Raw genomic sequence first — 56753 nt, 5'->3', positions numbered from 1 at the left:
AGTTCTTCGTTTCGTCCATGCTCTGTCTGGGGCTGTTCACCGCAGCACGCGTCTGCGAACAGGTTCGCGCCGCTATTCAGTCACTGCCGCGCGGCCAAAAAAACGCGGCGCTGGCGATGGGGCTGACCCTGCCGCAGGCCTACCGCTACGTGTTGCTGCCTAACGCCTATCGCGTGATCGTCCCGCCGATGACCTCTGAGATGATGAACCTGGTGAAAAACTCCGCCATCGCCTCCACCATCGGTCTGGTCGATATGGCCGCGCAGGCCGGTAAGCTGCTGGATTACTCGGCGCATGCCTGGGAATCGTTTACCGCCATTACTCTGGCGTACGTGTTGATTAATGCCTTCATCATGCTGGTGATGAGTCTGGTGGAACGTAAAATCCGCCTGCCTGGCAATCTGGGAGGCAAATAATGTACGAATTCGACTGGAGTTCTATTGTCCCTTCCCTGCCCTATCTGCTGGATGGGCTGCTCATTACGCTGAAAATTACGGTCACAGCGGTGATTATCGGCATTGTCTGGGGCACCATTCTCGCCGTTATGCGCCTTTCCAGTTTTGCGCCTGTCGCCTGGTTTGCTAAAGCGTACGTTAACGTCTTCCGCTCCATCCCGCTGGTGATGGTACTGTTGTGGTTCTACCTGATTGTGCCAGGGCTATTACAGGACGTACTGGGGCTGTCGCCGAAAACCGATATTCGCCTGATTTCGGCGATGGTCGCATTTTCGATGTTTGAAGCCGCCTATTACTCCGAAATTATCCGCGCGGGTATCCAGAGTATTTCCCGTGGACAGTCGAGTGCGGCGCTGGCGTTGGGGATGACTCACTGGCAGTCAATGAAGCTCATCATTTTGCCGCAGGCGTTTCGCGCAATGGTGCCGCTGCTGCTGACGCAGGGTATCGTCCTGTTCCAGGATACGTCTCTGGTGTACGTCTTAAGCCTCGCGGATTTCTTCCGCACCGCGTCTACGATTGGCGAGCGTGATGGTACACAGGTCGAAATGATCCTGTTTGCCGGTGCCGTTTACTTTGTTATCAGCCTGAGCGCGTCGTTGTTGGTCAGCTATTTGAAGAAAAGGACAGTTTAATGATTACCCTGAAAAATGTTTCTAAATGGTATGGTCACTTTCAGGTGCTGACCGACTGCTCCACGGAAGTGAAAAAAGGCGAAGTGGTGGTCGTCTGCGGCCCGTCAGGTTCCGGGAAATCCACGCTGATCAAAACCGTTAACGGCCTGGAGCCAGTGCAAAAAGGTGAAATCACCGTGAACGGCATTATGGTCAACGACAAAAAAACCGATCTGGCGAAGTTACGTTCACGCGTCGGGATGGTGTTCCAGCACTTTGAACTGTTCCCGCATCTGTCGATTATCGAAAACCTGACCCTGGCGCAGGTGAAAGTCCTTAAGCGTGATAAAGCCCCGGCGCGCGAAAAAGCGCAAAAGTTGCTGGAACGCGTAGGCCTTGCCGCGCATGCCAATAAGTATCCGGCGCAGCTTTCCGGCGGCCAGCAGCAGCGTGTGGCGATTGCCCGCGCGCTGTGTATGGATCCTATCGCGATGCTGTTCGATGAACCCACCTCCGCACTCGATCCGGAGATGATCAACGAAGTACTGGACGTCATGGTTGAACTGGCCAACGAAGGGATGACCATGATGGTCGTAACCCATGAAATGGGCTTTGCCCGCAAAGTGGCGAACCGGGTGATCTTTATGGACGAAGGGAAAATCGTTGAGGACTCACCAAAAGAAGAGTTCTTTGCTAACCCGAAATCCGAACGCGCAAAAGACTTCCTCGCCAAAATCCTGCATTAATCTTGCTGGCGCGCATGTCAGAGTGCGCGCCATCTCACGCTTTCTTGCCTCGCTCCTCGAATCATTTTCACCCCGGCGTTACCCTTGCCACAAAGTAGCATTCATAAGGAGTAACAATGGCACTGCCAATAATCATAGATTGCGACCCGGGTCATGATGACGCTATCGCAATGGTTCTCGCCCTCGCCTCACCGGAACTTGACGTTAAAGCCATCACCTCATCCGCAGGTAACCAGACCCCCGATAAAACGCTGCGCAACGTATTGCGAATGTTAACGCTGCTGAACCGCACGGACATTCCGGTGGCGGGCGGTGCGCCAAAGCCCTTGATGCGTGAACTGATCATTGCCGATAACGTCCACGGCGAAAGCGGACTGGATGGCCCGGCGCTACCGGAACCCGCCTTTGCGCCGCAGCCATGCACCGCCGTTGAGCTGATGGCAAAGACGCTGCGCGAGAGCACGCGACCAGTCACCCTTGTCTCAACCGGGCCGCAAACCAACGTTGCGCTGTTGCTGAACAGCCATCCAGAACTGCGTGACAAAATCGCCCGTATCGTGATCATGGGCGGTGCAATGGGGTTGGGCAACTGGACGCCTGCCGCCGAATTCAATATCTATGTCGACCCTGAAGCCGCAGAAATCGTCTTCCAGTCGGGGATTCCGGTGGTGATGGCCGGTCTGGACGTCACGCATAAAGCGCAAATACATGTCGAAGATACCGAACGCTTCCGCGCCATTGGTAACCCGGTATCCACGATTGTTGCTGAACTACTCGACTTCTTCCTTGAGTATCATAAAGACGAGAAATGGGGATTTACCGGCGCGCCGCTGCACGACCCGTGCACCATCGCCTGGCTGTTGAAACCCGAACTGTTTACCACCGTTGAACGCTGGGTTGGCGTGGAAACGCAGGGGAAATACACCCAGGGGATGACCGTGGTGGACTATTACTTCCTGACGGGCAATAAGCCGAATGCCACCGTAATGGTGGATGTGGATCGTGAAGGGTTTGTAGACCTGCTGGCGGAACGACTAAAGTTTTACGCGTGATCAATGCCGGATGGCGCTGACGCTTATCCGGCCTACATAATAAGTCATCGTAGGCCAGATAAGATGCGTCAGCATCACCATCAGGCTATATTACGGTTCAAACGGTCGGCGCTGGAACTGGTCGTGTCCGCATTTCGGGCACAATGGCAACACGTCCGGCGTATACACCGCCAGGTGAAAATGACACTTCTCACAGACCAGATTGCCCAACCCCACCACTTCGCCGCTGTGATATACCCCGTGATGACTCAGGTCCTGAAAAACTTCGCGCCATTCGAGCTGTGTTTTGTCGGTGATATCCGCCAGTTCCTGCCACAGGCTCTCTTTAATCACCCGCATAAAAACGCTGTCGGACTCCTCTTCCAGACTCTCCTCATAGCTGATGGCAAACTCTTCCAGGTCGCGTCTGACGGCGCGCGTCAGTTCGTCCACTTCGGTTCGCGTTAACTCCCCGGCCTGCAAAACCTGCTGCCGCGCCTGTTCTACCAGCGCATCGATATCACGCTCGCCATTGCGCAGACGTTCACTTAATGACGCCACCAGCTCACGGTAGTATTGAGCAACCTTGTTCATCGTTTCGCCTCCTGGGTCGTTAACTGTCTATAATAATAGACGTTATTTGGGTCGCGCTTTGCAAGACTGCCCACAGAGTGTGTAAATTCGTGCAAGGATTACCGTTGCGTGAATTCGAACCTGAATGCGCGAAAGGCTGTTTTGACGCGGGCGTTTGGGCTATGCTATGCGGATCTGAAACACCACATCGAAAGCTACGTTTGTAGCTGTATTGAAAACAGGACCACTGGCTGCCATGCAAGAGCAATACCGCCCGGAAGAGATAGAATCCAAAGTACAGCTTCACTGGGATGAGAAGCGCACATTTGAAGTTACCGAAGACGAGAGCAAAGAGAAGTATTACTGCCTGTCTATGCTTCCCTATCCTTCTGGTCGACTACACATGGGCCACGTACGTAACTACACCATCGGTGACGTGATCGCCCGTTATCAGCGCATGCTGGGCAAAAACGTGCTACAGCCTATCGGCTGGGACGCATTCGGCCTGCCTGCGGAAGGCGCGGCGGTGAAAAACAACACCGCGCCGGCACCATGGACCTACGACAATATCGCCTACATGAAGAACCAGCTCAAAATGCTGGGCTTTGGCTATGACTGGAGCCGTGAGCTGGCGACCTGTACCCCGGAATACTATCGCTGGGAGCAGAAATTCTTCACCGAACTGTACAAAAAAGGTCTGGTCTACAAGAAGACCTCTGCGGTCAACTGGTGCCCGAACGATCAGACCGTACTGGCGAACGAACAGGTTATCGACGGCTGCTGCTGGCGCTGCGACACCAAAGTTGAGCGTAAAGAGATCCCGCAGTGGTTTATTAAAATCACCGCCTATGCCGATGAACTGCTCAACGATCTCGATAAACTGGATCACTGGCCTGACACCGTGAAAACGATGCAGCGCAACTGGATTGGTCGTTCTGAAGGCGTGGAAATCACCTTCAACGTGAACGATTATGACAACACGCTGACCGTTTACACGACCCGCCCGGATACCTTTATGGGCGCCACTTACCTGGCGGTTGCCGCCGGTCACCCGCTGGCGCAGAAAGCGGCAGAGAACAACCCTGAACTGGCAGCCTTTATCGACGAATGCCGTAACACCAAAGTGGCCGAAGCCGACATGGCGACCATGGAGAAAAAAGGCGTCGATACCGGCTTCAAAGCGGTTCACCCGCTGACCGGCGAAGCGATCCCGGTCTGGGCGGCTAACTTTGTGCTGATGGAATACGGCACCGGCGCAGTCATGGCTGTACCGGGTCACGATCAGCGCGACTACGAATTTGCCACCAAATACGGCTTAACCATTAAGCCGGTTATCCTGGCAGCCGATGGTTCTGAGCCGGATCTTTCCGAACAGGCGATGACCGATAAAGGCGTCCTGTTTAACTCTGGTGAATTTGACGGTCTGGCCTTCGACGCGGCCTTCAATGCCATTGCCGATAAGCTGGTCGCCAAAGGCGTGGGCGAGCGTAAGATCAACTACCGTCTGCGCGACTGGGGCGTTTCCCGTCAGCGTTACTGGGGCGCACCGATCCCGATGGTCACGCTGGAAGACGGCACCGTACTGCCAACGCCGGAAGATCAACTGCCGGTGATCCTGCCGGAAGATGTCGTGATGGACGGCATCACCAGTCCGATCAAAGCCGATCCTGAGTGGGCGAAAACCACGGTTAACGGCCAGCCTGCGCTGCGCGAAACCGACACTTTCGACACCTTTATGGAGTCATCCTGGTACTATGCGCGTTATACCTGCCCGCAGTATCAGGAAGGGATGCTGGATTCCAACGCGGCAAACTACTGGCTGCCGGTAGATATTTACATTGGCGGTATCGAACACGCCATCATGCACCTGCTCTACTTCCGCTTCTTCCACAAACTGATGCGCGATGCCGGCATGGTGAACTCTGACGAGCCAGCAAAACAGCTGCTGTGTCAGGGGATGGTACTGGCGGATGCGTTCTACTATGTGGGCGAAAACGGCGAGCGTAACTGGGTTTCCCCGGTGGACGCGATCGTTGAGCGCGACGAGAAAGGCCGTATCGTGAAGGCGAAAGACGCGGCGGGCCATGAGCTGGTGTATACCGGCATGAGCAAAATGTCCAAGTCGAAAAACAACGGTATCGACCCGCAGGTGATGGTTGAACGTTACGGCGCGGATACCGTGCGTCTGTTTATGATGTTCGCCTCTCCGGCTGATATGACGCTGGAATGGCAGGAGTCCGGCGTGGAAGGCGCTAACCGCTTCCTGAAACGTGTCTGGAAACTGGTGTACGAACACACTTCCCGTGGCGATGTTGCGCCGCTGAACGTTGACGCGCTGACGGAAGATCAGAAAGCGCTGCGTCGCGATGTACACAAAACGATCGCCAAAGTGACCGATGATATCGGCCGCCGTCAGACTTTCAACACAGCAATCGCCGCCGTGATGGAGCTGATGAACAAGCTGGCGAAAGCCCCGCAGGATGACGAGCAGGATCGTGCGCTGATGCAGGAAGCGCTGCTGGCGGTAGTACGAATGCTCAACCCGTTCACCCCACACGTCTGCTTTACGCTGTGGCAGGCGCTGAAAGGCGAAGGCGACATCGACAACGCGCCGTGGCCGGTCGCGGACGACGCTGCAATGGTCGAAGACTCCACGCTGGTCGTGGTCCAGGTTAACGGCAAGGTACGTGGTAAAATCACCGTTCCGGTGAATGCGACAGAAGAGCAGGTTCGTGAACGTGCGGGCCAGGAACATCTGGTCGCTAAATATCTTGATGGCGTTACCGTGCGTAAAGTGATTTACGTACCGGGTAAACTCCTCAATCTGGTCGTTGGCTAAGCGCGGGAGGAAGCGTGCGATATCTGGCAACATTGTTGTTATCTCTGGCGGTGTTAACCACCGCCGGATGTGGCTGGCACCTGCGCAATACCACGCAGGTTCCGGACACCATGAAAACCATGATTCTGGACACGGGGGATCCGAATGGTCCGTTAAGCCGTGCGGTGCGTAACCAACTGCGTCTGAACGACATTGAGCTACTGGATAAGAGTACGCTGCGTAAAGACGTACCGTCTCTGCGTCTGGGCCGGGTCAGCATTTCGAAAGATACTGCGTCTGTCTTCCAGAATGGGCAGACAGCGGAATACCAGATGATTATGACGGTCAATGCGTCAGTATTGATTCCGGGTCACGATATTTATCCTATCAGCGTCCGGGTATTCCGTTCGTTCTTCGACAACCCGCAGATGGCGCTGGCGAAGGATAACGAGCAGGATATGATCATCAAAGAAATGTACGACAGAGCGGCGGAACAACTGATTCGTAAGCTGCCAAGCGTACATGCTGCGGATCGTCTCTCATCGCAAGAAGAGGTTGCCGTTGACGATACAGAAGCGGCTCCCGCTTCCTCTTCAACGCGTGTCTCCAGCACGCTGGGTAACTGATGATTCGGTTGTACCCTGAACAACTCCGCGCGCAACTCTCTGAAGGGTTGCGCGCGGCGTATCTGCTACTCGGAAACGACCCGCTGCTGTTGCAGGAAAGCCAGGATGCCATCCGTCAGGTTGCGGCAACTCAGGGGTTCGACGAACACCACACGTTTACTCTCGACAACAACACTGACTGGAACGCCTTGTTCTCGCAATGCCAGGCGATGAGTCTGTTCGCCAGCCGTCAGACGCTATTGTTGTTGCTGCCCGAAAATGGTCCGAATGCCGCGATGAATGAACAACTGGCGACGTTGGTTCAACTGCTGCATGACGATCTACTGCTGATCGTGCGCGGAAACAAGCTCACAAAAGTGCAGGAAAACGCCGCCTGGTTTAGCGCGCTGGCCGACCGTGCCGTACAGATCAGTTGTCAGACGCCGGAGCAGGCGCAACTCCCCCGTTGGGTGGCGGCGCGCGCAAAGCAAAATAATCTGCAACTGGACGACGCGGCGAATCAACTGTTGTGCTATTGCTATGAAGGTAACCTGCTGGCACTGGCGCAGGCGCTGGAACGTTTGTCCTTGTTGTGGCCCGACGGTAAGCTCACCCTGCCTCGCGTCGAGCAGGCCGTTAATGATGCCGCCCACTTCACCCCATTCCATTGGGTAGATGCGTTGGTCATGGGCAAAAGTAAGCGCGCACTGCACATTCTTCAGCAGTTACGTCTGGAAGGTAGCGAACCGGTTATTTTGCTGCGTACCCTGCAACGCGAACTGTTGCTGCTGGTAACGCTGAAACGCCAGTCGGCCCATACTCCGCTGCGTACGCTTTTCGATAAGCATCGCGTCTGGCAAAACCGTCGGGGTATGATCGGCGACGCGCTGAACCGACTGAGTCCGACGCAGTTACGCCAGGCGGTCCAGTTACTGACACGTACGGAAATCACGCTGAAGCAGGATTATGGCCAGTCGGTCTGGGCGGAGCTTGAAGGGCTCTCACTGCTGATTTGCCACAAAGCGCTGGCTGAAGTTTTTATTGATGGCTGATATGAAATCGTTACAGGCTCTCTTTGGCGGCACCTTTGATCCGGTGCACTATGGTCACCTCAAACCCGTGGAAACGCTGGCCAACCTGATTGGTCTGTCACGGGTCATCGTGATGCCTAATAATGTTCCTCCTCATCGCCCGCAGCCGGAAGCCACCAGCGCACAGCGGAAAACCATGCTTGAACTGGCGATTGCTGACAAGCCGTTGTTTATCCTCGATGAGCGTGAACTGAAGCACGACACCCCTTCCTATACGGCGCAAACGCTGAAGGCCTGGCGTGAAGAGCAAGGCCCGGATGCCCCGCTGGCGTTTATCATTGGCCAGGACTCGTTGCTGACCTTCCCGACCTGGCATGACTACGAAACCATTCTCGACAATACCCATCTTATTGTCTGCCGCCGTCCGGGCTATCCGCTTGAAATGGCGGAGGAACAGCATCAGCATTGGCTGGATCAACATCTGACGAATACGCCGGACGATCTGCACCTGCTACCGGCAGGGAAAATCTATCTCGCCGAGACGCCGTGGTTCAATATTTCCGCCACGATCATCCGCGAGCGGCTGGAAAACGGCGAACCGTGTGATGATCTGATGCCGCACGCGGTGCTGGAGTATATCAATGAGCACGGACTGTATCGCTAAGTACGTCGCTTAACGCCGCCAGCAGGCGGTTGTTCTCTTCCTGACTGCGTATTGCCACGCGGAAATAGCGTCCATCAAGACCTGGGTAATTGGCGCAACTGCGGATCAGAATATGTCGCGCCAGCAAAGCGCGCTGAAGATCGGTTTCGCAGCGCAGCAGAAGATAGTTCGCCTGGCCGGGATACACCGTCAGCCCCGGCAGCGCACACAGCTGCTGATAAAAACGTCCGCCCTCTTCCCGCAGCCACTGCCATGTCGCCTGTTGATACGCGGTATCCTCCAGAACCTGTTCCCCTGCCAGTGCGGCAAAAGCGTTGATCGACCACGGCATCTGGCGCGCCCTCATCGCCGCGACCGCCTGCAGATCGCTGTTGATGAGATATCCCAGCCGCAGTCCCGGGATGGCATAGAATTTTGTCAGTGAACGCAGAACCCAGATATGCGGGTTATCCTTTAACAGCGGAATAAATCCCGCTTCATCAGCGATAAAATCGATAAATGCTTCATCAAGAATCAGCGCTATATTCAGCGCCTGACAGCGCCCGGCAATCGCCTCAAGTAACGCCCGCTCCGGCAGTAATCCGGTGGGATTGTTAGGCGTGCACAAAAACAGACAGTCCAGATCTGCCGTTAACGCATCGAGAATCGCCCCGGTCAGTTGCCAGCCATCTTCTTCACGCAGCATGAACGTATCAATGACGCATTCGCCACCCTGCAACGCGCGGCGGTATTCGGCAAATCCCGGCGCGACGATCATCGCTCGCCGCGGTTTCAAGCCGTTCACCAGGGTAAAGATCGACTCTGTCTCACCGTTTCCGGCGAGGATCCATTCGACTGGCACCTGATGATGTCGGGCCAGCGCCTGATGCAGGTGATGGTAATCGACGTCAGGATAGCGCTCGGCAAGGTGTAAATTGTCGACAATGGCGCGTTTTACCGTTTCAGGCATACCCAGAGGATTAATATTCGCGCTAAAATCCAGCAACTTCTCGGGCGAGATCCCGAGGAACTCAGCCGCCTCACGGGTGTTACCGCCGTGGGCGCTTTTGAATAGAGACATCGTGCCGCTCCTGGCAAAAGAGGCTATTTTAGAGAAATTAGCGCGCGCGTTCAGGGCGAATATCATGTTTTGCGCGAATACGTATCACGAGGGGAAAATGCGACTCTGGTTAGTTCGTCATGGTGAAACCGAGGCTAATGTGGCGGGATTGTACAGCGGTCATGCCCCCACGCCGTTGACCGGGCGCGGCGTCGCGCAGGCGCAAACGCTGAATACACTGCTTCGCCAGGTTCCCTTTGAGCAGGTGCTGTGTAGCGAGCTGGAGCGTGCGCAGCACACGGCGCGCTTAGTGCTTCAGGGACGTGAACTGCCGCTGCAGGTGAAGCCTGAGCTCAATGAGATGTTCTTTGGCGACTGGGAGATGCGTCATCACCAGGATCTGGCCCGCGAAGATGCCGAGAACTATGCGGCCTGGTGCAACGACTGGCAAAATGCGGTTCCCACCAATGGGGAGGGATTTCAGACCTTCGCCCGGCGCGTTGAGCAGGCAATGTTGCTCCTCGCCGACTATCAGCACCATGATCATGTGCTGATAGTCAGCCATCAGGGTGTTCTCAGCCTGTTAATCGCCCGGTTGCTTGCCATGCCCGCCGCGGCGATGTGGCATTTTCGCGTTGAGCAAGGCTGCTGGAGTGCCATTGATTTTACTGGCGATTTTGCCACGCTTCGGGTTCTCAACAGTAGAGCGATATGGACGCCCGGCGAGTAAAATATCTGTTTTTTACCGCCAGCAACGCTCCGCCCATTGACACCCCCGGACAGGCTGCTATTCTCCGCTGCCAGACTTTTCCCACCCTTCAGCGTTTTGCAGAAATTGTTTTACAAAAATGGCGATGCATTCTGTTGCATGGGGTGGGATGATAGCCCACTTTCAAAAGCCGCCCGGTGACATTTGTCCCGAAAAGACTGTGGGTTCAGGTATACTGACAGGCTTATTAATACTCATTCATGCACCCAGGGGGAAAACTTGCAGGGTAAAGCACTCCAGGATTTTGTTATCGACAAAATTGATGACCTTAAAGGTCAGGACATCATCGCCTTAGACGTTCAGGGCAAATCCAGTATCACCGACTGCATGATCATCTGTACCGGTACGTCCAGCCGTCACGTCATGTCTATTGCTGACCACGTTGTTCAGGAATCTCGCGCGGCGGGAATGCTGCCGCTGGGCGTGGAAGGTGAGAGCGTCGCCGACTGGATTGTCGTTGACCTGGGTGAAGTGATTGTCCACGTGATGCAGGAAGAGAGCCGTCGCCTGTATGAGCTGGAAAAACTCTGGAGTTAATGCGTGAAGCTTCAACTTGTCGCGGTAGGCACGAAAATGCCCGACTGGGTACAAACCGGTTTTACCGAGTACCTGCGGCGTTTTCCCAAAGACATGCCTTTTGAGCTGTTCGAAATTCCGGCCGGCAAACGCGGCAAGAACGCGGATATCAAGCGTATTCTCGACAAAGAGGGTGAACAGATGCTGGCTGCCGCTGGCAAAAACCGCATCGTCACCCTGGATATTCCCGGTAAACCCTGGGACACGCCGCAACTGGCGACCGAACTGGAACGCTGGAAACTGGACGGTCGTGATGTCAGCCTGTTAATTGGCGGGCCGGAGGGATTATCCCCTGCCTGCAAAGCGGCGGCAGAACAAAGTTGGTCGCTCTCTGCACTCACGCTTCCTCATCCGCTTGTCCGGGTGCTGGTGGCAGAGAGCCTGTATCGGGCGTGGAGCATTACCACTAATCACCCTTATCACCGTGAGTGATCACTGAGCTTGAGTAGACTAAGCAGCGGATGAAATTACAGAATTCTTTTCGCGACTATACGGCTGAGTCCGCGCTATTTGTGCGCCGGGCGCTGGTCGCTTTTTTGGGTATTTTACTGCTCACCGGCGTGCTTATCGCCAACCTGTATAATCTGCAGATTGTCCGTTTTACCGATTACCAGACTCGCTCGAATGAAAACCGGATTAAGCTGGTGCCCATCGCCCCCAGTCGCGGCATCATCTATGACCGTAACGGTATTCCACTCGCCCTGAACCGCACCATTTACCAGATCGAAATGATGCCCGAGAAGGTCGACAACGTGCAGCAAACGCTGGATGCCCTGCGCAGCGTCGTCGATCTGAGCGATGATGATATTGCCGCCTTCAAGAAAGAGCGCGCACGTTCCCACCGCTTTACCTCTATTCCCGTCAAAACCAACCTCACCGAAGTGCAGGTTGCGCGTTTTGCCGTGAACCAGTACCGCTTCCCGGGTGTGGAAGTGAAAGGTTATAAGCGCCGGTTCTACCCGTACGGTTCCGCGCTCACCCACGTCATTGGCTACGTGTCGAAAATTAACGATAAAGACGTTGAGCGACTGGATAAAGACGGCAAACTGGCTAACTACGCCGCGACGCATGACATCGGAAAACTGGGGATTGAGCGCTACTACGAAGATGTGCTGCACGGTCAAACCGGCTACGAGGAAGTCGAAGTCAACAACCGTGGCCGCGTCATCCGCCAGCTCAAAGAGGTTCCCCCGCAGGCCGGACACGACATCTACCTGACGCTGGATCTCAAACTGCAGCAGTATATTGAGACGCTGCTGGCCGGTAGCCGTGCTGCCGTGGTGGTCACCGACCCGCGCACTGGCGGCGTGCTGGCGCTGGTTTCAATGCCAAGCTACGACCCGAACCTGTTCGTCGACGGTATCTCCAGTAAAGACTATTCCGGTTTGCTTAACGATCCAAACACGCCGCTGGTCAACCGCGCAACGCAGGGGGTGTATCCGCCGGCGTCGACGGTGAAACCGTATGTCGCCGTATCTGCATTAAGCGCGGGCGTTATCACCCGTAATACCAGCCTGTTTGACCCTGGCTGGTGGCAGTTACCAGGCTCAGAAAAACGCTACCGTGACTGGAAGAAATGGGGGCACGGACACCTGAACGTGACTAAATCGCTGGAAGAATCGGCAGATACCTTCTTCTATCAGGTCGCTTATGACATGGGGATCGACCGCCTCTCCGAGTGGATGGGCAAATTCGGTTACGGTCACTATACCGGTATCGACCTGGCGGAAGAGCGTTCCGGCAACATGCCTACCCGCGAATGGAAGCTCAAACGCTTTAAAAAACCCTGGTATCAGGGCGATACCATTCCGGTCGGCATCGGTCAGGGCTACTGGACGGCAACGCCGATTCAGATGAGTAAGGCGTTGATGATTTTGATTAACGATGGCGTCGTGAAGGTGCCTCATCTGCTGATGAGTACCGCAGAAAACGGCAAGAAAGTTCCCTGGGTACAACCGCAGGAGCCACCGGTCGGCGATATTCACTCTGGCTACTGGGAACTGGCGAAAGACGGCATGTATGGCGTCGCCAACCGTGGCAACGGGACCGCGCATAAATATTTTGCCAGCGCGCCGTATAAAATTGCCGCTAAATCCGGTACCGCACAGGTCTTTGGCCTGAAAGCCAATGAAACCTATAACGCGCATAAAATTGCCGAGCGTCTACGTGACCATAAACTGATGACCGCATTTGCACCGTATAACAACCCGCAGGTGGCCGTCGCCATCATCCTGGAAAACGGAGGGGCGGGCCCGGCAGTGGGGACCATTATGCGTCAGATTCTTGACCACATCATGTTGGGCGATAACAACACCGATCTGCCAGCGGAAAACCCGGCGGTTGCAGCGGCGGAGGATCAATAACCATGACGGATAATCCGAACAAAAAAACATTCTGGGATAAAATCCATATTGATCCCACCATGTTACTGATTTTGCTGGCGCTGTTGGTTTACAGCTCACTGGTTATCTGGAGCGCCAGCGGCCAGGACATTGGCATGATGGAGCGTAAAGTCGGTCAGATTGCGATGGGTCTGGTGATCATGGTGGTCATGGCGCAGATCCCGCCGCGCGTCTATGAAGGCTGGGCGCCGTATCTCTATATTTTCTGTATTATTTTGCTGGTGGCGGTCGATGCCTTTGGGGCGATATCCAAAGGCGCGCAGCGCTGGCTGGATCTCGGCATCGTGCGTTTTCAGCCTTCTGAAATCGCCAAAATCGCGGTGCCTCTGATGGTCGCACGCTTTATCAACCGCGACGTCTGTCCGCCCTCCCTGAAGAACACAGCCATCGCGCTGGTGCTGATTTTTATGCCGACGCTGCTGGTGGCGGCGCAGCCTGACCTCGGGACCTCGATTCTGGTCGCGCTTTCCGGGCTGTTCGTACTGTTCCTCTCGGGTCTGAGCTGGCGTTTAATTGGCGTCGCTGTGTTGCTGGTCGCGGCGTTCATCCCGATCCTGTGGTTCTTCCTGATGCACGATTATCAGCGTCAGCGTGTGATGATGTTACTTGACCCGGAAACCGACCCGTTGGGCGCCGGTTATCACATCATTCAGTCTAAAATTGCAATTGGTTCCGGCGGTCTGAGCGGCAAGGGGTGGTTACACGGTACCCAGTCGCAACTCGAATTTTTGCCCGAACGCCACACCGACTTTATCTTCGCCGTCCTGGCGGAAGAGCTTGGCCTGATTGGGATACTGATCCTGCTGGCGCTGTATATACTGCTGATTATGCGTGGCCTGTGGATTGCCGCCCACGCGCAAACCACCTTTGGTCGCGTGATGGCCGGTGGCTTAATGTTGATTTTATTCGTTTATGTCTTCGTTAATATTGGTATGGTGAGTGGAATTCTGCCTGTCGTAGGCGTTCCGCTTCCGTTGGTCAGTTACGGAGGCTCAGCACTGATCGTGTTGATGGCCGGGTTCGGGATTGTCATGTCGATCCACACCCACAGAAAAATGTTATCGAAAAGCGTGTAAGGGGTGCGCAATGCGTAAGCAGTTGCCTGGAGTCTGCGTCGTAGCAGGAATTATGCTGCTCGCGGCATGTACGAGTGATGATGGTCAGCAACAGAACACCGTCGCGCCGCAGCCAGCGGTATGTAATGGGCCCGTCGTTGAAATCAGCGGAGCCGATCCGCGTTTTGAACCGCTCAACCCAACCGCTAATCAGGATTACCAGCGAGACGGTAAGAGCTACAAGATAGTGCAGGATGCCTCGCGCTTTAGTCAGGCAGGGTTCGCGGCGATTTACGATGCCGAGCCCGGCAGCAATCTGACCGCCTCAGGCGAAGCGTTCGATCCTATGCAGCTCACCGCGGCGCATCCGACGTTACCGATCCCGAGCTATGCGCGGATCACTAACCTCGCCAATGGACGGATGATCGTGGTGCGCATTAACGATCGCGGTCCCTATGGCAACGATCGCGTGATTTCACTGTCGCGTGCCGCCGCTGACCGTCTGAACACCTCCAATAACACCAAAGTGCGTATCGACCCGATTATTGTCGCGCAGGATGGTTCCTTATCTGGTCCGGGTATGGCCTGTACCACGGTGGCCAAACAGACTTATGCCCTGCCCTCACGTCCGGATCTGAGCGGCGGCATGGGCAGCGTCTCCTCCGCACCGGAAGCGATGCAGCCTCAGGGTGACGTTCGCGCCATCAGCAATTCCACGCTGCAAAGTGAAGATAATGCCGGCGCACCGGTTCAGAGTAGTGGGTTCCTCGGTGCCCCGACAACCCTGGCTGCCGGCGTACTGGAAGGCAGTGAACCGACACCAGCGCCACAGCCCACGACTGCGGCTCCCGTTAGCGCGCCAGTCAGTACACCGGCAGCAACACCCGCCGCGACGACTGCGCCTGCCGCCGCTTCCGCCAGCGGCAGTTACGTAGTCCAGGTTGGTGCGGTAAGCGATCAGGGGCGTGCCCAACAGTATCAGCAGCGCTTAGGCCAGCAGTTTGGCGTACCGGGACGCGTCACGCAGAACGGCGCCGTGTGGCGTATTCAGCTCGGGCCGTTCGCCAGTAAAGCCCAGGCCAGTGCGCTACAGCAGCGCTTACAATCTGAAGCCCAATTACAGTCCTTCATTACCGGCGCACAGTAACGTAACAAGGGCATCTGAAGTGTCAATTTCTGTAAATGACGTTAACAACGTTAACAAAGTCATGCGGAAAGTCAGATGCCTGCCGGTATTGCATTTGCTATAGTAGGGCACTTTTTTTTAATTCCATCACGGACGTCGTAGTTCAGACCATGAAGACCACTTTTTCCGCTCGTTTCCTGCAGCGCATGGCGCTCACCACGGCTCTTTGTACAGCCGCTATTTCAGGCGCGCATGCCGATGACCTGAATATCAAAACCATGATCCCGGGTGTTCCGCAGATCGACGCGGAGTCCTACATCCTCATTGACTATAACTCCGGTAAAGTGCTGGCGGAACAAAACGCCGATACGCGTCGCGACCCGGCCAGTCTGACCAAAATGATGACCAGTTACGTTATCGGTCAGGCAATGAAAGCGGGCAAGTTTAAAGAGACGGATCTGGTCACTATCGGTAATGATGCATGGGCCACGGGTAATCCGGTCTTTAAAGGTTCATCGCTGATGTTCCTGAAGCCGGGCATGCAGGTTCCGGTATCGCAGCTGATTCGCGGGATTAACCTGCAGTCTGGTAACGACGCCTGCGTCGCGATGGCTGACTTTGCGGCTGGTAGTCAGGATGCGTTTGTCGGTCTGATGAACAGCTATGTGAACGCGTTGGGTCTGAAAAACACCCATTTCCAGACGGTTCACGGTCTGGATGCCGACGGTCAGTACAGCTCCGCTCGTGATATGGCGCTGATTGGCCAGGCGTTAATCCGCGACGTTCCTAACGAATACTCCGTCTACAAAGAAAAAGAGTTCACCTTTAACGGCATCCGTCAGTTGAACCGTAACGGTTTGCTGTGGGACAACAGCCTGAAAGTCGATGGCATCAAGACCGGTCATACCGATAAAGCAGGCTACAACCTGGTGGCCTCGGCGACCGAAGGTCAGATGCGTTTGATCTCCGCCGTCATGGGCGGGCGCACCTATAAAGGGCGTGAAACAGAAAGTAAAAAGCTGCTGACCTGGGGCTTCCGTTTCTTCGAAACGGTTAACCCGCTGAAAGCAGGCAAAGAGTTCGCGTCTGAACCGTCCTGGTTTGGTGATACCGATCGCGCCTCCTTAGGGGTTGATAAAGATGTGTATCTGACCATTCCGCGTGGCCGTATGAAAGACCTGAAAGCCAGCTATGTACTGAACAGCACGGAGCTGCATGCGCCGCTGCAGAAAAATCAGGTGGTCGGTACCATCAACTTCCAGCTTGACGGTAAAACCATTGAGCAGCGCCCTCTGGTCGTGCTGCAGGAAATCCCGGAAGGTAACTTCTTCAGCAAAATCATTGATTACATTAAGTTAATGTTCCATCACTGGTTTGGTTAAAAATTGAACACTTGAAAGTGTGATTTCCATCCCCATATACTAAGCATCAGTAAAACTCCCGCCCTCTGGCGGGAGTTGTTATTTATTTACGTTACGCCGGAGCTGACATGAAAACCAAACTTAACGAACTGCTTGAATTCCCTACTCCTTTTACTTACAAAGTTATGGGGCAGGCGTTACCTGAGCTGGTTGAACAGGTGGTTGAAGTGGTACAGCGCCATGCGCCAGGTGATTACTCTCCGACGGTAAAACCCAGCAGCAAAGGCAATTACCACTCGGTCTCGATTACCATCAACGCGACCCATATTGAGCAGGTTGAAACGCTGTACGAAGAACTCGGTAACATCGAAATCGTCCGTATGGTTCTGTAATACAGGTTCGGGCCCCGACCATGTTCGGGTGCCCACCTCGCCTCCTCTTCTCTGTGATATACTTCCCTCCCCCATTGATTACTTCTCTACGGAGATGCTGTTTTGTCTCAGGATAAAATACTGGTCCGCCAGCTCGGTCTTCAACCCTACGAACCCGTCTCCCAGGCCATGCACGACTTTACCAACACCCGCGATGAACAGACTCCCGATGAAATCTGGCTGGTTGAGCACTATCCGGTTTTCACCCAGGGTCAGGCAGGGAAAGCGGAACATGTTTTAATGCCCGGTGATATTCCGGTCATTCAAAGCGATCGCGGTGGGCAGGTGACTTACCATGGACCAGGCCAACAGATCATGTACGTTCTGTTGAACCTGAAGCGACGTAAACTGGGCGTGCGGGAATTGGTTACGTTGCTGGAACAGACTGTCGTAAATACTCTGGCTGAGCTGGATATTGACGCTCATCCGCGTGCAGATGCCCCTGGCGTTTATGTCGGTGAAAAGAAAATATGTTCCCTCGGTTTGCGTATTCGCCGCGGTTGCTCATTCCATGGACTGGCATTAAACGTTAATATGGATCTCTCGCCTTTCTTACGAATTAATCCCTGCGGCTATGCCGGTATGGAAATGGCAAAAATATCTCAATGGGATAACCAGGCCACGACAGATAATATCCAACCACGATTATTAGCCAATATTTTAGCACTGCTAAATAATCCCCCTTACGAATATATTCCTGCTTAACTTATTGAATGCAATGGCCCAAAAAATCGCGGGCCATTGTCACCCTTCCGGTTCAAATGCTTTACAATGTCTCCTGGTTTCTATATTTTCTGTCTGTCTTAGCTTGAATTTTTAACGAGTTTACTCCGTCATAAAAATCGACGTAGGATTTTTCTTTATACAAACGTTAAACCTTCAATCAATTGCCATAAAAAGGTTATCGATACCGCGAGATGAACAATAGTGGTGCAAAAAGCATGCTTACAACAAATACAAGCATCACTATTATTTATAATGTGAATTAAATTGGAGTTAGAACGTGAGTGAAAATAGTAAGCCGAAAGGACATTTCTACGAACATCGACCCGAAGATAAACCGCAAATTTTCAGAACGCTGAGAAATATCGACCTGAACCTGCTGACTATTTTTGAAGCTGTTTATGTTCATAAAGGAATCGTCAACGCCGCGAAAATTCTCAATCTGACTCCCTCAGCGATCAGCCAGTCCATTCAGAAACTGCGCACAATATTTCCTGATCCCCTGTTTATTCGAAAAGGCCAGGGGGTGACGCCCACGACGTATGCCACCCATCTGCATGAGTATATCAGCCAGGGGCTGGAATCCATTCTCGGCGCGCTGGATCTCACCGGCAGTTACGATAAACAACGGACGATTACTATCGGGACCACACCGTCTATCGGGGCGCTGGTCATGCCGACAATTTATCACGCCATCAAAACAAGCCATCCGCAACTGCACCTGCGTAACATTCCCGTCCATGATGCCGAAACGCAACTCAGTCAGTTTCAGAGCGATTTGATTATTGATAACCACCTCTACAGCAACCGCGCAGTAGAGAACCATGTTCTGTTTTCTGACAAAATCGAACTGGTCTGCCGCCAGAACCACCCTTCTCTGACGCGTGCCGTGACCCCTGAAGCCCTCGATGACGCTGAACATAGTCTGCTGATGATCGAAGGACAAAGCTTCACGCTCCTGCGCCAACGTATCCAGGAACTGTTCCCCGATCGGCAAATCAGCTTTAGCAGCTACAACATTTTTACGCTGGCATCACTCATCGCCCACAGCGATCTGGTGGGTATTATGCCCGCCCGCTTCTTCACGCTGTTCAGCCACTGCTGGCCGCTTCAGCGGATCCCTCATCCATCCCTGAACCATGAGAAAATCGACTTCTCACTGCATTACAACAAGCTAAGCTTACGCGATCCAGTACTGGAGAACGTCATCACAGTGATCCGCGACGCCTTCTGAAAAAGAAATGTTGCGACCAGGTCAAAACTGATGTCAGGCAAATGGCACAAAACAACAACTATTTTACATTTTGCCGGCCACTCAGGCTGCTTTCAGGCCCGTTTCAATGATATACTGCGTGTTGTTAATTCAAAAATAGTTGATAAATACAACATTCCCTTGAATTGAAACGCTTTCCCTCGTTATTCGCAACTGGAACACGCACGCTATGAGTAAACCCATTGTGATGGAACGCGGTGTTAAATACCGCGATGCCGATAAGATGGCCCTTATCCCGGTCAAAAATGTGGCGACAGAGCGCGAAGCCCTGCTGCGCAAGCCGGAATGGATGAAAATTAAGCTTCCAGCGGACTCCACTCGTATCCAGGGCATCAAAGCAGCAATGCGTAAGAATGGCCTGCATTCTGTTTGTGAAGAAGCCTCTTGCCCAAACCTGGCGGAGTGTTTCAACCACGGTACCGCCACGTTTATGATCCTCGGCGCCATTTGTACCCGTCGCTGCCCGTTCTGTGATGTGGCCCACGGCCGCCCTGTGGCGCCGGACGCCAACGAACCGGTTAAGCTGGCACAAACGATTGCCGACATGGCTCTGCGCTATGTCGTTATCACTTCTGTTGACCGTGATGACCTGCGTGACGGCGGCGCTCAGCACTTTGCCGATTGCATTGCCGCTATTCGTGAGAAAAGCCCTACGATTAAGATTGAAACGCTGGTCCCCGACTTCCGCGGTCGTATGGATCGCGCCCTGGAGATTCTGACCGCCACTCCGCCGGACGTTTTCAACCATAACCTTGAAAACGTGCCTCGTATTTATCGTCAGGTTCGCCCAGGCGCTGACTACAACTGGTCGCTCAAATTACTGGAACGCTTTAAAGAAGCGCATCCGGAGATCCCGACCAAATCTGGTCTGATGGTGGGTCTCGGTGAGACGAATGCGGAAATCATTGAAGTGATGCGCGATCTGCGTCGTCATGGCGTGACCATGCTGACGCTGGGACAATATCTGCAGCCGAGCCGTCACCACCTGCCCGTTCAGCGCTATGTCAGCCCGGATGAATTTGAAGAGATGAAAGCAGAAGCCATCGCGATGGGCTTTACCCATGCTGCCTGCGGACCGTTCGTCCGTTCGTCTTACCATGCTGACCTGCAGGCGAAAGGGATGGAAGTGAAGTAATTTCGAAATAAATACTTACATTTCGCCCATAAAAAACCCGCTTAATCGCGGGTTTTTTCTCATCAGGGTAAAACGGCCAGGCGTTTAGCTCCGGATATTACTCTTTATGAGAGAGTTTCTCAGCCTGAATGCTGCCGTCTGCGTCTTTTTTCGCGCCCGCATCTTCATCATTCATTGCTTTCTTGAAGCCCTTAATCGCCGTGCCCAGGTCTCCACCCAGTGTACGTAACTTCTTGGTACCAAACAGCAGAACGACCAGTGCGGCCACCACCAGCAGTTTGGTAATACTAATCTCACCCATAGATACCTTCTTAACTTAAAACAGGCGGCGTAGCGCGCCCTTAGTAACCTGAGAATATTAACGGTCATTTGACGCGCGCACACAATAGCAATCTGTAACAAGGTGAATCAAGCAGTGTTTAAAAAAACGTCATGATAATTGCGGTGGCACAAATCTGCGGTTACGTAATACCGGTAATTGCGCCCGCACCTGGCGGATCCGCTCAGCGGAAATCTCCGCCATGACAAGTGTCGGGACGTCTGCCGCCGCTGCAATCGTCACCCCAAAGGGATCAATAATACGGCTCTGCCCGATGTTTTTGTTACCACACTCCCCTGCGGCAATCATATAGCAGGTGGTATCGAGCGCGCGGGCAGCCAGCAGCGTCGACCAGTGATGTTCCTTCAGCGCCCCTCTGACCCATGCCGCTGGTAACACCAGTACTTCCGCGCCCTGCAACGCAAGCGCCATCGACAGTTCGGGAAAGCGCAGATCGTAGCAGGTCATCAGCCCCACTCTGAGTCCATCCACATCAAGCAGCGGTGCGATAACATTACCCGCATCAACATTGCGGGACTCCTGAATGGAGAAAGCATCATAGAGGTGTAGCTTGGCGTAGCTTGCCACGATTTTCCCCCCGCGCAGCGCCACCAGCGTGTTCACTGCACGACCGGGACGAGAGGGAACGTGAACGGTGAGAATGGTGGTCATCGTATTCAATGCGCTTTCCCGCAACAATTGTTTCAGAAAATCTCCCTCTACAGGCTGGGCGGATTTCACCGACAGGTCGGGATCCGCATCGTCTCGCGCCAGCAATGCCTCAGGCAGAACCAGCAATGACGCGCCGTTTTCCGCCGCCTGCGACATGAGCGTGACGCAAGTTTCTGCGTTCTTTTCCCACACAGAACTGACGGCAAATTGCCCTGCAGCAACTAGCATATTTCCTCCGGTCAGGTTTATCAGGCTCGCCAACGATGATTATTCAGCGTTACACTTATCTTATATACCAACCAAATAGCAGGATTACGCAGTGTTACAACTTCTTTTAGCGGTTTTTATTGGCGGTGGCACAGGAAGTGTAGCGAGGTGGATGCTCAGTATGCGGTTTAACCCCATGCATCAGGCGATTCCGATAGGAACCCTGACCGCAAATTTAGTGGGTGCATTCATCATTGGTATGGGACTGGCATGGTTTAGTCGAATGACTAACATCGATCCAATGTGGAAGGTCCTGATCACAACCGGCTTTTGTGGCGGCCTGACAACCTTCTCTACCTTTTCGGCGGAAGTGGTCTTTTTGCTTCAGGAAGGTCGAGTGGGCTGGGCAATGCTGAATGTGTTGGTCAACCTGTTGGGATCATTTGCGATGACGGCGTTAGCGTTCTGGCTATTTTCCGCCTCCAGCGCTCACTAAGAACCAAAAAAAACCCGCTAATAAGCGGGTTTTGAAATCTTGCTGACGTAAGCTTACAGAGCAGTTACGTTTGCAGCAGAAGGGCCTTTGGCACCGTTAGTGATTTCGAACTCTACACGCTGACCTTCAGCCAGAGTTTTAAAACCATTGGTCTGGATTGCAGAGAAGTGTACGAACACGTCTTTGCTGCCATCTTCCGGAGTAATGAAACCGAATCCTTTGGACTCATTAAACCACTTAACGTTACCTTTAATCTTAGACATCAAAATTACCTTTACATGAAAAATAGACACAAATGCTGTGTCGGGTACCAGTACACCAATTGTGGTTCACTTTGTCCAGTCGAACTTTGGCAAAAAGTGATAAATGTCGCGTTATTTTTTGACATAAGCTTATATCACTTTGTTTTATATGAAATTTATTGCCATTAATCGGTTCAGAACTGAAAACGCATCCACGCAAAGTATACGTTACCGTTGTTATAAGTGCCGGGGATATAGGTCATCTGAAACGTTGCCGGACCGTAACCAATGGAGGCCAGCGGCAGCAGGACAGGAAGAGGAATGTAGTTCCAGTTATCACGCGCCGTCACACCGGCGGTAAAACCTAATCCCAGATGGAAATTGTCATCCGGCAGAGGTCGCCAGGTACTTTCCCAACCATAACCACCGATCGGCTCCCATTTATTCCATGAATCTTTGAAAGCCATAATGTAGAGGCCATGCCAGTTTCCCTTTTCATCCCAGCGCGACTGACCAAAACCGCCGCCCCACGGACGCTCGTTATAACGATCGGTTTTTTCTTTATCATAGGCAAAACGCGCATGCCAGGTTATCGCGGGAATATACAAATCATAGTGCTCAGGTTGCTGCCAGGTTTCGGCAACATTATCTGTAAAGGTATTAAACCACCCTTTTTCTTCTGCTACTGCACGCGGCAGTATCGCTAACTGAATAAAAAGAAATGAAAAAAGGAAAAAATAATTTTTAGCTGTACTCACAACGTTTATTACCATTCTTAAGTTCAGTCTTTATTATACCAAAAATAACTTGAATGAAACCTTAACAGCGGCAGCGCTGACCTGAATCAGATTGTTCTAAGATTTTTAACGCCACCATTAAACCTTATTCTTTGTGGTATTATTTATCGCTGAATTATCAGTCAGATATTGTATAATTTTTACCCATTCACGTTACAAACACTCTTTCGCCGCCACTCGTTAACAGCAATACCTCATAAATAAAACAAAAAAGAAACAATCAAGAATTTTCCTGGAAAAAGGAAAATAAAATATTTCACCTTCATCACGCCAACGAAAAAAATAGCCGCTGACCGACCGTTAATCGTTCTGTTTATTGATTTTAATCAGCAAGTAGCAAGCACTTATTCGGCACATTTTCACACCAACTTATTGGCATTTTCTTAATTTCACTTCTGGGTGTCTACGCGACAGGGGAAACAATGTTGACATTTATCGAACTCCTTATTGGAGTTGTGGTTATTGTGGGTGTAGCGCGCTACATCATTAAAGGGTATTCGGCAACCGGCGTGCTTTTTGTTGGCGGTCTGGTGCTGCTGATTATCAGCGCCCTGATGGGCCACAAAGTGCTGCCTTCCAGCGAAACCACGACGGGTTATTCCGCGACGGATATCGTTGAGTACATCAAGATCCTGCTGATGAGCCGTGGTGGCGACCTTGGCATGATGATCATGATGCTCTGCGGATTTGCCGCTTACATGACCCACATCGGCGCGAACGATATGGTCGTGAAACTGGCCTCAAAACCTTTGCAATACATCAACTCACCTTATCTGCTGATGATTGCCGCCTATTTTGTTGCCTGTCTGATGTCCCTGGCGGTGTCTTCCGCCACCGGACTCGGCGTATTGTTGATGGCGACGCTTTTTCCGATCATGGTCAACGTGGGGATTAGCCGTGGTGCCGCAGCGGCCATTTGTGCCTCGCCTGCCGCAATTATCCTTTCCCCTACCTCCGGTGACGTCGTGCTGGCTGCCAAAGCAGCCGAAATGCCGCTGATCGATTTTGCCTTTAAAACCACGCTGCCCATCTCCATTGCAGCAATCATCGGGATGGCGATTGCCCACTATTTCTGGCAACGTTATCTGGATAAAAAAGAGAACGCGGCCCACGAAATGCTGGACGTGAATGAAATCACCACCACGGCACCGGCGTTCTACGCCATTCTGCCGTTTACACCGATTATCGGGGTGCTGATTTTTGATGGTAAGTGGGGACCGCAACTGCACATCATTACGATTCTGGTGCTCTGTATGCTTATTGCGGCGGTGCTGGAGTTCGTTCGGGGTTTCAACACCCAGAAAGTGTATTCCGGTCTGGAAGTGGCGTATCGCGGTATGGCCGATGCGTTTGCGAACGTGGTGATGCTGTTAGTTGCGGCGGGCGTTTTCGCACAGGGTCTGAGCACAATTGGCTTCATCCAGAGCCTGATCTCCATCGCCACTTCGTTTGGGTCGGCGAGCATCATTTTGATGCTGGTACTGGTGATTCTGACCATGCTGGCAGCAATGACCACCGGTTCCGGTAACGCGCCGTTCTACGCTTTCGTCGAAATGATTCCTAAGCTGGCGCAATCATCGGGTATCAACCCGGCGTATCTGTCGATTCCAATGCTGCAGGCGTCCAACCTGGGCCGTACGATCTCCCCGGTCTCCGGCGTGGTCGTGGCGGTAGCCGGGATGGCAAAAATCTCCCCGTTTGAGGTGGTAAAACGCACCTCCGTACCGGTCATGGTCGGACTGTTGATCGTTATCATCGCGACCGAAGTGATGGTGCCGGGAACCTCCTCCGCAGTAACGGGAGGCTGATTCAGAACCCATGCCGGATGATGGCGCACGATGCCTCATCCGGCCATACGCCGCCATTAACCGTGGTAAATACGCTGCGGTCTCCCCACCTTGCCATGCACAATTTCCGCAATAACCAAATGCCGACTGGCACAATATTCGAGGTACCGTCTGGCGGTCGTACGGCTGATGGTCAGCGCCTGCGCAACGGTTTCGGCGGTGTGCTGTACCTGAGGATCAGCAAACAGCTTTTTAACCGCATTCAACGTTAGCGCATCAATGCCGGTGGGCAGTTCATCTTTCGGCTCGCCTCGCGCATAGGCATTAAACATCTCATCAATTTGTCGCTGACTGGCACTGTCGTTTTCTGCCAGCATCCGTCTGCGCTGTTGGTAACGAGTGAGCGTTTGCCCCAGGCGCTCATAGGCGATAGGTTTTATCAGATAATCAAACGCCCCGCTGCGTACCGCGTCGGCCACCGTTTCCATATCGCTGGCCGCGGTGGTAAAGACCACCCCGCCGGGATAATGCGACGCCGTCAGCTCATGCAACAGTGAGATCCCCTTCCCGTCCGGAAGGTAGTTATCCAGCAAAATGAGACCCGGTTTAAACCGTTCAATCATCATTCTCGCCTGCGCCAGATTACCGGCTAACCAGATCTGATTAAAACCGGGAATATGGCGGATGTACTCTGCGTGCATCTCGGCAAGCAGCATTTCATCTTCAACGATTAATAGGGTTAATGGTTCCGTCATTGTTCTTTTTCACTTTCGGAATAAAAAGAGAGAATAAGGTGCCACAGGGATCGTTATCTTCCAGAGTAATCGTTCCGCCACAGCGCCCCACATAACTTGCAATCAGGTACAGTCCGATGCCGTGCTCACCCGGCTCATCGGAACGGGTGCTTACACCCTGTTCGAATATTTTTTCGCGCAGTGCCTCAGGGACGCCGCATCCCTGGTCGGCAACTTCGATCACCACATCATCGCCTTCATCGCTCAGATACAGTTCCACAACCTTATTCCCCTGCCCGGTACGCAAACTGGCTTCAAACGCGTTGTCGAGAAGATTCCCGACAATCGCCGCAAACTCGGTACTGTCCAGCCCTTCCGGCAGCTGCTGGAGCTGACTGCCGGGAACGATCGTCATTTTGAGACCCAGTTCACGCGCGCGCTGAGCCTTACCAAACAGCAGGCCCGCCACCTGGCGATCGGCAAACGCCTCGCGCAGGCTGTCAATCAACTGTTGTTGCGCCTGCGATTCCCCCTGCACCATCTCCCTGACCCGATCGTACTCTTTCATTTGTAGCAGGCCATTGAGCGTTGACATCCAGTTTAGATGTTCATGGCGCAACGTTCGCAGACTCTCCACATATTGCTTAATCTGTGTCAGTTGCGCGTTCAGGGTGGCGATTTCATCTTTGCTACGAAAGCTGATAATCGCCCCCAGCAACTCATCGCCTGACCGGATCGCCTCACGGTTGGCAATAACGCTCAGGCCATTGAAGTTGACCATCGCGTCCACACGCCTTTCGGCAATCTGTTCGGTAAAGAAATCCGATGGATTCACCACCTCATGAATCGGTTTGCCCAACCATTGTCGACCTGGCGAACGCAGGCCAAGCATCTTTCTCGCACTACGGTTAATGGCCGTAATATAACCATCCGGATCAACGGCAATCAGCCCTTCATAAACAGAACTGAATAGCGCTTCCTGCTGACGAACCACCCGGGCAATTTGTTTCGGTTCCATCCCCATCATCTGACGGCGGATATGAGCGGCAAAAAACCAGGAAAGCAACATCAGTATCACCAGCAGCAAAACAAACACGCCGGCCATCGGCAGAATGAAGTCCAGCCGCCAACTGTCAATTTTGCTGACCAGATAACCGATGGAGACCACGCCAATAACGTTGCCGCCATCATCAAAGATTGGCGTTTTTGCCCGCATTGCCAGGCCGATGGAGCCCGTCCCGGTAATGAAATAGCTCTCTCCCCTCTCCAGCGCGCCTGGTTTGGTGAACTGCATCGGGTAGCCAATTTTCTCCGGGTTAGGATGATAAAGCCGGATAGAGTGGCTATCGCCAATCACCACATAGTCAAAATCGGTGTCGCTTTGCAGTTTACCGGCAATAGAGGCCAGTCGTTTGTAATCGCGGTCCTTCACCGCCGCAATGACGCTATCGTTAGCCGCGATAATCTTCGCCTGGTTCATCGCCATATCACGGACATGCGTACTTAAATAATCCTCAAAACTGGCGGAAAAATACTGTGCCAGCGCGGCGATAATGAACACCGAAAAAACGAGAATAAGCAGAAAAATGCGCAACGGAAATGCCAGTCGGCGAAAAAAAGAAAACGGCTTTTTATTTTTTTGAACCAACATGACTGTTCCTTAACGGGCATTATTCGGTAGAGATCGCCAACAAATGTAATAAAAATGTTTTATTCGAATACGCAGAGAATAAAGACGATCGTTACAGATTCACCACATTAAATCAATTAAGTCACTTAACTCCACGTCACAATCTGCGATAAGAATAATTAAAAAACTTAAAACCATTAAACCCATAAAAACCATCTAAGTGTTTGTGAAATAAATCAAAATTTATCTCAAAAATACTCCTTACGATGTATGCATTCGGGAAAAAAAGAAATAGATCGTTGCAAAATCGTCTTTTTCCCGGAATGAAAACAAAACGTTATCAAATGGTTTTTTCATACAACATACGCACAAAGCTGGCAACAACAATATATCTTCAGGACTTATCTACTATGTTTGGTAATAATGTGTTCACGCGCGTCAAACGCTCAGAAAATATAAAAATGGCGGCGATCACGCAATTCCTGAAAGAGAATGATCTGAGCGTCGATACCACCGTTGAAGTTTTTATTACCGTGACCCGTGATGAAAAACTCATCGCCTGCGGCGGTATCGCCGGAAATATCATCAAGTGTGTAGCCATTAGCGAATCGGTACGCGGCGAGGGGTTAGCGCTCACGCTGGCGACAGAACTGATCAATCTCGCCTACGAAAGGCACTGCACACATCTCTTCATTTATACCAAAACTGAGTATGAAACGTTGTTCCGGCAGTGCGGATTTTCAACGCTGACCCGCGTTCCCGGCATCATGGTGCTAATGGAAAACAGCACCACACGACTGAAACGCTACGCGGAGTCGTTGAGCAAACTGCGTCATGACGGCAAGAAAATCGGTTGCATCGTGATGAATGCCAATCCGTTCACCAATGGGCACCGCTATTTAATCCAACAGGCAGCGGCGCAGTGCGACTGGCTTCATCTGTTCCTGGTGAAAGAAGATACCTCCCGTTTCCCGTATGAGGACCGACTCGACCTGGTGCTCAAAGGCACCGCGGACATCCCGCACCTCACCGTTCATCGCGGTTCGGAATACATCATTTCGCGCGCCACGTTCCCGTGCTACTTCATTAAAGAACAGAGCGTCATCAACCATTGCTACACCGAAATCGATTTAAAAATTTTCCGTCAGTATCTGGCACCCGCGCTGGGGATCACCCATCGCTTTGTCGGAACGGAACCCTTTTGCGGCGTAACCGCCCAGTATAACCACGACATGCGTTTCTGGCTGGAAACGCCAACTCTTCCCGCCCCGCCCATTGAACTGGTGGAAATCGAGCGACTGTGTTTCCAGGGGACGCCGATCTCAGCCTCTCTGGTACGCAAACTGCTCGTGAAAAAAGATCTCACGGCTATCGCGTCGCTGGTGCCTTCAGCCACTTTGCAATACCTGCAAAGCATGCCTGAGCGCACACCCGCTCACGCGACAGTCCGCCAAAAGACCCCCGCATTAGTAACAGGTGAAAAATGAAAATAAACCAGGCTGCCGTCGCAGGCACACTTGAGTCCGGTGATGTGATGATACGCATCGCCCCTCTCGATACGCAGGAGATTGACCTGCAGATCAACAGCAGCGTTGAGAAACAGTTTGGCGAGGCCATTCGCGCCACCATTCTGGATGTTCTGGCGCAGTATGACGTGCGCGGCGTGCAATTGAATGTCGATGATAAAGGCGCACTGGACTGCATTTTACGTGCACGACTGGAAGCATTACTGGCGCGCGCCAGCGGCATCCCGGCCCTGCCCTGGGAGGATCGCCCATGATTTCCGCTTCTCTGCAACAGCGCAAAACGCGCACTCGCCGCAGCATGCTGTTTGTCCCCGGCGCCAATGCCGCAATGGTCAGCAACTCGTTTATCTATCCGGCAGATGCCCTGATGTTTGACCTGGAAGATTCCGTCGCGCTGCGTGAAAAAGACACCGCTCGTCGCCTGGTCTACCACGCGCTGCAGCATCCGCTGTATCACGACGTCGAAACCATCGTGCGCGTTAATGCGCTGGATTCTGAATGGGGGATCAACGATCTGGAAGCCGTCGTTCGCGGCGGCGCTGACGTGGTCCGTCTACCGAAAACCGATACCGCTCAGGATGTTATCGATATCGAAAACGAAATTCTGCGCATTGAAAAAGCCTGCGGTCGCGAGCCGGGCAGCACGGGTCTGCTGGCCGCCATCGAGTCACCGTTAGGCATCACCCGCGCCGTGGAAATCGCCCACGCTTCTGAACGTCTGATCGGGATCGCGCTGGGCGCGGAAGACTATGTACGCAACCTGCGCACGGAGCGTTCGCCAGAAGGCACTGAATTACTGTTTGCCCGTTGCTCCATTTTGCAGGCCGCGCGCTCTGCCGGGATTCAGGCCTTCGATACCGTCTATTCCGATGCCAATAACGAAGCAGGCTTCCTGCACGAAGCCGCCCACATCAAACAGCTGGGTTTTGACGGCAAATCGCTGATCAACCCACGCCAGATTGACCTGCTGCACAACCTGTATGCCCCGACGCAAAAAGAAGTGACGCACGCGCGTCTGGTCGTGGACGCCGCAGAAGCCGCCGCCCGCGAAGGCCTCGGGGTGGTCTCCCTGAACGGCAAGATGGTCGACAGCCCGGTGATCGAGCGCGCACGTCTGGTGCTCTCCCGTGCAGAACTTTCCGGCATCCGCGAAGAATAAGGCAAAAACAATGACCCAGAAAAACGAACAGTCTCAACGACAGGAACGGGTAGCGGCCTGGAGCCGCCAGGCTGAAAGCGACCTTTCCACCTATACCCGCGCCGCAAAACAGGCCCTGCAGGAACAGAAACCGCGCGATCAAAAACTGTGTGCCAGCCTGGAAGAGGCGATCCGCCGTTCCGGTTTGCAGGATGGCATGACTATCTCCTTTCACCATGCGTTTCGCGGCGGCGACCTGACCATCAATCTGGTGATGGCAACCCTCGCCAGCATGGGATTTAAAAACCTGACGCTGGCTTCCAGCTCTCTGAGCGATTGCCACGCGCCGCTGGTCGACCATATCCGTAACGGCGTCGTTAGCCGTATTTACACCTCGGGTCTGCGCGGACCGCTGGCAGAAGAGATCTCTCGCGGCCTGCTCGCCGAACCCGTTCAGGTTCACTCTCATGGCGGCCGCGTGCATCTGGTACAGAGCGGCGAGCTCAGCATTGACGTCGCCTTCCTCGGCGTTCCGTCCTGCGATCCGTTCGGTAACGCTAACGGCTATACCGGTAAAGCATGTTGCGGCTCACTCGGCTATGCCCGCGTTGACGCTGAAAGCGCCAGCCAGGTGGTGCTACTGACGGAACAACTGCTGCCTTATCCGCACAACCCGGCCAGCATTACTCAGGATCAGGTTGATCTGATTGTGCAGATAGACCAGGTCGGCGATGCCGATAAAATCGGGGCTGACGCCACCCGAATGACCACCAACCCGCGCGAACTGCTGATTGCCCGCAGCGCGGCAGAGGTCATCGCCCACTCCGGCTATTTCAAAGAAGGTTTTTCACTGCAAACCGGTACCGGCGGCGCCTCACTGGCGGTCACGCGTTTCCTGGAAGACAAAATGCGTAGCCGTGATATCCGTGCAGATTTCGCGCTGGGCGGTATCACTGCCACCATCGTCGATCTGCATGAAAAAGGGTTGATTCGCAAACTGCTGGACGTACAGAGCTTCGACCGCAACGCCGCAGAGTCACTGGCACGCAACCCGAATCACATCGAAATCAGCGCGAACCAGTATGCCAACTGGGGTTCAAAAGGGGCTTCCGTTGACCGTCTGGACGTGGTCGTGCTGAGTGCGCTGGAAGTCGATACCCAGTTTAACGTCAACGTGCTAACTGGTTCTGACGGCGTCATTCGCGGCGCGTCCGGCGGCCACTGCGATACCGCCGTCGCCGCTGCGCTGTCAATCATTGTCGCACCGCTGGTACGTGGTCGCATTCCGACGCTGGTAGATAACGTGCTGACCTGCGTCACGCCGGGTTCCAGCGTCGATATTCTGGTTACCGATCATGGTATTGCGGTTAACCCGGCACGTCCGGAACTGGCGGAACGTCTGAAAGAAGCCGGGATGAAGGTGGTCTCCATCGAGTGGCTGCGTGAACGGGCGCAACAGCTCACTGGCGAACCACGTCCCATCGAATTCACCGACCGTGTGATTGCCGTGGTGCGCTATCGCGACGGTTCGGTGATCGATGTTGTTCATCAGGTGAAGGAATAAGCCATGCACCTGCTCCCTGAACTTGCCACCCGCCATGCGGTTTCAATTCCCGAGCTGCTCGTCAGCCGGGATGAACGACAAGCACGGCAACATGTCTGGCTGGCGCGCCATCCCATTCCACTGGTCTCCTTTACCGTGGTAGCGCCTGGCCCGATTAAAGACAGCGAGCTCACCCGTCGCCTCTTTAATCATGGTGTGACTGCCCTGCGTACGCTGGCGACACAGGCGGACTGGCATATCAGGGAGCAGGCTGCACTGGCCTCAGCCAGCGGGCCGGAAGGCATGCTCTCGATTGAGGCACCGGCCCGTGACATCAAGCTCGCGACCATTGAGCTCGAACAAACCCATCCTCTGGGACGTTTGTGGGACATCGATGTGCTCACCCCCGGAGGTGAAATTCTCTCCCGCCGCCATTTTGCCCTTCCTGCCCGCCGCTGCCTGCTGTGCGAGCAGAGCGCTGCCGAATGCGCGCGTGGCAAAACGCATACGCTCTCCGCTCTGATCACCCACATGGAGGCGCTGCTGCATGCTGCCGATTCCCAATATGCCCGTTGAAACCACCCCCTTTCCCCGTACGCTGTTTGACGCATACGGCCATCTGGCGTGGCGTGCAATGCTGACGGAAGTCAACCTGTCGCCAAAACCCGGGCTGGTCGATCGTCTGAACTGCGGCGCGCATAAAGACATGTCGCTGACGGATTTTCACCGCAGCGCGCTGGCGATTCAGGCCTGGCTGCCGCGTTTTATTGAATATGGCGCATGCTGTGCGCAGATGCCGGCCGACGCCGTACTAACCGGCTTACGCCCGTTAGGTATGGCCTGTGAAGCGGACATGTTTCGCGCCACCGCGGGTGTGAACACCCATAAAGGCAGCATTTTTTCTCTCGGTCTGCTGTGTGCCGCCATTGGCCGTCTGCACCAGCAGCAGCAACCCATTACCCCGGAAACGATCTGTACCACCGCCGCCCGCTTTTGCCGCGGCCTGACCGAGCGCGAACTGCGCAATAACAATCAACAACTCACGGCAGGTCAACGACTTTATCAGCAACTGGGATTAACCGGCGCACGCGGCGAAGCCGAAGCGGGATATCCGTTGGTTATCCGCCATGCACTTCCGCACTATCGCGCCCTGTTAGCCGAGGGACGCGATCCCGAGCTGGCGCTGCTGGACACCTTACTCCTACTGATTGCGCGCAACGGCGATACCAACGTGGCTTCGCGCGGCGGTGCGGCAGGACTGCGCTGGATACAGCAACAGGCAAACGCATTGTTACAACAAGGGGGCATCCGAACCCCCGCCGATCTCGATCATCTGCATCAGTTCGACAGCCACTGCATTGAACGCAATCTCAGCCCTGGCGGCAGTGCCGACCTGCTGATCGTCACGTGGTTTTTAGCCCAGATATCTCAAGTTAAACATTTACACAATTATTGAAAAGATCCTTTCCGGAGAATCACTTATGTCTTTATCGAAAGATAGTATATGGAAGTTGTTGGCCCCCCTGGTCGTCATGGGCGTCATGTTTCTTATCCCTGTCCCGGACGGCATGCCCCCTCAGGCATGGCATTACTTCGCCGTTTTCGTGGCGATGATCGTCGGTATGATCCTGGAGCCGATCCCGGCTACCGCGATCAGCTTTATCGCCGTGACCATCTGCGTGATTGGTAGCAACTACCTGCTGTTTGATGCCAAAGAGCTGGCGGACCCGGCATTCGATGCCGGTAAACAGGCGCTGAAATGGGGTCTGGCGGGTTTCTCCAGTACCACCGTCTGGCTGGTGTTCGGTGCGTTTATCTTCGCGCTGGGCTACGAAGTCACCGGTCTTGGCCGTCGTATCGCGTTGTTCCTGGTGAAATTCATGGGCAAACGCACCCTGACGCTGGGCTATGCGATTGTCATCATCGATATTCTGCTGGCGCCGTTTACGCCATCCAACACCGCCCGTACCGGAGGCACCGTGTTCCCGGTAATCAAAAACCTGCCGCCGCTGTTTAAATCGTTCCCGAACGATCCATCCGCACGTCGTATCGGCGGTTACCTGATGTGGATGATGGTCATCAGTACCAGCCTGAGTTCTTCGATGTTCGTTACGGGTGCAGCGCCAAACGTGCTGGGTCTGGAATTTGTCAGCAAAATCGCCGGTGTGCAGATTAGCTGGCTGCAGTGGTTCCTGAGCTTCCTGCCGGTCGGTATCATTTTACTGATCGTTGCGCCGTGGCTCTCTTATGTTCTCTACAAACCTGAAGTCACACACAGTGCGGAAGTCGCTGCCTGGGCGGGCGACGAACTCAAAACCATGGGGACCTTGACGCGTAAAGAGTGGACGCTGATCGGTCTGGTTCTGCTGAGCTTAGGGTTGTGGGTCTTTGGCGGTGAAGTGATCGACGCCACCGCCGTCGGTTTGTTAGCCGTTTCTCTGATGCTGGCGCTGCATGTGGTGCCGTGGAAAGACATTACCAAATACAACAGCGCCTGGAACACGCTGGTGAACCTTGCCACCCTCGTGGTCATGGCAAACGGTTTAACCCGCTCCGGTTTTATTGACTGGTTTGCCGGTACAATGAGCACCCATCTGGAAGGGTTCTCGCCTAACGCGACGGTAATTGTGCTGGTGCTGGTGTTCTACTTTGCTCACTACCTGTTTGCCAGCCTGTCGGCGCACACGGCAACCATGCTGCCGGTTATTCTGGCGGTCGGTAAAGGTATCCCGGGCGTACCGATGGAACATCTGTGTATCCTGTTGGTGCTGTCCATCGGGATCATGGGCTGTCTGACACCGTACGCAACAGGCCCTGGCGTCATCATCTACGGCTGCGGCTATGTAAAATCCAAAGATTACTGGCGTCTTGGTGCCATCTTCGGGGTGATTTACATTGCGATGCTGTTGCTGGTTGGCTGGCCGATTCTGGCGATGTGGAGCTAGTTCTGACCTAAAACGCTGAATGGATCAAGGCCCGCGGGGTAAAGACACCTCGCGGGCTTTTTTTATGGTTAAATAGATACTATTCAGATTTTATATAAGTTCAGAATCATCATGAAACCGACCTGGCAAAAATGGGTGTGGCTCGCCGCCCCACTCCTCCCCCTTTCTACCGCAGCCGCCAACGAATTACAGGCAACGCAGTACGGCGACTTCGACCGTTATGTGCTGGCGCTCTCCTGGCAGACGGGCTTCTGCCAGAGCCAGCACGAGCGTGACCGCCGTGAACCTGACGAGTGTCGCCTGCAAAAAGAGACCGCCAACAAAGTTGATTTTCTGACCGTTCACGGTTTGTGGCCGGGGTTGCCGAAATCGGTCGCTTCGCGCGGAGTCGATGAACGCCGCTGGATGCGATTTGGCTGCGCCACGCGTCCGATTCCTAATCTGCCGGAAGCTCGTGCCAGTCGTAAATGTTCCGCGCCAGAAACAGGGCTTTCGCTGGAAACCGCCGCCAAACTCAGCGACGTGATGCCGGGAGCGGGCGGTCGTTCTTGTCTCGAACGCTATGAATACGCAAAACACGGCGCCTGCTTTGGCTTTGATCCGGACGCGTACTTCGGCACCATGGTGCGGTTGAATAAAGAGATCAAGGCCAGCGAGTTAGGGGCATTTCTGGGTGAGAATTACGGTAAGAGCGTCAGTCGCCGCGCCTTCGATGCAGCGGTGGCCCGACGTTGGGGAAAAGAGGCCGTCAAAGCGGTTAAACTAAGCTGTCACGGCAATCCGGCTTATCTGACGGAGATCCAGCTCTCACTGAAGGCCAGCGCCATCAATGCGCCGCTCTCCGCCGACTCGTTTGCCCCGCAGCCCCATCCGGGAAACTGTGGTAAACAGTTCGTCATCGACAAAGTGGGTTATTGATCTTTTAACCCGGCGTGAAATCCGCACCGGGTCAAAAATCAACGTTTCGCACGCGCATCCGGGCGCACCAGATCAAAACGGTGCGACTCGCTGATCGCATAGTAGGCCGTTGGGCCGCCGGCGCGCAGCACGGGCTGTGCTTTTGCGGTCTGATAAATCCCCTCTTCCAGCAGCGTTTCGGCAATATGAATCCCGACGACCTCACCGAGGATCAGCCAGGTTTCGATGGCTTCACCCTGCGCGGTCGTCAGTTGAATACTCTGCGACAGGCGACATTCAAAATTCACCGGGCTTTGCGCAACCCGTGGCACTTTCACCAGCCGACTTTCCGCCTTCGTCAGCCCGGCGGCAAAAAATTCATCTTCGCCATGCGGCAGACTGGCAGAGGTTTCATTCATCGCGCTGGCTAACTCTTGGGTGGTCAGATTCCAGACAAACTCGCCGGTTTCCATGATGTTACGCACGCTGTCTTTCCAGCCGGTGCTGGCAAAACCGATAATGGGCGGATGATAATTAAAACAGTTGAAGAAGCTGTAAGGCGCCAGGTTATCCCGGCCAGCGCTGTCCTGAGAGGCGATCCAGCCAATTGGCCGGGGGCCAACAATAGCATTCAGCGGATCGTGCGGCAAGCCGTGTCCCTGCGAGGGTTGATAGAAATACATAGTATTCTCTGATGAATTTAACGTCGGCGAAGCACGAAATGCGCTCCGCTCATCCCCCTGATGGAAGAGGATCAGCGTAGAGCAATCCGTTCAAGATTACGACTGAATAAAGTTGAGCAGATCCTGATTTATCTGCTGCTTATGGGTGGTGCAGATGCCGTGGGAACCGCCCGCATAAACCTTCAGTTGAGAATCAGGCAGTATTTCCGCCGCTACCTTGCCGCAGGTTTCAAATGGGACAATCTGATCGTCATCACCGTGAATGACCAGCGTCGGAATGGTCATTTTGCGCAGGTCTTCGCGCAGGTCCGTTTCCGAGAACGCCTTAATGCAGTCGTACAGCGCTTTTATCGAGCCCTGTAATCCCTGCTCAACAAAACTCTCCCGCACGGCTTTCGACTCTTTCGCTCCCGGACGGTTATAGCCGTAGAATGCGGCAGTGAGTTCATAGAAAAAGGCGGCACGGTCATTGACAACGCCTTCACGGATACCGTCGAACACTTCTTTCGGCACGCCGTTTGGGTTGAAATCCGTTTTCACCATGATGGGCGTCACCGCGCCAATCAATACCGCTTTCGCCACCCGCTGCGTCCCGTGTCGCCCAATATAACGCGCCACTTCGCCACCGCCAGTCGAGTGACCGACGTGCACCGCATTTTGCAGGTTCAGGTGTGCGGTCAGTTCAGCCAGATCGTCGGCATACTGATCCATCGTGTGTCCCTCCCACGGTTGCGCGGAGCGCCCATGCCCGCGCCTGTCGTGGGCAATCACCCGATATCCTTTCGATCCAAGAAAAAGCATCTGATCTTCGAAGGCATCTGCCGTTAACGGCCAGCCATGGCTGAAGACAATAGGCTGTCCACTGCGGTCACCCCAGTCCTTAAAATACAGATAGCTACCATCTTTGAGAGTAATTTTGTCATACTGGCTCATGAGATCTCCTGTAACGGAACGCTGAGAAAGTGACGCGCCCGCGGCGCGCGCTTAAAAAGCATAATGCAAATTTGAGAACGATCACGTTTATCGAATAAAATTCATACTAGCGATGCTTTTTTGGCTATTTACCCGAATGTGAACTAAATCACTTCAAACCCAGGGTAAGTCTCAGTATCATCGGGAGAGTTAAACCCTTGCCGCCAGACGGTGAGGGTTTTCTTTTGGGAATATTACCTGCGGCAAAACGCAGTACTGACGACATGGAGTAAAAATGTCCAGACCAACTATCATCATTAACGACCTTGATGCAGAACGCATCGATCGCTTACTGGAGCAACCCGCGTATGCAGATTTACCCATTGCCGACGCGTTAAATGCCGAGCTGGATCGTGCCCAAATGTGTTCGCCAGAGACCATGCCGCATGACGTCGTGACCATGAACAGTCGTGTTAAATTCCGCAATCTCAGCGATGGCGAAATTCGCGTGCGCACGTTGGTTTATCCTGCGGCGATGACCGACAGCAGTACGCAACTTTCAGTGATGGCGCCAGTGGGCGCAGCGCTGTTGGGCGTGCGTGTGGGCGACACCATTCACTGGGAACTTCCGGGCGGCGTATCCACCCACCTTGAAGTGCTGGAGCTGGAATACCAGCCAGAAGCAGCAGGCGACTTCCTGCGTTAATCCCATCTGCATAAGCGACTCTCCGCTTTACCCAGAGGATGCGCTCGCATCCTCTTTCCGGCACCTTTCGTAAAATCACCCATTCTTCCTGGTTCACCTTTCGTCTGACTCGTCCACACTGAATCGGTTTCATTGGCAGGTGCGGTCATGAACGAAACATTCAGCATATTACTGGGATTCTTCATTATGGCGGCGATCATCGTCGGCGCCGTGCTTTACCTGGAGAATCACTGGTAGTGAATGAACAAGGAATCGCCGTACATGCGAAAAATACCCTGCAGAAAGCAGACAGAATTATTATTATATGCTTGAATGATTTAAGTATTAATTAACAGGGAGAAACGGGTATGTATAAGACAATCATTATGCCGGTTGATGTTTTTGAAATGGAACTCAGCGATAAGGCAATTCGCCACGCTGAATTTCTGGCGCAGCAGGATGGCGTCATTCATCTTTTGCACGTGCTGCCTGGTTCTGCCAGCCTGAGCCTGCATCGCTTCGCCGCCGACGTTCGTCGTTTTGAAGAACACTTACAGCATGAAGCCGAAACCCGACTGCAAACGATGGTCGGTCACTTCAGTATCGATCCTGCGCGTATTAAGCAGCATGTCCGCTTTGGCAGCGTCCGCGACGTGGTCAATGAGCTCGGTGAAGAACTGAATGCTGACGTGGTGGTCATTGGTTCGCGTAATCCGTCAATTACCACACACCTGCTGGGTTCTAACGCCTCAAGCGTGGTACGTCATGCCACGCTGCCGGTGCTGGTTGTGCGTTAATCATCTTATAACTGACAAAAAAAGAGGTGCCAGTCGGCACCTCTTTCATTTTGCAGGTGTAGTCTTACTTTCTTTTTTTATGCCGTCTTCGTACGAATCAGGTAATCAAAGGCGCTCAGAGAGGCTTTCGCCCCTTCGCCGGTCGCGATGATAATCTGCTTGTACGGTACGGTGGTGCAGTCGCCCGCCGCAAATACGCCCTTCACACTGGTTTCGCATTTTGCGTCGATGATGATTTCACCCATCCGGTTGCGTTCAATCGCCCCTTCCAGCCAGGTGGTGTTCGGCAACAGGCCAATCTGGACGAAGATCCCCGCCAGTTCAACGTTGTGAACGTCGCCGCTCACACGGTCACGGTATTCCAGACCAACCACTTTCGTGCCATCGCCTTTCACTTCCGTAGTCTGGGCGTTCAGAATGATATCGACGTTTTTCAGGCTGCGAACTTTATCCTGCAGAACCTGGTCCGCCTTCATTTCCGGGGCAAATTCCAGCAGGGTCACGTGTTCCACAATCCCCGCGAGATCAATCGCCGCTTCCACGCCGGAGTTACCGCCGCCGATCACCGCCACGCGCTTGCCTTTAAACAGCGGGCCATCGCAGTGCGGGCAATAGGTAACGCCTTTGGTACGATACTGATCTTCACCCGGAACGTTCATGTTGCGCCATTTCGCACCGGTAGCAATGATAATGCTGCGTGCTTTCAGTACCGCGCCGGAAGCGGTTTCAATCTGATGCAAACCGCCTTCGCTGGCCGCTGGCACCAGTTTGCTGGCGCTCTGGCTGTCGATGACATCCACGTCATAATCATCGACGTGGGCCTTCAGTGCACCGGCTAACTTCTGCCCTTCCGTTTTCGGGACAGAGATGTAGTTTTCGATATCCACAGTATCGAGCACCTGGCCGCCAAAACGTTCGCCCATCAGGCCGGTACGAATCCCTTTACGTGCGGAGTAGACCGCTGCTGCTGCGCCCGCAGGGCCGGAGCCGACAATCAGAACATCATAAGCATCACGCTGGCTCAGCTCTTCTGCGGCACGTTTTTCAGCGCCCGTATCCACTTTCGCCACGATTTCCGTCAGCGTCATCCGACCCTGACCAAACTCTTTCCCGTTAACGTAGACAGCCGGAACACCCATCACGTTACGCTCAGTGATCTCGTTCTGGAAGGTGCCGCCATCAATCGCCGTATGCTTGATACGCGGGTTCAGCACCGCCATCAGGTTTAGCGCCTGCACCACGTCAGGGCAGTTATGGCAGGAAAGTGAGTAATAAGTTTCAAACTCAAAATCGCCGTCAATATCGCGAATCTGCTCAAGCAGAGACTGCGCTTCTTTTGACGGGTGTCCACCGGTCCACAGCAGCGCCAGAACCAGTGAGGTAAATTCGTGTCCCAGCGGAGAACCTGCAAAGCGCGGCCCTTGCGTCGAACCCGGATTGGTGATCAGGAAAGAGGGTTTGCGCACCGGCAGGCTGTTGTCTTCTTTAAAGGTGACTTTCTCTGACAGTTCAGCGATTTCAGCCAGCAGTTCCTTGATTTCCGCCGATTTAGCGCTGTCATCCAGCGTCGCAATCAGCTCAACGGGTTTCGTCAGTTTCTCAAGATAAGCCTTGAGCTGGGTTTTCATATTTGTGTCGAGCATTCTTCTTCCCTCTCTGAAAACATCATCATGCAAGCTGCCTTAATTGGGCTGCATAAATGCAACTTGCATCATGGGGTTTAAAGAACGGATGCAAAAATGCATCCGTTTAATGGTTAAATTTCCTTTGGATTTCGCGCCAGGGCAAGGCGGCTAGCCTGATGATCCCCGGGAGCTTACTCAAGTAAGTGACCGGGGTCAGAAGGTGACGCCAACGCCGCCATGGCGTGAAAGACATAGAAATTTTTAGATCTTGCCGACCAGATCTAAAGATGGAGCCAGCGTCGCTTCGCCTTCTTTCCACTTAGCCGGGCACACTTCGCCTGGGTGAGAAGCAACATACTGAGCGGCTTTGATTTTACGCAGCAGGTCAGAAGCATCACGGCCGATACCTTCAGCGGTAACTTCGATCGCCTGGATGATACCCTGCGGGTCAACAACGAACGTTGCGCGGTCTGCCAGACCTTCGTCTTCACGCATGTTGTCGAAGTTACGGGTCAGGGCGCCAGTCGGGTCGCCGATCATCGCATATTTGATTTTGGCGATGGTGTCAGAGCTGCTGTGCCATGCTTTGTGGGTAAAGTGGGTGTCGGTAGAAACGGAGTAAACGTCTACGCCCAGCTTCTGCAATTCTTCGTAATGGTCTGCAACGTCACCCAGTTCGGTCGGGCATACGAAGGTAAAGTCAGCCGGGTAGAAGAAGAAGACGCTCCAGCGGCCTTCGGTATCTTTCTCGGTCACTTCGATGAATTCACCGTTTTTGAACGCCTGGTTTTTAAAAGGTTTAATTTTGGTATTAATCAAAGACATCTGTACTTCCTCCATGTTTTCGTTGAGGGATAAGTTACCGAAGATTGACTGACAGGGCTAATGCGTTTCCTTTATCAAATCAATAAGCGTTAGCTAACAAACCTCTCAATTCAACGTTGTGAACGTGCTACGACGCAAAGTAAAAAGGGCCACCTTTGCAGGCAGCCCCGTTACCTGAACTACCCGTGGGTAACTTCAGCGCCAGTGAAACTGGCTATGTGTTGCGCTCTACATTACCTTAACAAAGGCTGTAACAGCGAGAAGGATTACACCACCCCACTCCTGAAAGGGCAACGTTCCAGCCTGAGGTCTTATCTATGGCTGTGATAGGTTTCCCCACCGTTCTCGCAATCGCTCTGATTTATAAGGATAAAAGATGTTAAAACGTACGCTTTTGCTCTCCCTCTTCCCTCTTTTTGCCTGGGCCGAAGACCTGCCTGCGCCCGTTAAAGCAATAGAACAACAAGGGATTACCATTATAAAGTCGTTCGATGCGCCCGGCGGGATGAAAGGCTATCTTGGGAAATATCAGGATATGGGGGTCACTATCTACCTGACGCCTGATGGCAAGCAGGCCATTTCAGGCTACATGTACAATGAAAAAGGCGAAAACCTGAGCAATCAGTTGATAGAAAAAGAGATCTATGCGCCTGCCGGACGGGAAATGTGGCAGCGCATGGAAAAAGCCAACTGGCTTCTCGATGGCAAGAAAGAGGCTCCAGTGGTGCTCTATGTTTTTGCTGATCCTTTCTGTCCGTACTGCAAACAGTTCTGGCAACAAGCGCGGCCATGGGTGGAGTCCGGCAAAGTCCAATTGCGGACGCTACTCGTCGGCGTCATCAAACCAGAGAGTCCAGCTACCGCCGCTGCCATTCTGGCATCGAACGACCCGGCAAAAACCTGGCATGATTATGAAGCCTCCGGCGGAAAAATGGCGCTCACTGTACCCAAAACGATTTCTCCGGAACACATGAAGATCCTCAATATGAACCAGAAAATCATGGATGATTTAGGCGCAAACGTCACACCCGCGATTTACTATATGAGTAAAGAAAATGTTCTCCAGCAGGTCGTTGGCTTGCCTGAAAAAGCGCAACTGGATGCCATGATGGCGCATCCATAATTAATACGGGTAATTATATGCAATTAGATATAATTACCCTGAATAATTCACACAACACGTTTAAAAATCACTTCGTTATTTAAGCTTCACTAAAGTAACACTCAAGCCAGAAAGAAACATTTCTTTGCAAAAATCCTTTGTTTTTAACCGCGCAAGCTTGTATAGCGAGCATTTAATATCAATTGAAATATATTCAAAACAGATATATTTAATATAATTTAATTAATTCATTGAATTTATTTAAGCATTGCACGCTCCCAAAAAAGGCTTATATTATAGAGGGATATCTATTTCAGGCGAATGACTATAACGTTTAAGGATAAGCGATACATGTCAGTTTATAAAATATCATTAAACCAAAATGTTCTTGAAGCCGCTGAAGAACGCATCACCTGGACTCTCGAAAATCTTCCCCGCGTATGCGTCTCCTTTTCCGGTGGTAAAGATTCCGGCTTGATGTTGCATCTGACGGCAAATCTTGCACGTAAGCTACACAAAAAAATCAATGTGTTGTTCATTGACTGGGAAGCACAATTTTCCTGTACCATTCGTTATATTACCGCGTTGCGCGAAATGTATGCCGATGTTATCGACCATTTCTATTGGGTTGCCCTTCCGCTCACCACCCAAAACGCACTGTCACAGTTTCAACCTGAATGGCAGTGCTGGGAACCCAATACCCAGTGGGTTCGTCAACCGCCGCCAGACGCCATCACCGATCCGGGCTATTTTCCCTTCTATCAATCCGGCATGACCTTCGAACAGTTTGTGCGTGAATTTGCTGACTGGTTTTCGAATAAACGCCCGGCAGCCATGATGATCGGGATTCGGGCCGATGAGTCCTATAACCGTTTTGTGGCAATTGCCAGTTTACGTAAACAGCGTTTTGCCGATGACAAACCCTGGACGACCGCCGCGCCAGGTGGACATACCTGGTATATCTATCCGCTGTATGACTGGAAAACAGCCGATATCTGGACCTGGTTTGGTCGTACAAATCTGCCCTGTAATCCGCTCTACAACCTGATGTATCAGGCCGGTGTCCCGGCCCGTTACATGCGTATTTGTGAGCCATTTGGCCCCGAACAGCGTCAGGGATTATGGCTCTATCATGTTGTTGAACCGGAAAGATGGGCAGCGATGTGCGAGCGTGTTAGTGGCGTCAGAAGCGGCGGGATCTACGCCGGGCAGGATAATCACTTCTACGGCCATCGAAAAATTCTCAAGCCCGATCACTTGAGCTGGCAGGACTACGCCATGCTGTTACTGCTCAGCATGCCAATCACCACGGCAGAGCATTACCGCAACAAAATCGCCGTCTATTTACAGTGGTACAAGAAAAACGGCCTTGATGAGATCCCGCAAACGCAGACTGGCGATATTGGTTCGAAAGATATCCCCTCCTGGCGACGCATCTGCAAAGTGTTATTGAACAATGATTACTGGTGTCGGGCGCTCTCTTTCAGTCCAACTAAACCGAAAAGTTACCAGCGTTATAGCGAACGCATGAAAGCGAAACGCAAGGAATGGGGAATTTTATGCAACAACGATTAACTCAGGACCTCCTTAGCTATCTCTCTGGCTTATCTGATGACGAAAGAATTAAAGCCATCAATGAGTTCAGAAAGGCGATTCACAGCGTCAGTCCGTTTCGCGACGAGCCGGTTGACTGTGTGCTATGGATAAAAAACGAACACATTTCGCCTAACGATTACAATCCCAATAACGTTGCTCCGCCGGAGAAAAAGCTGCTGCTGAAATCCATTGAAGCGGATGGCTTTACCCAACCCATTGTTGCCACCCAGTCCAGCCCGGAAGAGTATGAGATCGTCGATGGTTTTCATCGTCATGAACTGGGAAAAGGCAAAGCCTCGCTCAAATCCCGTCTCAAAGGCTATTTACCCATTACTTGTCTGGAGGGGGAGCGTCATGACCGCATGGCAGCGACGATTCGCCACAACCGCGCCCGTGGCCGTCATCAGATCCACGCGATGTCTGAGATCGTGCGTGAACTGGCATTACTGGGATGGGAAGACGAAAGAATCGGTAAAGAACTGGGGATGGACGAGGACGAAGTCCTGCGCCTGAAACAGATCAACGGTCTTCAGGAGCTGTTTGCCAGTCGTCGGTTTTCAAAAGCCTGGACGGTGAAATAACCTGATTATGCCGGATGGCGTGCTTATCCGGCGCAAATCCCCTCGCATTCAACAGCAGCGTGCCCCGCCTTTTCCGCCATAGCGCGCATCCTGACGCTCACGGAAAAACTCCTCATAGGTCATAGGCGTCTGATCCGGATGGGTGATCCGCATATGCTCGACGTAGTTGTCATAGTCCGGCACGCCAATCATCAGTTTTGCGGCCTGGCCCAGATATTTCCCGGCTTTCGAAAGCGTATCAAACATCATTACCACCTGTCAGAAAATCCCCTCTCCCGATCGGGAGAGGGGCATAATTACACGTTAGTGCGCGCCTTTGGCCTGCGCAACGATCTCGTCCACATTTTCCGGCATCGGCTCATACGGCGTTTCTTTCGCCGTCGGCTTGTCTTCTTTGAGAGCGGCGAGCGCCGTCTTAATGGAGAACAACGCCAGCACCACGACCACCACCATGAAGAAGATGGTCAGGCCCGCATCCAGACGGTTATTAAACACCAGTTGCGCCAGCTGCGATTCCGTGTACTGCGGCGGGATATTGCCACTGTCGATCATCGCCTGGAACTTATTGGCAATCGCCAGGAAGCCTACTTTTGTATCCGGGCTGAAGGATTTCTGCCAGCCCGCCGTCAGAGTACAAATCAGCAGCCACGCGGTCGGCACCAACGCCACCCATGCATAACGCTGACGTTTCATCTTGAACAGGACAACCGCGCAGAGCATCAGCGCCATGCCTGCCAGCATCTGGTTAGCGATACCAAACAGCGGCCACAGGGTGTTAATGCCGCCTAACGGATCCACCACGCCCTGATGCAGGAAGTAGCCCCACGCCAGTACGCACAGTGCGGTCGCCAGCAGGTTGGCAGGCAATGAGTCCGTACGTTTAAGACCTGGAGAAACCACGCCCAGCAGATCCTGCAGCATAAAGCGCGCCGCACGCGTCCCCGCATCAACCGCCGTCAGAATAAACAGCGCTTCGAACAGAATGGCGAAGTGATACCAGAAGGCCACATCCATCATCCCACCCAGCGCGCCGTGCAGGATATAGGCCATCCCCACTGCCAGCGTAGGCGCACCACCCGCGCGGGAGATAATCGACTGCTCACCCACCTCGTTGGCAATCTGATGCAGCGTATCCGGCGTAATCGCAAAGCCCCAACTACTGACCACCTGAGCGGCAGACGCCACCACATCCGTAGTGCCGGCAGGCGCCAGCACAGCCATTGGGCTGTTCATGGCAAAGTAGACGCCCGGATCGATGATACAGGCAGAAACCAGCGCCATGATGGCGACAAACGATTCCATCAGCATGCCGCCGTAGCCAATGAAGCAAGCCTGACCTTCGTTCGCCAGCATCTTCGGCGTCGTGCCGGAGGAGATCAGCGCGTGGAAACCCGAAACGGCGCCACAGGCGATAGTGATAAACAGGAACGGGAACAGGTTACCTGTCCACACCGGCCCGGTACCATCGACGAATTTGGTCAGCGCAGGCATCGTCAGCGTTGGACGCATGATCAAAATGCCCACCGCCAGACCGACAATGGTCCCGATTTTCAGGAAGGTTGAGAGGTAGTCACGCGGTGCCAACAGCAGCCACACCGGCAGTACCGCCGCCACGAAACCGTAGCCCACCAGCATCCAGGTTAACTGAACGCCAGTGAAGTCAAAGTACGGCGCCCAGGTTGGACTTTCCGCGACCCAGCCGCCGGAAATAATGGCAAACACGAGGAACACCAGACCGATAACCGACACTTCGCCAATACGACCCGGACGCAGATAGCGCAGGTAGATCCCCATAAAGATCGCCAGCGGGATGGTAAACGCGACGGTGTAGGTTCCCCACGGACTGTGGGTCAGCGCTTTCACCACGATCATCGCCAGCACCGCAAGGATAATCACCATGATCATGAAACAGGCTACCAGCGCAATCACCCCTGCGGTTGGGCCCATCTCCTCTTTGACCAGTTCACCCAGCGAGCGGCCATCGCGACGCGTCGACACGAAGAGCACCATGAAATCCTGTACCGCCCCGGCTAATACCACGCCAGCCAGCAACCAGATCATGCCTGGCAAATAGCCCATTTGCGCCGCCAGTACCGGTCCGACTAACGGACCCGCACCGGCAATCGCCGCAAAATGGTGACCAAACAAGACTTTTTTATCGGTGGGCACGTAGTCGAGCCCATCGTTATGGCGCACTGCGGGCGTCATACGCGTCGGGTCAACCGCCAGCACATTTTTGGCGATGTACAGACCGTAGAAACGATAGGCAATGAGATAGACACAGACCGACGCCACGACTATCCACAGTGCGTTGATCTGTTCCCCACGGTTTAGCGCAATGTAACCCAGAGCAAATGCACCCATTACCGAGAGCACTGTCCAGATGAGGTATTTCCCTGATTTATTCATGGTTGTTATCCGTTTGCGTGTTCCAGAGAAGAGAGATGTTACATTTTGTTTCTATAACATCTTTTCTGGTTTTAACAACCTGACAACCCAATAAACCTGAAGTATCACCGACTATTTACATTGCATTGTTAACTGGATCACTCCATTCACCCGTTAACGCTGCAATCTCATGACATTAAGCGTGCTCAGCCCAGCACCGCGGTTCCCAGTCGGCAAGTACAACAACGCCGCCCTTGCTCATCAAACACAACGATTTCCCAGCTCTGGCTTTGACGTCCCAGATGCAGCGGCTGGCAAACACCGCGCACCTTACCCTGCGAAACCGCCCGGTGATGGGTGGCGTTCAGTTCTGTCCCAACCACGCATTGCCCGTCACGGGTCATCAGATACCCCGCCATTGAGCCTAACGTTTCGGCCAGCGCCGCTGAGGCTCCGCCGTGCAGTAAACCAAAGGGCTGGTGCGTGCGGGTATCCACCGGCATTTCGGCTTCCAGCACGTCGTCACCAAGTCGGGTATAGATAATGCCCAGATGTGCCACCATCGTGTTCTGGCTGGTAGCGTTCAGTTCATCAAGCGTTAAATGACGTTTCCAGATCATCGTTACGCTCCCAGCGTAGAGCCGCCGTCCACCACGATGTCCTGCAACGTAATGTGGCTGGCCAGATCGGAGGCGAGGAACAGAATGGTGTTAGCGATCTCTTGCGGTCGGGCGATTTTGCCTAAAGGAATACCGAGCTTAAACTGCTCGCCAAAGCCGCGAATGCGCTGCTGTTCCGCATCATCGCTGACCCACAGCGTCCGCTGCATGTCAGTATCCGTGGATCCTGGCGACACCAGGTTACAACGCACTCCGCTGCCCGCCAGCTCCAGCCCGACGGTCAGCGCCAGACTTTTCAGCGCCGCCTTCGACGCCCCATAGGCGCTCATGCCGATACGCGGCGTATGCGCAGCATCGGAAGCCACAGTCACGATCGCCCCGCCCCGCTGATGGCGAAACTGCGCCATCGTCTGCTGGAACAGATTAAAGGCGCCACCAACGTTAACTGCAAACGTCTGCTGCCAGTCGTGCGGACTCAGCGCGTCGGTCGCGCCCATACGTAAAATCCCGGCAGCATTCACCAGCACATCCAGCCGTTCCGTGTGTGCCAGCACGCGCTGACAAACCTCAGCCACCTGTCCGGCATCCGCCACATCCATCACCTCAGTGGCAAACGGATAATCCTGTAAAGTGAACTCGCGATCGAAACCGGTGACCTGTGCCCCAGCCTCAGCAAACGCCAGCGCCGTGGCGTAACCAATGCCTTTACCCGCCCCGGTGACCCACACCGCTTTGCCGCGAAAATCAAATCCGGCCATTAGCGCACCTCACGGGAGAGTAGCGCCCACCAGGCATCAATGGTCGGTTTTTTCGCCAGCATCACGAAGTCGATATCGCCGTGCACTTTACGCCAGCGTGCTGCCAGCGCCATCATCCGTACCGAGTCCAGACCGTAATCGATCAGGTTCTCGTCATCCATCGGTTCATCGGACTCATCGAGCAGCGGTAAAATCAGCGCCCGCAGTTCATCTTTGCTGGTCGGTACCGGCGCGGGCAACAACTCCTGAGTCATCACGACGCGACCTGAACGTCCCGCAACATACTTCAGCGACATCAGGTGCTCTTCACGGCTAAAGTCGGCCAGCGCGTCCGCTACCATGAACGGCTTGATATCGCGCATGAAAGCATCTGTCGCGGTGGTCATACAGCCAATGTGCGCATATACCCCGGTGATAATCAGCTGATCGCGGCCGGTTTCTTTCAACATCAGTTCCAGCGGGGAACGGTGAAACGCGCTGTAACGCCATTTCACCAGCACATTATCGGCTTCATCCGGCGCCAGCGCGGCGACCACTTTTTGTTGCTCCGGTGAGCGCGTCAGTCCCGGCCCCCACATGTCGTTAAGCAGGGCGCGATCTTCATCGCTCTGATCCTTCGGCTGCGCGGTGTAATAAACCGGAATATTATGCGCTTTACAGTAGTTGCGCAGCGCGGCGATATTGGCGATCACCTGTTCCATCATCGGACAGTTTTCACCCCAGAAGCTGACGAAGTAGTCCTGCATATCGTGGATCAGCAGCGCCGCACGGTCCGGTTCAAACGCCCAGTTGACCTTATTGACCGGAATATCGAGCGCGGTTGGCAGCGCGTAAGCCTGCAGTTTAGGAATTGCCATTGCGTGTTCTCCTTCAGGCCGAACGTGTTGCCAGCCACTGACGTAATTGTTTTTTATCGACTTTACCCACCGGAGTCAGAGGCAGCGCCTCAACGATTTCCACCCGGTCCGGTAACTTGAATTCAGCGACGCCCTGCTCGCGCAGGAAGCGACGCACCTGTACCGCGCGCAGCGGTTCTTTCACCACCAGGTATGCGCAGCTTTTCTCCCCCATCAGCTCGTCTTCCATACTGACCAGCGCCGCATGGATCACCGCCTGATGACGCAGTAACAGGTTTTCGATCTCTTCCGCGGCGATCTTCTCGCCGCCACGGTTGATCTGATCTTTTTCACGCCCCTGAACGGTGATGTAGCCATCCTCGTCAATGGCGATCAGATCGCCTGAACAGTAGAAACCGTTGGCGTCAAAGGCACTGGCGTTATGCTGCGGACTTTTGTAATAACCACGGAAGGTGTACGGGCCACGCGTCATCAGCCGTCCCGTTTCCCCCTGCGGCAGCGGGTTGCCGTCGGCATCTGCTACCCACACTTCATCATCCGGACACATCGGACGCCCCTGGGTATTGATGATTCGCTCCGGGCTGTCGTCGAGACGGGTATAGTTCACTAAACCTTCCGCCATGCCGAAAACCTGCTGCAACTGGCAGCCAATTTCAGCCGGGATCCGCGCTGCCAGCGATGCGGACAGGCGCGCACCGCCAACCTGTAACAGCGTCAGTGAAGCCAGTTGCGCATTGCTGCCCCACTCGTTAATCGCCTGTAACCACAGGCTGACCGCTGGCGGCACCAGCGCCGTCGCGTTGATCTGATGTTTTTCAATCAGCGGGAAGCACAGCGTGGCGCTCGGGTCTGCGGCCAGCACCACAGTGCCACCGGCAAGAAATACGCCCAGCGATCCGGGTGAACTCATGGCGTAGTTATGCGCGGCAGGGATGGCGCATAAAAAACGCGTATCGGCGGTGAAGTGACAGATTTCATTACTACGACGCACGCTGTAGTAATAGTCGTTGTGGGTTCGCGGGATCAGCTTCGGCGTCCCGGTCGTGCCGCCGGAGAGCTGGAAGTAAGCCACCTCATCCGCAGGCGATGGCGTGGCGGTAAACGCGTCTGCTGGCTGGTTTATCGCCGCTTGCAGGCAGTGCTCGCCGCTGTCATTGAGCAGATGCACCACGCGAATAGAATTATGCTGCGCAATAAACGTATTCAGAAAATCATTGTCGGCAAACAGCGCGTGCTGACGATCGGCAATCAGCAGCGCGGGCTCGATCTGCGTCGCATAGGCGGTAAGTTCAGTGCGTTGATGGCTGAACAGAGCAAGCACGGGTGCGACGCCAAGCTTCAGCAGCGCAAAGAACGTGATATACAACTCCACCACGTTGCCCAGTTGTACCAGCGCGGTTTCGCCGGATTTGATCCCCTGACGGCGCAGCGTACAGGCAAGATTGTCCGCCGCCTGATTCAGTTCACGATAGCTCAACTGGCGCTCACCTTCGATGACCGCCGTATGGTCGCTTTCTGCATGGCGGGTCAAAATATCCGTCAGCGGCAGATCCTGCCAGTAGCTCTTTTCGCGGTACCGACGGGCAAATTCGTCAGGCCACCGGGTGAAAGGAATGCTCATCATCGCTCCTTAATGCAATCCAAAAACGTTCAACATGGTGGAAAGTTTGACGCCGGTTTCACGCCATTCCCCCACCGGTGAAGAGGCCGGGACGATCCCTGCGCCTGCAAACAGACGCACCTGATTTTTCCGTAACCTCGCACAGCGGATGGTCACCACCCACTCACCGTTGCCTTCGGCGTCGCACCAGCCGACGATGCCGCCAAACAGTTCGCGGTCAAACGGCTCCAGTTCGGCAATCAGCTGTTTCGCCGCCTGATGCGGGAAGCCGCTCAGCGCAGGTGTCGGATGCAACAGACAGGCCAGCGTCAACGCGTTTTCTCCGGCGTTGGCTTTGCCTTCAAACGGCGTGCCGAGATGCCAGAGCGTGGGTGTGGTGATGAGCTGTGGCGAAGACGGCAGCTGCAGATCCTGGCTGCGCTCGCGCAGCACGGTTTTCATCGCCTGCGTAACCAGCTCATGTTCATGGCGATCTTTCTCTGAGGCCAGCAGGCGGTTGCCGGCTTCCCGGTCCAGCACGTCATCAGGCTGACGGCGCGCGGAGCCCGCCAGCGGCAGTGAGCTAAAGCGATCGCCTTCTTTGCGCAGCAGCAGTTCCGGGCTCGCACCGAGCAAGACGCCGCCATCGTGCAGCGGGACATGGAAGTTGTAACTAACCGGGTTTTGCGCCACCAGACGTTCCAGCAGCGCGCCGCTGTTGATCTCAGCGTCGGTAGTGATGTCAATCAGTCGCGATAGCACCACTTTGTCGACTTCCGGCGTCGCCGTCAGCGCAGCGGCGCGCGCGACCATCTCTTCGAACGTCTCCTGCTCGGGAATGGCATTACGCGCCGTGACGTTGAGTGTTTGATGATCGGTAAAGTAGCGTGATGATTGCTGCTTTTCCTGGCGAGAAAAGGTCTGCCAGCTCTGAGGAATAAACAGCAATGATGGCTGGCAAGTATCGAACGGAATCGCCCCCACCATAACCGGGTTTGCGATACCCTGCGCTTTGGCATCGGCGAACAGTGCGTGTAATTTTTGTTGGAAGGGGCTGTCTGGCGAATCGCCGTTAACGGCAGGTTCATCGAAGCGGGCGAAGCATCCTGACGTCGTGAAACTCCGATACGGCGACATAAAGAAAAAGCGATGGGGTGCAAGTGTTGCCATGGTCTGCTGAATTTCCTCGGCCAAAGACGTATCCATATCATCCTCCAAAAATGATAAAGGTTTTAATAATGATTATCATTTATATTTTCGGGCGCTAACCTAAAAGCAAACAGGCGACATGTCAACTCTTGAGGTAGCACAAAGTGCGACTAACGCTTGCATCCCTTACGCTTAATAATGAAAATGAGAAGCATTAATAGCTCAGTACAGGAACTGATTTGTGAGACTGCCTTCCCTGCTCGTTACGCTCTTCGTTTTCGGATTCTCCTCAGCCTATGCGGCGGACTGGCCGCGTCAGGTGACCGACGTTCGCGGCAGCCACACGCTGGAACACAAACCTGAACGCATCGTCTCTACCAGCGTCACGCTGACCGGTTCATTGCTGGCGATTGATGCACCGGTGGTCGCCAGCGGGGCGACAACACCTAATAACCGCGTGGCTGACGATCAGGGATTCTTACGTCAATGGGGCGACGTGGCAAAAACGCGCAAGCTGACGCGCCTGTATATTGGCGAACCGAACGCCGAAGCGGTGGCAGCACAAATGCCCGATCTCATTCTGATTAGCGCGACCGGCGGCGACTCTGCCCTGGCGCTGTACGATCAGCTCTCGCCTATTGCCCCGACGCTTATCATCAATTACGACGATAAAAGCTGGCAGTCGCTGCTGACGCAGTTAGGCGAGATTACCGGCCAGGAGAAACAGGCCGCCGCACGTATTGCGGAATTTGATAAGCAGCTAACCATCGTTAAGCAGCAACTGAAATTGCCGCCGCAACCGGTGAGCGCGCTGGTCTACACCGCCGCCGCCCACAGAGCCAATCTGTGGACGCCAGAGTCCGCGCAGGGAAAAATGCTGGAGCAACTCGGCTTCACGCTGGCAACGTTGCCTGGCGGACTGCAGCCCAGTCAAAGCCAAGGGAAACGTCACGATATCATTCAGCTTGGCGGTGAAAATCTGGCAGCCGGACTGAACGGAGAAGCGCTGTTCCTGTTTGCCGGCGACGAGAAAGACGAACAGGCGATTTACGCCAACCCACTGCTGGCGCACCTGCCTGCGGTACAGAACAAGCGCGTCTATGCCCTGGGCACCGAGTCTTTCCGTCTGGATTATTACAGCGCGATGCGGGTGCTAAACCGCCTCTCCACGCTGTTTTAATCGCCATTGCCGGATAGCGACGATAACGCGTTATCCGGCCAGTCTCACACTATGCGGGTTCCGGCGGCGTCTGGCGGAATCGACGTAATTCACTGAGTAACAGCAGCAGTAGCAGTCCCACAATCACCAGACCAAAGCCGCTAACGCTCGCCGAAGCCACCGGCGTCATGATCGCTCCCAGCCCCCCTAATAACGCCGCGCCAATCGCGTCTCCGGTGACGTTCTGCGCCGTCCACAGGCCGTTGATGCGCCCTAACATATTTTCCGGCGTCTGCGTTTGCAGCATCGTGTACTGCAACAGCGAACTGATGGCGCTCAGCCAGCCAAACAGCGCGAGACACACCACGCCGAGTACCCAGACAGGCATCAGGGCAAACAGGCCAATGGCCAAAAATGACCCCACGGTCGAGGCCAGCATGATTAATCCCGGACGCACGCTGTGCGCCAGTTGCCCACTGGTGAGTGCGCCAACCGCCGCCCCGAGCGGGATGGCGGCGTACAACATGCCAATCTGCGCCGCTGACATCTGCCAGCTAATCGCCAGCGCCGGATAGAGCACGCGCACGGCGCTGGCCATCGTCAGCAGACCGCCAAGCAGCGCAATACCACCGATCAGCGGACTGGCAAGTAGGAAGCGAAACGCCGTCAATAGGGATTTCAGCGGATGTTCACGCTGCTGCGGCGGTGGCGGCAGCGCCGGAAGGCTCAACAGAGGTAATAAGGTGATAAAGGTACCTGCCGCCGCCAGACCGTAGTTCCAGGCCACACCGCCGGTGGCGAGCAACAGTCCACCCAGCATGGGCGAAATCACCGAACCCAGACGCACGGTCAGCATGGTAATCGCCCCTGCCTGCATCAGGTTTTCGCGCCCTACCAGCGAAGGCGTTGCCGCCAGCAATGCCGTCACGCCCAGCGAGGCAAAAAAGCCGTCCCACAGACCCAGCAGATAAATCGCAATCAACGAAGGTTCCGGCAGCATGGCGTTCAGACACAGACCGATGAAGCCAATACCGCAGGTACCGCGCGCCAGCAGGATCACTTTTTTGCGTTCATAACGGTCGGCCAGGACGCCACCGACCATCAACCCGACAAACATCGCGCTGCCGGTCAGCGTTACCGAAAGGCCCACCTGCCAGGTGGAGTGCGTCATCATCTGGATCTGTACGGGTACCGCGACGCCGAGCAGTCCGAGCGAAACAATAGAGATAAAACGGGCCAGGAAGACAGCGCGAAATGCCGGGTGTGTCTTCAGCAAACTGAGGTTAAGCAGCCAGGATTGTCGATTCATTACAACGCCTTAATGCGATCTTTTTTTCATTATCCATTCAATGGCTGCACATGCTAACATAATCAAATAAGATCGATAACGATAATTACTATCATTATCAGGGAAGTTGATATGTCATGTTCTGTTTCCGTGACGCGTGCCATTGCCGTGCCCGGATTGTTGTTATTACTGGTTATCGCCACGGCATTAAGTCTGACCATCGGTGCAAAATCCTTACCCGTCTCCGTGGTTCTGGAAGCGCTCACCGGCACCTGTCAAAGTGCCGATTGCACTATCGTACTGGACGCCCGCCTGCCGCGAACGCTGGCAGGATTGCTGGCCGGGGGCGCGCTGGGACTCGCCGGGGCGTTAATGCAAACGCTCACCCGCAATCCGCTGGCCGATCCTGGGCTGCTTGGCGTCAACGCCGGGGCCAGTTTTGCCATCGTGCTGGGTGCGGCGCTGTTCGGCTTTTCCACACCGCAGGAACAACTGGTGATGGCCTTTATCGGCGCGCTGGTGGCGTCCCTGATTGTGGCGTTTACGGGCAGTCAGGGCGGCGGTCAGTTGAGCCCGGTACGTCTGACGCTGGCGGGCGTCGCGCTCGCCGCAGTTCTGGAAGGTCTCACCAGCGGTATTTCCCTGCTGAATCCTGACGTCTACGATCAGCTTCGTTACTGGCAGGCCGGTTCACTGGATATCCGCAATCTGCAAACCCTCAAGGTGGTTATTGTGCCTGTGCTGATAGCCGGTGCCACTGCGCTGATGCTCAGTCGGGCGTTGAACAGCCTGAGTCTGGGAAGTGATACCGCCACCGCGCTTGGTAGCAAAGTCGCGCGTACGCAACTTATCGGTCTGTTAGCCATCACCGTCTTATGCGGTAGCGCCACGGCGATTGTTGGGCCCATTGCGTTTATCGGTCTGATGATGCCGCATATGTCGCGCTGGCTGGTCGGCGCCGACCATCGCTGGTCGCTCCCCGTGACGCTGATCGCCACCCCTGTTCTGTTGCTTTTTGCCGATATTATTGGTCGTCTGATTGTTCCCGGCGAACTGCGCGTGTCCGTCGTGAGCGCGTTTATTGGCGCTCCGGTGCTGATCTTTCTGGTTCGTCGTCGTCCGCGAGGTGCCGCATGATGTACGTATCGCGTCGCCTGCTAGTCGCTTGCCTGCTCCTGACGGCCGGCTGCCTGATCTTCGCGCTCTGGGGTCTGCGTAGCGGCGCAGTGACGCTGGAAATCCCACAAATTATTGCTGCCTTAACCGGCGATGCGCCGCGTAGCCTGACGATGGTGGTGACCGAGTGGCGCTTGCCGCGCGTGCTGATGGCACTGCTGATTGGCGCTGCACTCGGCGTCAGCGGGGCGATTTTTCAGTCCCTGATGCGTAACCCGCTCGGCAGCCCGGATGTGATGGGCTTTAATACCGGAGCCTGGAGCGGCGTACTGGTCGCGATGGTACTGTTTGGTCAGCATCTGACGGCTATCGCGCTGGCAGCGATGGCTGGCGGGATTCTGACGTCACTGGTGGTCTGGCTGCTGGCCTGGCGCAATGGTATTGAAACCTTCCGCCTGATCATTATCGGCATCGGCATTCGTGCCATGCTGTTTGCGTTTAACACCTGGCTGTTGTTGAAGGCTTCGCTGGACACGGCATTGACCGCCGGATTGTGGAATGCCGGCTCGCTTAACGGTCTCACCTGGGCAAAAACCTGGCCTTCCGCGCCGATCATTATTCTCATGCTGGCAGGCGCCGGGTTGCTGGTGCGGCGCATGCGTCTGCTGGAGATGGGTGATGACAGCGCCTGCGCGTTGGGAGTCAGCGTGGAGCGCTCACGGCTCGCCATGATGCTGGTCGCCGTGGTGTTAACCGCAGCCGCTACCGCACTGGCCGGACCGATTTCCTTTATTGCGCTGGTTGCCCCGCATATTGCCCGTCGCCTGAGCGGCACCGCGCGTTGGGGATTAACCCAGGCCGCGCTCTGCGGCGCGCTGTTACTGCTGGCGGCCGATCTGTGCGCGCAGCAACTGTTTATGCCTTATCAGCTTCCGGTGGGTGTCGTCACCGTGAGTATCGGCGGTATTTACCTTATCGCCTTGTTAATTCAGGAGTCCCGCAAAAAATGACCGAATCAGTAGCCCGTTTGCGTGGCGACCAGTTAACGCTGGGTTATGGAAAGTTCACCGTTGCTGAAGACCTCAACGTCACCATTCCCGATGGTCATTTCACGGCCATTATCGGCCCCAATGGCTGCGGGAAATCGACGCTGTTGCGAACCCTCAGTCGGCTGATGACGCCGGCAAACGGTCACGTCTGGCTGGACGGTGAGCCGATTCAGCGTTATCCCAGCAAAGAAGTTGCTCGCCGCATCGGTTTGTTGGCGCAAAATGCCACGACGCCGGGCGATATCACCGTGCAGGAACTGGTGGCGCGCGGGCGCTATCCGCATCAGCCGCTGTTTACCCGTTGGCGCAAAGAAGATGAAGATGCCGTGACGCAGGCCATGCGCGCCACCGGTATTACACATCTGGCCGGACAAAGTGTGGATACGCTATCCGGTGGTCAGCGTCAGCGCGCATGGATAGCGATGGTTCTGGCGCAGGAAACGTCAATCATGCTGCTCGATGAACCGACCACCTGGCTGGATATCAGCCATCAGATTGATTTGCTGGAATTACTGAGCGAACTGAATCGCGAGAAAGGCTACACCCTCGCCGCCGTGCTGCATGACCTCAACCAGGCCTGCCGCTATGCCACTCATTTGATCG

59 protein-coding genes (2 of these 59 only partly in view) are annotated in these 56753 nt (G+C 54.2%); 39 read left to right on the top strand and 20 right to left on the bottom strand.

Annotation, left to right across the window (positions count from 1 at the left end; all coding sequences use genetic code 11):
• The 4 genes from gltJ to rihA all read left to right on the top strand — a co-directional run.
• Window positions 1–416, top strand: partial view of a glutamate/aspartate ABC transporter permease GltJ gene (gene gltJ / locus AL479_RS16320; protein WP_061076828.1) — the 3' portion only. 325 nt of this gene lie to the left of the window's left edge; 416 of the gene's 741 nt are visible here — the last part of the coding sequence; the start codon falls outside the window, past its left edge; the stop codon is at window positions 414–416.
• Window positions 416–1090: a glutamate/aspartate ABC transporter permease GltK gene (gene gltK, locus AL479_RS16315; RefSeq protein WP_043001414.1), complete on the top strand. Its 675-nt coding sequence runs from the start codon at window positions 416–418 to the stop codon at window positions 1088–1090. The genes gltJ and gltK overlap by 1 nt, the downstream gene beginning before the upstream one ends.
• Window positions 1090–1815 (top strand): glutamate/aspartate ABC transporter ATP-binding protein GltL, encoded by a 726-nt coding sequence (gene gltL, locus AL479_RS16310; protein ID WP_043001415.1) that lies wholly within the window; start codon window positions 1090–1092, stop codon window positions 1813–1815. Before gltK ends, gltL begins: the two co-directional genes overlap by 1 nt.
• A 116-nt stretch (window positions 1816–1931) precedes the next feature.
• Entirely contained in the window at window positions 1932–2867 is a 936-nt protein-coding gene (gene rihA, locus AL479_RS16305; RefSeq protein ID WP_061076827.1) for a pyrimidine-specific ribonucleoside hydrolase RihA, read from the top strand.
• Window positions 2868–2957: 90 nt separating this feature from the next.
• On the opposite strand, the gene AL479_RS16300 is transcribed toward rihA, so the two are convergent.
• Window positions 2958–3440, bottom strand: coding sequence for a zinc ribbon-containing protein (locus AL479_RS16300; RefSeq protein ID WP_043001417.1), 483 nt, complete (start codon window positions 3438–3440; stop codon window positions 2958–2960).
• Between the two features lie 235 nt (window positions 3441–3675).
• Here AL479_RS16300 and leuS point away from each other — a divergent pair, with 235 nt between their 5' ends.
• Genes leuS through nadD form a run of 4 tightly spaced genes read left to right on the top strand, consistent with a single transcriptional unit; the run spans window position 3676 to window position 8537 of the window.
• Window positions 3676–6258 carry a leucine--tRNA ligase gene (gene leuS, locus AL479_RS16295; RefSeq protein WP_061076826.1) on the top strand — a complete coding sequence of 861 codons (2583 nt, stop codon included), beginning with the start codon at window positions 3676–3678 and terminating at the stop codon, window positions 6256–6258.
• Window positions 6259–6272: 14 nt separating this feature from the next.
• The gene (gene lptE / locus AL479_RS16290; protein WP_061076825.1) at window positions 6273–6863 is read left to right on the top strand and encodes an LPS assembly lipoprotein LptE; all 591 of its coding nucleotides are present in this window, start codon (window positions 6273–6275) and stop codon (window positions 6861–6863) included.
• Window positions 6863–7894 (top strand): DNA polymerase III subunit delta, encoded by a 1032-nt coding sequence (holA, locus tag AL479_RS16285; protein ID WP_061076824.1) that lies wholly within the window; start codon window positions 6863–6865, stop codon window positions 7892–7894. The genes lptE and holA overlap by 1 nt, the downstream gene beginning before the upstream one ends.
• A gap of 1 nt (window position 7895) precedes the next feature.
• Entirely contained in the window at window positions 7896–8537 is a 642-nt protein-coding gene (nadD, locus tag AL479_RS16280; protein ID WP_081093735.1) for a nicotinate-nucleotide adenylyltransferase, read from the top strand.
• Here the strand turns inward: nadD and cobD are convergent.
• A complete protein-coding gene (gene cobD / locus AL479_RS16275) occupies window positions 8512–9597 on the bottom strand; it encodes a threonine-phosphate decarboxylase CobD (protein ID WP_061076822.1) in 1086 nt (361 codons plus the stop codon). The two genes, nadD and cobD, sit on opposite strands and share 26 nt — an antisense overlap.
• Before the next feature lie 97 nt (window positions 9598–9694).
• Between cobD and AL479_RS16270 the strand changes: the two genes are divergently transcribed.
• The 11 genes from AL479_RS16270 to lipA all read left to right on the top strand — a co-directional run bounded on the left by AL479_RS16270 (window position 9695) and on the right by lipA (window position 20427).
• On the top strand, window positions 9695–10306 hold the full coding sequence (locus tag AL479_RS16270) for an adenosylcobalamin/alpha-ribazole phosphatase (RefSeq protein WP_061077994.1): 612 nt from the start codon (window positions 9695–9697) through the stop codon (window positions 10304–10306).
• A 258-nt stretch (window positions 10307–10564) separates the two neighbouring features.
• Complete coding sequence (gene rsfS, locus AL479_RS16265) at window positions 10565–10882, top strand: ribosome silencing factor (protein ID WP_012904988.1); 318 nt, start codon at window positions 10565–10567, stop codon at window positions 10880–10882.
• 3 nt (window positions 10883–10885) lie between these two features.
• Window positions 10886–11353, top strand: a complete 468-nt coding sequence (gene rlmH, locus AL479_RS16260; protein ID WP_061076821.1) for a 23S rRNA (pseudouridine(1915)-N(3))-methyltransferase RlmH — start codon at window positions 10886–10888, stop codon at window positions 11351–11353.
• Between the two features lie 29 nt (window positions 11354–11382).
• The gene (gene mrdA, locus AL479_RS16255) at window positions 11383–13284 is read left to right on the top strand and encodes a peptidoglycan DD-transpeptidase MrdA (protein ID WP_061076820.1); all 1902 of its coding nucleotides are present in this window, start codon (window positions 11383–11385) and stop codon (window positions 13282–13284) included.
• Between the two features lie 2 nt (window positions 13285–13286).
• Complete coding sequence (gene mrdB, locus AL479_RS16250; protein WP_061076819.1) at window positions 13287–14399, top strand: peptidoglycan glycosyltransferase MrdB; 1113 nt, start codon at window positions 13287–13289, stop codon at window positions 14397–14399.
• A gap of 10 nt (window positions 14400–14409) precedes the next feature.
• On the top strand, window positions 14410–15525 hold the full coding sequence (gene rlpA / locus AL479_RS16245) for an endolytic peptidoglycan transglycosylase RlpA (protein WP_061076818.1): 1116 nt from the start codon (window positions 14410–14412) through the stop codon (window positions 15523–15525).
• 149 nt (window positions 15526–15674) lie between these two features.
• The gene (dacA, locus tag AL479_RS16240; RefSeq protein WP_043001427.1) at window positions 15675–16886 is read left to right on the top strand and encodes a D-alanyl-D-alanine carboxypeptidase DacA; all 1212 of its coding nucleotides are present in this window, start codon (window positions 15675–15677) and stop codon (window positions 16884–16886) included.
• Between the two features lie 107 nt (window positions 16887–16993).
• Entirely contained in the window at window positions 16994–17257 is a 264-nt protein-coding gene (ybeD, locus tag AL479_RS16235; protein ID WP_042320704.1) for a DUF493 family protein YbeD, read from the top strand.
• 102 nt (window positions 17258–17359) lie between these two features.
• On the top strand, window positions 17360–18001 hold the full coding sequence (gene lipB, locus AL479_RS16230) for a lipoyl(octanoyl) transferase LipB (RefSeq protein WP_061076817.1): 642 nt from the start codon (window positions 17360–17362) through the stop codon (window positions 17999–18001).
• A gap of 298 nt (window positions 18002–18299) precedes the next feature.
• Window positions 18300–19253, top strand: coding sequence for a YbeF family transcriptional regulator (locus AL479_RS16225; protein WP_061076816.1), 954 nt, complete (start codon window positions 18300–18302; stop codon window positions 19251–19253).
• A 208-nt stretch (window positions 19254–19461) separates the two neighbouring features.
• Window positions 19462–20427: a lipoyl synthase gene (lipA, locus tag AL479_RS16220; RefSeq protein WP_061076815.1), complete on the top strand. Its 966-nt coding sequence runs from the start codon at window positions 19462–19464 to the stop codon at window positions 20425–20427.
• Window positions 20428–20524: 97 nt separating this feature from the next.
• Here the strand turns inward: lipA and tatE are convergent, their stop codons facing one another.
• Together tatE and AL479_RS16210 are read right to left on the bottom strand one after the other, a co-directional pair.
• Complete coding sequence (gene tatE, locus AL479_RS16215) at window positions 20525–20728, bottom strand: twin-arginine translocase subunit TatE (RefSeq protein ID WP_043001430.1); 204 nt, start codon at window positions 20726–20728, stop codon at window positions 20525–20527.
• 129 nt (window positions 20729–20857) lie between these two features.
• Window positions 20858–21646: a deaminated glutathione amidase gene (locus AL479_RS16210; RefSeq protein WP_061076814.1), complete on the bottom strand. Its 789-nt coding sequence runs from the start codon at window positions 21644–21646 to the stop codon at window positions 20858–20860.
• 91 nt (window positions 21647–21737) lie between these two features.
• On the opposite strand from AL479_RS16210, the gene crcB reads away from it, so the two are divergent.
• Window positions 21738–22121, top strand: a complete 384-nt coding sequence (gene crcB / locus AL479_RS16205) for a fluoride efflux transporter CrcB (protein ID WP_061076813.1) — start codon at window positions 21738–21740, stop codon at window positions 22119–22121.
• Between the two features lie 53 nt (window positions 22122–22174).
• Here the strand turns inward: crcB and cspE are convergent, their stop codons facing one another.
• Both cspE and pagP read right to left on the bottom strand, forming a co-directional pair.
• Window positions 22175–22384 (bottom strand): transcription antiterminator/RNA stability regulator CspE, encoded by a 210-nt coding sequence (gene cspE, locus AL479_RS16200; protein WP_000034826.1) that lies wholly within the window; start codon window positions 22382–22384, stop codon window positions 22175–22177.
• Between the two features lie 173 nt (window positions 22385–22557).
• Window positions 22558–23121, bottom strand: a complete 564-nt coding sequence (gene pagP / locus AL479_RS16195; RefSeq protein WP_353050545.1) for a lipid IV(A) palmitoyltransferase PagP — start codon at window positions 23119–23121, stop codon at window positions 22558–22560.
• A 461-nt stretch (window positions 23122–23582) separates the two neighbouring features.
• Between pagP and dcuC the strand changes: the two genes are divergently transcribed.
• Complete coding sequence (dcuC, locus tag AL479_RS16190) at window positions 23583–24968, top strand: anaerobic C4-dicarboxylate transporter DcuC (RefSeq protein ID WP_043001434.1); 1386 nt, start codon at window positions 23583–23585, stop codon at window positions 24966–24968.
• 56 nt (window positions 24969–25024) lie between these two features.
• On the opposite strand, the gene dpiA is transcribed toward dcuC, so the two are convergent.
• The gene (gene dpiA / locus AL479_RS16185; protein WP_061076811.1) at window positions 25025–25702 is read right to left on the bottom strand and encodes a two-component response regulator DpiA; all 678 of its coding nucleotides are present in this window, start codon (window positions 25700–25702) and stop codon (window positions 25025–25027) included.
• Window positions 25671–27332, bottom strand: a complete 1662-nt coding sequence (gene dpiB / locus AL479_RS16180) for a sensor histidine kinase DpiB (RefSeq protein WP_061076810.1) — start codon at window positions 27330–27332, stop codon at window positions 25671–25673. Before dpiB ends, dpiA begins: the two co-directional genes overlap by 32 nt.
• Window positions 27333–27721: 389 nt before the next feature.
• Between dpiB and citC the strand changes: the two genes are divergently transcribed.
• The 8 genes from citC to rna all read left to right on the top strand — a co-directional run bounded on the left by citC (window position 27722) and on the right by rna (window position 35381).
• A complete protein-coding gene (gene citC / locus AL479_RS16165) occupies window positions 27722–28798 on the top strand; it encodes a [citrate (pro-3S)-lyase] ligase (RefSeq protein ID WP_061076809.1) in 1077 nt (358 codons plus the stop codon).
• On the top strand, window positions 28795–29091 hold the full coding sequence (gene citD / locus AL479_RS16160; RefSeq protein WP_061076808.1) for a citrate lyase acyl carrier protein: 297 nt from the start codon (window positions 28795–28797) through the stop codon (window positions 29089–29091). Before citC ends, citD begins: the two co-directional genes overlap by 4 nt.
• Window positions 29088–29996: a citrate (pro-3S)-lyase subunit beta gene (gene citE / locus AL479_RS16155; protein ID WP_061076807.1), complete on the top strand. Its 909-nt coding sequence runs from the start codon at window positions 29088–29090 to the stop codon at window positions 29994–29996. Before citD ends, citE begins: the two co-directional genes overlap by 4 nt.
• A gap of 10 nt (window positions 29997–30006) precedes the next feature.
• On the top strand, window positions 30007–31539 hold the full coding sequence (gene citF, locus AL479_RS16150) for a citrate lyase subunit alpha (RefSeq protein WP_061076806.1): 1533 nt from the start codon (window positions 30007–30009) through the stop codon (window positions 31537–31539).
• Between the two features lie 3 nt (window positions 31540–31542).
• Window positions 31543–32094 (top strand): citrate lyase holo-[acyl-carrier protein] synthase, encoded by a 552-nt coding sequence (gene citX, locus AL479_RS16145; RefSeq protein WP_061076805.1) that lies wholly within the window; start codon window positions 31543–31545, stop codon window positions 32092–32094.
• Window positions 32066–32974 carry a triphosphoribosyl-dephospho-CoA synthase CitG gene (citG, locus tag AL479_RS16140; RefSeq protein ID WP_061076804.1) on the top strand — a complete coding sequence of 303 codons (909 nt, stop codon included), beginning with the start codon at window positions 32066–32068 and terminating at the stop codon, window positions 32972–32974. Before citX ends, citG begins: the two co-directional genes overlap by 29 nt.
• Before the next feature lie 25 nt (window positions 32975–32999).
• Window positions 33000–34463 carry a citrate/succinate antiporter CitT gene (citT, locus tag AL479_RS16135; RefSeq protein WP_061076803.1) on the top strand — a complete coding sequence of 488 codons (1464 nt, stop codon included), beginning with the start codon at window positions 33000–33002 and terminating at the stop codon, window positions 34461–34463.
• A gap of 111 nt (window positions 34464–34574) precedes the next feature.
• The gene (rna, locus tag AL479_RS16130; RefSeq protein WP_061076802.1) at window positions 34575–35381 is read left to right on the top strand and encodes a ribonuclease I; all 807 of its coding nucleotides are present in this window, start codon (window positions 34575–34577) and stop codon (window positions 35379–35381) included.
• 38 nt (window positions 35382–35419) lie between these two features.
• Here the strand turns inward: rna and AL479_RS16125 are convergent, their stop codons facing one another.
• Together AL479_RS16125 and AL479_RS16120 are read right to left on the bottom strand one after the other, a co-directional pair.
• Window positions 35420–36043, bottom strand: a complete 624-nt coding sequence (locus tag AL479_RS16125) for a flavin reductase family protein (protein ID WP_061076801.1) — start codon at window positions 36041–36043, stop codon at window positions 35420–35422.
• A gap of 96 nt (window positions 36044–36139) precedes the next feature.
• Window positions 36140–36976: an alpha/beta fold hydrolase gene (locus AL479_RS16120; protein WP_061076800.1), complete on the bottom strand. Its 837-nt coding sequence runs from the start codon at window positions 36974–36976 to the stop codon at window positions 36140–36142.
• A 274-nt stretch (window positions 36977–37250) separates the two neighbouring features.
• Here AL479_RS16120 and rnk point away from each other — a divergent pair, with 274 nt between their 5' ends.
• From rnk to uspG, 3 genes are all read left to right on the top strand, one after another.
• Window positions 37251–37661 carry a nucleoside diphosphate kinase regulator gene (rnk, locus tag AL479_RS16115; RefSeq protein ID WP_043001447.1) on the top strand — a complete coding sequence of 137 codons (411 nt, stop codon included), beginning with the start codon at window positions 37251–37253 and terminating at the stop codon, window positions 37659–37661.
• 147 nt (window positions 37662–37808) lie between these two features.
• A complete protein-coding gene (yldA, locus tag AL479_RS24130; protein WP_271788437.1) occupies window positions 37809–37898 on the top strand; it encodes a small membrane protein YldA in 90 nt (29 codons plus the stop codon).
• 110 nt (window positions 37899–38008) lie between these two features.
• Window positions 38009–38437: a universal stress protein UspG gene (uspG, locus tag AL479_RS16110; RefSeq protein ID WP_046477250.1), complete on the top strand. Its 429-nt coding sequence runs from the start codon at window positions 38009–38011 to the stop codon at window positions 38435–38437.
• 77 nt (window positions 38438–38514) lie between these two features.
• Here the strand turns inward: uspG and ahpF are convergent, their stop codons facing one another.
• Together ahpF and ahpC are read right to left on the bottom strand one after the other, a co-directional pair.
• Window positions 38515–40080, bottom strand: a complete 1566-nt coding sequence (gene ahpF, locus AL479_RS16105; RefSeq protein WP_061076799.1) for an alkyl hydroperoxide reductase subunit F — start codon at window positions 40078–40080, stop codon at window positions 38515–38517.
• Window positions 40081–40323: 243 nt separating this feature from the next.
• Window positions 40324–40887: an alkyl hydroperoxide reductase subunit C gene (gene ahpC, locus AL479_RS16100; protein ID WP_004859485.1), complete on the bottom strand. Its 564-nt coding sequence runs from the start codon at window positions 40885–40887 to the stop codon at window positions 40324–40326.
• Between the two features lie 376 nt (window positions 40888–41263).
• Here ahpC and dsbG point away from each other — a divergent pair, with 376 nt between their 5' ends.
• The 3 genes from dsbG to AL479_RS16085 all read left to right on the top strand — a co-directional run bounded on the left by dsbG (window position 41264) and on the right by AL479_RS16085 (window position 44166).
• On the top strand, window positions 41264–42010 hold the full coding sequence (gene dsbG / locus AL479_RS16095) for a thiol:disulfide interchange protein DsbG (RefSeq protein WP_061076798.1): 747 nt from the start codon (window positions 41264–41266) through the stop codon (window positions 42008–42010).
• Window positions 42011–42340: 330 nt separating this feature from the next.
• The gene (locus tag AL479_RS16090; RefSeq protein WP_061076797.1) at window positions 42341–43564 is read left to right on the top strand and encodes a phosphoadenosine phosphosulfate reductase; all 1224 of its coding nucleotides are present in this window, start codon (window positions 42341–42343) and stop codon (window positions 43562–43564) included.
• On the top strand, window positions 43549–44166 hold the full coding sequence (locus tag AL479_RS16085; RefSeq protein ID WP_061076796.1) for an IbrB-like domain-containing protein: 618 nt from the start codon (window positions 43549–43551) through the stop codon (window positions 44164–44166). The genes AL479_RS16090 and AL479_RS16085 overlap by 16 nt, the downstream gene beginning before the upstream one ends.
• A 48-nt stretch (window positions 44167–44214) precedes the next feature.
• On the opposite strand, the gene AL479_RS16080 is transcribed toward AL479_RS16085, so the two are convergent.
• The 7 genes from AL479_RS16080 to entC form a co-directional block, all read right to left on the bottom strand.
• A complete protein-coding gene (locus tag AL479_RS16080) occupies window positions 44215–44412 on the bottom strand; it encodes a YbdD/YjiX family protein (RefSeq protein ID WP_043001453.1) in 198 nt (65 codons plus the stop codon).
• 57 nt (window positions 44413–44469) lie between these two features.
• Entirely contained in the window at window positions 44470–46575 is a 2106-nt protein-coding gene (gene cstA, locus AL479_RS16075; protein WP_061076795.1) for a pyruvate/proton symporter CstA, read from the bottom strand.
• A 185-nt stretch (window positions 46576–46760) separates the two neighbouring features.
• Window positions 46761–47174, bottom strand: a complete 414-nt coding sequence (gene entH / locus AL479_RS16070) for a proofreading thioesterase EntH (RefSeq protein WP_061076794.1) — start codon at window positions 47172–47174, stop codon at window positions 46761–46763.
• Between the two features lie 2 nt (window positions 47175–47176).
• Window positions 47177–47932, bottom strand: a complete 756-nt coding sequence (entA, locus tag AL479_RS16065; protein WP_061076793.1) for a 2,3-dihydro-2,3-dihydroxybenzoate dehydrogenase EntA — start codon at window positions 47930–47932, stop codon at window positions 47177–47179.
• Window positions 47932–48789, bottom strand: coding sequence for an isochorismatase (locus AL479_RS16060; RefSeq protein WP_061076792.1), 858 nt, complete (start codon window positions 48787–48789; stop codon window positions 47932–47934). Before AL479_RS16060 ends, entA begins: the two co-directional genes overlap by 1 nt.
• 13 nt (window positions 48790–48802) lie before the next feature.
• Window positions 48803–50410, bottom strand: a complete 1608-nt coding sequence (gene entE, locus AL479_RS16055; protein WP_061076791.1) for a (2,3-dihydroxybenzoyl)adenylate synthase EntE — start codon at window positions 50408–50410, stop codon at window positions 48803–48805.
• 9 nt (window positions 50411–50419) lie between these two features.
• Complete coding sequence (gene entC, locus AL479_RS16050) at window positions 50420–51595, bottom strand: isochorismate synthase EntC (RefSeq protein ID WP_061076790.1); 1176 nt, start codon at window positions 51593–51595, stop codon at window positions 50420–50422.
• 184 nt (window positions 51596–51779) lie between these two features.
• Between entC and fepB the strand changes: the two genes are divergently transcribed.
• The gene (gene fepB / locus AL479_RS16045) at window positions 51780–52718 is read left to right on the top strand and encodes a Fe2+-enterobactin ABC transporter substrate-binding protein (RefSeq protein ID WP_061076789.1); all 939 of its coding nucleotides are present in this window, start codon (window positions 51780–51782) and stop codon (window positions 52716–52718) included.
• 49 nt (window positions 52719–52767) lie between these two features.
• On the opposite strand, the gene entS is transcribed toward fepB, so the two are convergent.
• A complete protein-coding gene (gene entS, locus AL479_RS16040; protein WP_061076788.1) occupies window positions 52768–54006 on the bottom strand; it encodes an enterobactin transporter EntS in 1239 nt (412 codons plus the stop codon).
• Between the two features lie 111 nt (window positions 54007–54117).
• Here entS and fepD point away from each other — a divergent pair, with 111 nt between their 5' ends.
• The 3 genes in view from fepD to fepC are tightly spaced (each overlapping or abutting the next) and all read left to right on the top strand, a layout consistent with a single transcriptional unit that may run on beyond the window.
• Window positions 54118–55122, top strand: coding sequence for a Fe(3+)-siderophore ABC transporter permease (gene fepD, locus AL479_RS16035; RefSeq protein WP_061076787.1), 1005 nt, complete (start codon window positions 54118–54120; stop codon window positions 55120–55122).
• The gene (fepG, locus tag AL479_RS16030; RefSeq protein ID WP_061076786.1) at window positions 55119–56111 is read left to right on the top strand and encodes an iron-enterobactin ABC transporter permease; all 993 of its coding nucleotides are present in this window, start codon (window positions 55119–55121) and stop codon (window positions 56109–56111) included. Before fepD ends, fepG begins: the two co-directional genes overlap by 4 nt.
• Window positions 56108–56753, top strand: partial view of an iron-enterobactin ABC transporter ATP-binding protein gene (fepC, locus tag AL479_RS16025; protein WP_043001464.1) — the 5' portion only. Its footprint extends 149 nt past the window's final position; the window shows 646 of its 795 coding nt (coding positions 1–646); the start codon lies at window positions 56108–56110; the stop codon falls past the right edge of the window. The genes fepG and fepC overlap by 4 nt, the downstream gene beginning before the upstream one ends.

It is taken from the genome of Citrobacter amalonaticus, from assembly GCF_001559075.2.
Classification (GTDB): domain Bacteria; phylum Pseudomonadota; class Gammaproteobacteria; order Enterobacterales; family Enterobacteriaceae; genus Citrobacter_A; species Citrobacter_A amalonaticus_F.
Note: the sequence above shows the minus strand (reverse complement) of the source record. Positions and strands in the feature narration are given on the sequence as shown.

Excerpts from the sequence above, each read along its gene's own strand:
- gltK (WP_043001414.1), top strand. The coding sequence starts at position 416 with ATGTACGAATTCGACTGGAGTTCTATTGTCCCTTCCCTGCCCTATCTG.
- gltL (WP_043001415.1), top strand. The coding sequence starts at position 1,090 with ATGATTACCCTGAAAAATGTTTCTAAATGGTATGGTCACTTTCAGGTG.
- rihA (WP_061076827.1), top strand. The coding sequence starts at position 1,932 with ATGGCACTGCCAATAATCATAGATTGCGACCCGGGTCATGATGACGCT.
- AL479_RS16300 (WP_043001417.1), bottom strand. The coding sequence starts at position 3,440 with ATGAACAAGGTTGCTCAATACTACCGTGAGCTGGTGGCGTCATTAAGT.
- leuS (WP_061076826.1), top strand. The coding sequence starts at position 3,676 with ATGCAAGAGCAATACCGCCCGGAAGAGATAGAATCCAAAGTACAGCTT.
- holA (WP_061076824.1), top strand. The coding sequence starts at position 6,863 with ATGATTCGGTTGTACCCTGAACAACTCCGCGCGCAACTCTCTGAAGGG.
- nadD (WP_081093735.1), top strand. The coding sequence starts at position 7,896 with ATGAAATCGTTACAGGCTCTCTTTGGCGGCACCTTTGATCCGGTGCAC.
- cobD (WP_061076822.1), bottom strand. The coding sequence starts at position 9,597 with ATGTCTCTATTCAAAAGCGCCCACGGCGGTAACACCCGTGAGGCGGCT.
- AL479_RS16270 (WP_061077994.1), top strand. The coding sequence starts at position 9,695 with ATGCGACTCTGGTTAGTTCGTCATGGTGAAACCGAGGCTAATGTGGCG.
- mrdA (WP_061076820.1), top strand. The coding sequence starts at position 11,383 with ATGAAATTACAGAATTCTTTTCGCGACTATACGGCTGAGTCCGCGCTA.
- mrdB (WP_061076819.1), top strand. The coding sequence starts at position 13,287 with ATGACGGATAATCCGAACAAAAAAACATTCTGGGATAAAATCCATATT.
- rlpA (WP_061076818.1), top strand. The coding sequence starts at position 14,410 with ATGCGTAAGCAGTTGCCTGGAGTCTGCGTCGTAGCAGGAATTATGCTG.
- dacA (WP_043001427.1), top strand. The coding sequence starts at position 15,675 with ATGAAGACCACTTTTTCCGCTCGTTTCCTGCAGCGCATGGCGCTCACC.
- ybeD (WP_042320704.1), top strand. The coding sequence starts at position 16,994 with ATGAAAACCAAACTTAACGAACTGCTTGAATTCCCTACTCCTTTTACT.
- lipA (WP_061076815.1), top strand. The coding sequence starts at position 19,462 with ATGAGTAAACCCATTGTGATGGAACGCGGTGTTAAATACCGCGATGCC.
- tatE (WP_043001430.1), bottom strand. The coding sequence starts at position 20,728 with ATGGGTGAGATTAGTATTACCAAACTGCTGGTGGTGGCCGCACTGGTC.
- AL479_RS16210 (WP_061076814.1), bottom strand. The coding sequence starts at position 21,646 with ATGCTAGTTGCTGCAGGGCAATTTGCCGTCAGTTCTGTGTGGGAAAAG.
- cspE (WP_000034826.1), bottom strand. The coding sequence starts at position 22,384 with ATGTCTAAGATTAAAGGTAACGTTAAGTGGTTTAATGAGTCCAAAGGA.
- dcuC (WP_043001434.1), top strand. The coding sequence starts at position 23,583 with ATGTTGACATTTATCGAACTCCTTATTGGAGTTGTGGTTATTGTGGGT.
- dpiA (WP_061076811.1), bottom strand. The coding sequence starts at position 25,702 with ATGACGGAACCATTAACCCTATTAATCGTTGAAGATGAAATGCTGCTT.
- dpiB (WP_061076810.1), bottom strand. The coding sequence starts at position 27,332 with ATGTTGGTTCAAAAAAATAAAAAGCCGTTTTCTTTTTTTCGCCGACTG.
- citC (WP_061076809.1), top strand. The coding sequence starts at position 27,722 with ATGTTTGGTAATAATGTGTTCACGCGCGTCAAACGCTCAGAAAATATA.
- citD (WP_061076808.1), top strand. The coding sequence starts at position 28,795 with ATGAAAATAAACCAGGCTGCCGTCGCAGGCACACTTGAGTCCGGTGAT.
- citE (WP_061076807.1), top strand. The coding sequence starts at position 29,088 with ATGATTTCCGCTTCTCTGCAACAGCGCAAAACGCGCACTCGCCGCAGC.
- citF (WP_061076806.1), top strand. The coding sequence starts at position 30,007 with ATGACCCAGAAAAACGAACAGTCTCAACGACAGGAACGGGTAGCGGCC.
- citX (WP_061076805.1), top strand. The coding sequence starts at position 31,543 with ATGCACCTGCTCCCTGAACTTGCCACCCGCCATGCGGTTTCAATTCCC.
- citG (WP_061076804.1), top strand. The coding sequence starts at position 32,066 with ATGCTGCCGATTCCCAATATGCCCGTTGAAACCACCCCCTTTCCCCGT.
- citT (WP_061076803.1), top strand. The coding sequence starts at position 33,000 with ATGTCTTTATCGAAAGATAGTATATGGAAGTTGTTGGCCCCCCTGGTC.
- rna (WP_061076802.1), top strand. The coding sequence starts at position 34,575 with ATGAAACCGACCTGGCAAAAATGGGTGTGGCTCGCCGCCCCACTCCTC.
- AL479_RS16125 (WP_061076801.1), bottom strand. The coding sequence starts at position 36,043 with ATGTATTTCTATCAACCCTCGCAGGGACACGGCTTGCCGCACGATCCG.
- AL479_RS16120 (WP_061076800.1), bottom strand. The coding sequence starts at position 36,976 with ATGAGCCAGTATGACAAAATTACTCTCAAAGATGGTAGCTATCTGTAT.
- rnk (WP_043001447.1), top strand. The coding sequence starts at position 37,251 with ATGTCCAGACCAACTATCATCATTAACGACCTTGATGCAGAACGCATC.
- yldA (WP_271788437.1), top strand. The coding sequence starts at position 37,809 with ATGAACGAAACATTCAGCATATTACTGGGATTCTTCATTATGGCGGCG.
- uspG (WP_046477250.1), top strand. The coding sequence starts at position 38,009 with ATGTATAAGACAATCATTATGCCGGTTGATGTTTTTGAAATGGAACTC.
- ahpF (WP_061076799.1), bottom strand. The coding sequence starts at position 40,080 with ATGCTCGACACAAATATGAAAACCCAGCTCAAGGCTTATCTTGAGAAA.
- ahpC (WP_004859485.1), bottom strand. The coding sequence starts at position 40,887 with ATGTCTTTGATTAATACCAAAATTAAACCTTTTAAAAACCAGGCGTTC.
- dsbG (WP_061076798.1), top strand. The coding sequence starts at position 41,264 with ATGTTAAAACGTACGCTTTTGCTCTCCCTCTTCCCTCTTTTTGCCTGG.
- AL479_RS16090 (WP_061076797.1), top strand. The coding sequence starts at position 42,341 with ATGTCAGTTTATAAAATATCATTAAACCAAAATGTTCTTGAAGCCGCT.
- AL479_RS16085 (WP_061076796.1), top strand. The coding sequence starts at position 43,549 with ATGCAACAACGATTAACTCAGGACCTCCTTAGCTATCTCTCTGGCTTA.
- AL479_RS16080 (WP_043001453.1), bottom strand. The coding sequence starts at position 44,412 with ATGTTTGATACGCTTTCGAAAGCCGGGAAATATCTGGGCCAGGCCGCA.
- cstA (WP_061076795.1), bottom strand. The coding sequence starts at position 46,575 with ATGAATAAATCAGGGAAATACCTCATCTGGACAGTGCTCTCGGTAATG.
- entH (WP_061076794.1), bottom strand. The coding sequence starts at position 47,174 with ATGATCTGGAAACGTCATTTAACGCTTGATGAACTGAACGCTACCAGC.
- entA (WP_061076793.1), bottom strand. The coding sequence starts at position 47,932 with ATGGCCGGATTTGATTTTCGCGGCAAAGCGGTGTGGGTCACCGGGGCG.
- AL479_RS16060 (WP_061076792.1), bottom strand. The coding sequence starts at position 48,789 with ATGGCAATTCCTAAACTGCAGGCTTACGCGCTGCCAACCGCGCTCGAT.
- entE (WP_061076791.1), bottom strand. The coding sequence starts at position 50,410 with ATGAGCATTCCTTTCACCCGGTGGCCTGACGAATTTGCCCGTCGGTAC.
- entC (WP_061076790.1), bottom strand. The coding sequence starts at position 51,595 with ATGGATACGTCTTTGGCCGAGGAAATTCAGCAGACCATGGCAACACTT.
- entS (WP_061076788.1), bottom strand. The coding sequence starts at position 54,006 with ATGAATCGACAATCCTGGCTGCTTAACCTCAGTTTGCTGAAGACACAC.
- fepD (WP_061076787.1), top strand. The coding sequence starts at position 54,118 with ATGTCATGTTCTGTTTCCGTGACGCGTGCCATTGCCGTGCCCGGATTG.
- fepG (WP_061076786.1), top strand. The coding sequence starts at position 55,119 with ATGATGTACGTATCGCGTCGCCTGCTAGTCGCTTGCCTGCTCCTGACG.